Genomic DNA, 56950 nt, shown 5'->3' on the forward strand with positions numbered 1-56950 from the left:
GCTGGGGCAGCGCCAGACTCATCACCAGCGGCGGCAACGGAACCCTCTACGTCGTCGACGAAGACGGCCGCCTCACGTTCTTCCAGGACCTGAACCGCGACGGAACGAACAACCCCGACGGATCCACCGGCTGGTCAGGCACATCCGGCAACCAGATCGGCCAAGGCTGGGGCAGCGCCAGACTCATCACCAGCGGCGGCAACGGAACCCTCTACGTCGTCGACGAAGACGGCCGCCTCACGTTCTTCCAGGACCTGAACCAAGACGGAACGAACAACCCCGACGGATCCACCGGCTGGTCAGCCTCATCCGGCAACCAGATCGGCCAAGGCTGGGGCAATGTCAGGCGGATCGTCAGCGGCGGGGACGGAGTCATCTACGCCGTCCGCGACGACGGGGCCCTGCTGTTCTTCCAGGATCTGAACCGCAACGGTTCGCAGGGCTGGTCGACGACGTCAGGCAACCAGATCGGCCGAGGCTGGCCGTGATCGGCCGGCAGACACGTACCCACGCCATTACGCCACACCTGCCGGTCCGGGTCCGGGGAACCTCGTGAACCCGGCCCGGCCAGCGAAGACAATGCATTGACCACACACTTGCTCGGATACCCCTGCGCCGCCTGTGACTGACGTACCCCCGCGTTATCCGCAAAAGACCTGCAACCAGGCCGAATCCCCCCTTCAGGCCCAGACCCGACTTCGGAACGATGAGTCCCGCGACTCAGCGGCCGCCGCCACGAGCAACGGCCGCCCGGCTGTCGAAGCAGAAGAAGGGGAACACCCATGTCACCGCGCAAGATCCTCGCGACGATGACCGCCACCGCGGCCCTGATAGCGGGCCCGGTCCTGACCGCCGAAGCCTCCACGACGACCGCCTTCTCCCAGCAGACCCGCGCCGCCGGCCTCACGGCCGCGCAGACCGCCGGGCTCCAGCGGCAGGTCGACGCCTTACTCGCGTCGGACCCGTCGGCCCGCCAGGTCTCGGCGAACAAGCTGTCCACCGCCGGCGGCACCGTGGTCCTGCGGGCCCCGGGCCAGACCGAGACCCGCGACCTCGCCTCCCCGGACACGGCGCTGGCCTGTAACAACGGCCACCTGTGCATCAAGGACGGCAACGGCAACAACTACGACTACTACCGCTGCGGTTACTACGACTTCAACGGCGTCGGCAACGGCACGTTCAACAACAACCAGACCTCCGGGACGCGGGCCCGCTTCTACAACAGCGACGGCAGCGAGCGCTGGTCGAACGTGGCCAAGGACACCGGCACGGCGAACTGGACCCCGGTCTACCACATCCGCCCCTGCTGAGACGCTCCGCTCCGCTGACGAGGCCGCCCGATCCCGCCCGCGGGGCCGGGCGGCCTCACCCCGTCTCCGCCACCGCCCCCGCCACCGCGAAGCCGAACCACACCACCTTGACGCAGTCCCCCTGGGCCACGGCCGCCCAGTCGTCGGCGGTGGCGGCGACGAGCGCGAGGCCCCGCCCGTCGGTGGCCATCACCCCGCGCCCCCGACCCTGCTCGGGCCACCGCTCGGGCGCGCAGTCGTAGACGTAGACGGTGACCCGCCCCCCGAGCAGGGCCACCTCGACCGCGATCTCGGGGGAGTCGGTGTGCCGGTGCGCGTTGGTGACGACCTCGGACACGCACAGCCGGGCCCGCTCCCCCACCTCCGCCCCGCACCCGGCACTCCGCAGCACGGCCACGACCCAGTCCCGGGCGACCCTGACGGCCTCGGCCCTGCTGGGCGCGACCATCCGGTAGGTGAGCCCCTCCGCCGGTACGGGCCAGTCATGTCGTAATGCGCTCGCGTTCATCGTGGTCTCTCCCAACCCAGACGAATTCGAAGCCGGTTCCGTACGACCGTGTCCCTGGCCATCCGTTCGCCCCAACAGGCGTCCGGAAAGCTGCACTTCGGTCAGCCACCGGCTGTCCCAGCCATCGGAACGTAGGGCACAACATTGGGACGGCGCAACAGTGGGACGGCCGTAACATCCGTTTGAGTGGACCCCGGACCGCAGCGAGCGGCACACTCGTACCGGACGAGATGGAGGGGTCATGCCGCCAAGGAGCTATCCGACCGCCCGCCAAAGGCGATTGGGCGCCGAGTTGCGCAAACTGCGCGAGAAGGCCGGCATGAACGGCGCCACCGCAGCCGCCTACTTGGGCGGCGAACGCGCCCAGATCAGCCACATCGAATCGGGCCGCTACGGCGTGAGCGACGAGCGCGTTCGACGCCTGGCCTCCCACTATTCGGCGAGTGACAAGCACCTCGTCGACGCGCTGGCAAGCATGGCCGAGGAGCGCGGCAAGGGCTGGTGGGACGAGTACCGGGGACGCCTGTCACCCGGCTTCCTCGATGTGGCCGAGCTTGAGTTCCACGCCACGTACATCCGCATCATCCAGATGCTGTACGTCCCGGGGCAGCTCCAGACCGAGGCCTACGCCCGGAGCCTGATCCGCAGCGGCATGTCCGACCTGCCGGCCAACGAACTGAACACGCGCGTCGAGCACCGGATGAGGCGCCGCGCCATCTTCGACCGCCCCCGCCCCACCCCGTTCGAGGCCTTCATCCACGAAGCCGCCCTGCGCATGCGGTACTGCGACGCAGAGGTCATGCAGGAGCAACTCACCTTCCTGGAGAAGGTCTCCCACTGGCCATCGGTCACCGTGCGCCTGATCCCCTTCGACCGGCAGATCACGGGCTCCGTGCATTCGATGCTCTACGCAGGCGGCGCCATCCCGGCGCTCGACACCGTCCAGATCGACAGCGCCTTCGACGGCGGATTCCTGGACGCAGAGGCTCAGCTCGCCAAGTACCGAGGGTTGCTCGAATCCATCGAGTCGATCTCGCTCGGTCCGGAGGAGTCGAGAGAACACATTCACCGCATCGCTCAGGAAGTGTGAGTCAAGGCGCATGACCGACGGAATCAAGTGGCAGAAGTCCTCGTTCTCGGGACCGGACGACAACCAGAGCTGCGTTGAGCTGGCGCCCGTCGCCGGCGCGATCAAGATGAGGGAGAGCGACGACCCGCACGTGATCGTGACCACGACGGTGGAGAAGCTGCGCGCGTTCATCCTCGGAGTCAAGGCCGGCGAGTTCGATCACCTGATCTGACGAATCTCGACTATCAGCGCCCCTCATCCCCGCAGGTGAGGGGCGTTCGGCATACACCGGTGCAACTTTGGGACGGCACACCATTGCGACGGCCACCTTCGTAACGCTACCGTCGCTTTGCGTCACGGGATTCGCCCGCCAGGCGACGTGTCGTGACGCAACTCCCGCCAACTATGCGCCAGTTGGCGGGAAGCGTCACCGTCGCCCCCTCCCACCGCTCGTCACGGTCCGGAGGGGGCGACCCCCAGCAACGGCAGGAGAGCCGTACATGCCCGCGCGCCCCCTCCCCCTGGACCACACCGTGGCAATCCGCACCGGGTACTGGTTCGAGGCCCTCTGCTACCGCGACGCCCGCGACCGGCCCCCCGAACTCCTCGACCGCGCCATGCTGGACACCCCCGAAGAGGCCGTCCGCCGCATCCGCCTCCAGATCCGCACCGCACACCCCTTCGCCCTCTCCCCCACGGAAGTGCACCGCGCCCTCACCTGGGCCGACGACGGCGGCCGCATCCACACCCTCGCCGCCCTCCACCGCGGCGAAACCGCCGGCTTCAGCATCGTCCTGCGCGGCGGCCTGCGCCCCGAATGGCGCGTCCGCCCCGTCGACTACCTCTCACTCACCCCGACCCCCACGGGAACCATTCGCATTTGTGTTCGCGTCACTTGACGAGTAGACAGGACCGCTCGCGAACAACGCTCGACTTCGGGGGACGGAGTAACAGTGGCCGACCACGTACCGATCAATCCGTGCACGATCCCGCAGTTCACGGGTGACCTGGACGCGCTGGAGCAGGACCACGCGGCGATCACGGCGGCTGCGGGCACGTTCCGCACCGCCGGCTCGAACGTCGACAGCGAGTTCCAGGGCCTGTCCGCGTTCTACGCCGCCCCCGAAGCCGCGCAGCTGTTCGCGACGACCAAGCCGGTGAAGACGGACAGCGACTTCTTCGCCGACCAGCTGGAATCGGCCGCGAAGGCGCTGGGCGAGTACGTCACCGAGGCCCGTCCGATCGTGGCGCGCCTGAAGGCGCTCCAGGCGAAGGCGACGACCTTCACCAACAAGATCGCCGGGGACGAGCACTGGAAGGACGACGGGAAGAAGATCGATGAGAACAACGATCTGATCCACGACGTCAACGCGGCCGCCGAGGCCTTCTGGGCGGCGGAGCGCACCTGTGCGAACAAGATCCGTGCCCTGTACTGCGCCCCGCCCTTGACCGTCAACGACGGCTCCAACGGGGCGAACATGTACGGCTACAAGGCGGAGGACCTGAACAAGGTCCAGGACCTGCCGTGGGGTTCGCAGCTGGAGGAGACCCACCGGGCGTGGGAGGTCGGCTACTGGGTCAAGTCCTTCGTGTGGGACGGGATCATCGTCGACGGGATCTGGGGCACCATCCGGGGCCTGGGCACCCTGGTCGGCGTCGACGGCTGGGACGCCGCAGGGCAGGCCTGGACGGGCCTGGCCAAGCTGGCCACGGGCCTCGCGATCACCACCATTCCCGGCGTCGGCACGGCGTTCTGGATGGCGGACGACAAGCAGCTGCCGGGCTGGCTGAGGGACTCCCGCACGGCGATGAAGGAGACCGGCAAGGCGTTGGTGGCGTGGGACGAGTGGGGCAAGAACCCCGCCCGCGCAGCCGGTGCGGTCACTTTCAACGTCCTGACCACGGTCTTCACCGGCGGCGCCGGCACCGCAGCCAAGACCGGCGGGATCGCGAAGGTCCTGTCGGTCGCGGGCAAGGCTGGCAAGATCATCGACCCGATCACCTACATCGGCAAGGCCGGCTCCCTGGCCAAGCTGAAGATCGGTGAGCTGTTCGCGAACCTCGGCAAGGTCGACGGGGCGTTCCCGAAGATCGACGATGTGGTGTGGAAGGACCTCCCGAAGGCCGACGCGCCGGGGGTGAAGTTCCCGCACCCGGACGACACGGTCCAGCTCACCGACGACGCGCTCGGCCGGCCGCAGTACTTCGACAAGGTCACCAACCAGCTCCTGGACCACAAGGGTCTGCCCAAGCAGGACCTGACTTCGGTCCCGAAGGGCGTCGACCACCCCCTGGCCGAGGTCCCCAAGCGGCAGGAGGTCCCGGTCGGCGTCGGCGCCCACACCGCGGACGTCACCTCCCACACCCCCGGCGGGACCGCGTCCCACACGCCGGGCGGGGCTGCGTCCCACACCCCGGGCGGCACCGCCGACAACATGCCGCACAACAGCCACACCGAACCCGGCGGCGGCACCGGAGGTCGTGGCAACACCGACACCACCCCCACCGGCGGCGGCATCCCCCACCAGGGCAGCGGCATCCCCGACAACCTCGGGCACGACCCGTCCCCCGGCGGCGCGGGCCACGGCGGCGGCGACCACGGGACCGGCAATGGTGGAGGCGCGGGCGGCCACGGCACCGGCGGCGACGGCCCGACGACGCCCGGCCACGGCGAGCGCCCGCCGCTCCCCCCGCACCGCGACAACCCGCACGACTACACGACCGCCGAACGCAAGCAGATCATGGAGTACCAGGTCCACCGGGCCAACGACCCGACCGACGGCTACCGCAAGCAGTACTACAACAAGCTCGGCCACCGCCTGCGGGTCGTCGGCGACCACACCGGGCTGGTCCCGCCGCAGCTGGTCGAGGTCTCGCCGGGCAAGTGGGTTCCGAAGTCGGAGCTGCCGCCGCCGGTCCCCCCGAACTACCTGGACGACGCGAAGCCGGTCGCGCACGACGAAGCCCCGGTCACCAAGGAGATGACCGAGAAGCTCGACAAGGCGGCCAAGGAACGCTGGGACGCCATGCAGGCGGACAAGCAGCCGCACACGGACTACCGGGACGCCAAGGCGGCCCACAAGCTCGCGCCCACGGACGAGACCAAGCTCGCGATGGAGCAGGCCAGGGCGCACCACAAGCCGTTCCACGAGGCACTCTCGAAGAAGAGCGAGACGTTCGGCGAGATGATCGCCCGCGAGCACGCGATACCGAAGGAGTTCCCGGGCGCCAAGGAGGAGAAGGTCTACGGCCCGGCCAACGGCAACGACCAGTTCGACCAGGTCTACAAGCACGGCGACCGGTACGTGGTGGTCGAGGCCAAGAGCAACGTCGACACCGAACTCGGCGAGCGGCGCATCGGCGCCGACCGGGTGTCCCAGGGCACGCGCGCGTACTTCCAGGACATCCTCAAGCAGATGGAGAAGCGCGCCAAGGACAACCCGTTGGAGAAGCCGCTCTTCGACAAGCTCGACGCGGCCTTCAAGGCGGGCAAGATCGACTATGTGGTGGTCAAGGGCGCCGATAACACCGGAACGTACACCGGCCATACGATCCAACGGTTCGACATCAGCAAGTGACAGGGGAAGACATGACGGTCATCGTGGAAAGCCACGCCCGGCCCGAGCCCAAGAGCGCGGACTGGGTCAGGAGCCAGGACGAGCGGCTGGTCAAGAACATCGACGAGCTCGGCACACTCCCGCGCGAACTCGACCGGGTCTGGGGCCAGGCAGACCTGCACGTCCAGTCCCGCACCCTCGTCGACCCGACGGCTGCCGAGCTGCCGACGTGGGAGACGGTGGTCGACGCCGCCCAGCTGGGCCTGGCCCTCTTCCGTACGGCGGGGATGACCGAGGGCACGACCCAGTGCCGCATCCACCATGCGATGCGCACCCTGCCCGCGACGGGCCCCAACCACGCCGCGCGCTCCTCGGCCTGGGTCCAGGCGTTCTGGTACGCGATCATCACCCGCGACCAGCCGAAGATGACCGAGCTCTGCGAGCTCCCGATCGACGTCCTGCGCGCCGCGGGCGCCGACCACGACGACTTCCTCTACCACTGGGTCGCCACCCTCCAGGCCTACTGGCTCAAGCGCCCGGAACTCGTGGAGGAGCTCACCGCCACCTTCGACCGCTCACACCCGGACGTCGCCGTCATCGCGGGCCGCGAGTACATCCAGCACATCGCGTACCCGCCGATCAACCTCTTCTACAAGTTCCTCCGCAAGGACGAAGAGGGCTTCCACCTGGCTCTCGTCGAGGCCCTGGAACTGCACAAGCAGTACTGGACGGCCACGCCGGAACGCACCGGGGACATCGAGGGCCGAGTGCCGATCGCGGTCCTCGCGATCGCCTGCCTCGCCTACGACGGCGGAATCCCGGTGAACGTCCAGTCCCCGTACCTCCCCGAGCACCTCCTCAAGCGCTCCTGGCTCGGCGAGTTCGAGGTCTGAGTCGCGATGACCGTCTTCGTGGCCGGACATTCCGAGCCGAGGCCCACCAGCGCCGCCTGGGTCAACCGGATCGGTGAGGATCTGATCAAGGAGATCGACGCCCTCGCTGCGACACCGCGGAAGCTCAGGACAGCTTGGAAGGACGCCACCTTCAATGTCAGGGCCCGGTTCCGCGTGGACCAGCAGGGCGCTGAGCTCGGGACGTGGGAGGCCGTGGTCGATGCGGCCCAATTGGGATCCGCCATCTTCCGTACGGCTGGGATGACCGAGGGAACCACCGAGGTGCGCATCCACCACGAGATGCGCACCCTGCCGGCGGTGGGGCCCTCTTCGGATGCGAACGCACAGGCATGGATCGAGGCGTTCTGGTACGCGATCATCACCCGCGACCAGCCGAAGATGACCGAGCTCTGCCAGCTCCCGATCGACGTCCTGCGCGCCTCGGGCGCCGACCACGACGACTACCTCTACCACTGGGTCGCCACCCTCCAGGCCTACTGGCTGGGGCGCCCCGAACTGGTACCGGAGTTGACCCTGACGTTTCAGCGGTCCCACCCCAACGTCGCCGTCATCGCCGGGCGTGACTACATCCAGCAGGTCGCCTACCCGCCGATCAACCTCTTCTACAAGTTCCTCCGCAAGGACGAGGAAGGCTTCCACGCGACGCTGCTGGAGGCCCTGGAGCTCCACAAGCAGTACTGGACGGCCACACCCGAACGCGCCAACGACATCGACGGCCTTGTACCAATCGGTGTCCTCGCCGTCACCTGCCTCGCCCACGACGCCGGCATCCCCGTCAACGTCGAGTCCCCCTACCTGCCCGAGCACCTCCTCAAGCGCTCCTGGCTCGAAAAGTCCGAGGTCTGATGCCCACGGACCACGCCCCCCTCCTCCAGGAATGGCACGACGGAAACCACGCGAACGCGCGCGGCATAGCGGACATGCTCGGAGTGGCCCCCGAGACCTACGCGGCCGACCCGCTGACCCTGATCCCGGCCCTCCAGGACTACGTGGACCGAGCCCCCCTCGACGAGTTCGAGCAGTCGGACTGGATCACGTTCCGCTGCGACCTGGTCTCGTACCTCGCGGATGTGATCATCCGGCGCCACGGCGCCGCCTGGCGCATCGCCGACGATCCCCGACACCCGCGCGGGTACTGCTACGTGCTCGAAGCCCGCGGCCAGGACGGCAACGTCCACCGCGTGGACCCCTTCGACGTGATCGCCCTCGAACTCCGCGAGCCGCGCATCGAAATCATCAGCCTGATCACGACCGCCGAATACACTCTGCACCTGTGCCCTGAATTCCTGCGCGCCGAAGCGAAGACCGGAAATCCGCCGACGCCCCAGCTCGCCGCCGTCATGGCCGAGCTCGCGGACCTCGAAGACCCGAAGATCCGCGCCGTGAACGAGCGCCACGGCGACGACCACGGCGTGAACCTCACCAAGCTGCGCGCGATCGCCAAGCGCCTCAAGACGCAGCAGGACCTCGCCCGCGAGCTCTGGGCCACCGACAACAGCGCCGCCCGCCTCCTGGCACTCCTCATCTGCCGCCCGAAGGCGTACGACCGGGCCGAGCTCGACGCCATGCTGCGCGAGGCCCGCACCCCCAAGGTGCACGACTGGCTCGTCGGCAACGTCGTCAAGAAGAGCCCGCACGCCGAGGAGCTGCGCCTGGCCTGGTTCGCCGACCCGGACCCGGTGGTCGCGAGCGCCGGCTGGGCGCTGACGACGGACCGGGTGGCGAAGAAGCCGGAGGAACTCGACCTCCCCGGCCTCCTGGACCTCATCGAAACGCACATGAAGGACGCCCCGGACCGCCTCCAGTGGGCGATGAACCACTGCCTCGCCCAGATCGGCATCGAGCACCCCGGACACCGCGCCCGCGCGATCGCCATCGGCGAGCGCCTGGAGGTCCTGAAGGACTACCGTTCCTAGCGATGTTAGCCACTGTTGGCCGGATCGCCGCGAACCGGGCTTGCCGGTTGTCTCCCCGAACGGTCTTGGGAAACGGGGAACAGCACGAGCTGGTCGCTTCGATCCCGGCAGGTCTTGTCGCCCTGGTGGGGCGTGCCTGTGGTCCTTGGCGGGCTCGCGGTCCCGCACGCCCTCGGGCGGGGCACGGTCTGGCCGGTAGCTCTCCGCAACACGATCCTCTGGTCGTGTGCGGTCACACCTGGCCGACGCCGTGCCCCGTGTCCGAGGGCGCGCCTGCCGATCGCCACTGCGGCCGCGTGATGGCCGGTGACGACGACGGTCTTCGACTGCTGCTGAAGTGGGGCCTTCCAGTACTGGCCGCCCCAGCGGGATGTGTAGGCGGGATCGACCGCAACGACGACAAGCCCCGCGTGGTAGGCCATGCCGCGCACGCGCTCCCGGAAGCGGGCGGTGGGCAGTCCGGCGACCGTGCGGCGAAAGGCCTTGCCGCGTCTGCCGCGGCCCATGGTTTCGCGGCCGGTAGCGCGGGCGTCGTCGAAGCCGAGGTTTTCGATCGCCAGACCGGCGCAGCCGTTCGCCTTGGCGAGGTGGATGAGTTCGCTGATCGCCTGCCGCAGTCGTCCGTCGCGCTGTGATGCAGGTCCGGTCAGGCTGGCGGGGACGGTGAAGGGCCGGCCCACCGGGTTGCCGTGCGCGTCGATGACGCATGCGGCGAGGTGGCCGGCGTTGAGGTCCACGGCCAGCAGCCGCACACCGGCGGCTGCCAGCTCCACCGGGGTGGGCGGAACCGTTTTCGAGGTGGACCAGGACGCGTCGAGATGCCAGCGGCCACGTTCGGGGTCGTGGGTGATGTCGTAGCGCACGGCCCGGTGGGCGGTGACCCGGTCCAGCCACTCGCCCCGGCGGTGGTTGAAGATGACGGTGCAGGCGAGGCGATAGCGGCCCCGTGGCGCGTTCGCCAGGTGCCGCAAGGGCTCGGGAAGCACGATCGAGACCGTGCCGCAGGCCGGGTCCACACTGATCGTGTAGTTCCCGAACGGGGCCCCCGACTCCCCGTCGGCAGTCAGGAACAGGCGGGCCGCCTCCCACCGCTCCCGCCACCCGGATTCACCGAGACCGGCCTCCGTGAGGTGGTGCCGCACCTTGGCGAGCCGCCTGCCGCCTACGACGACCGCCGGACGCCCGGCCTCGATACGGGCCTCCACGTCGGCCAGGCGCGCGGTGAGCACCTGCAACCGGCGCTGCTTCTGCGCACGTTCGGCCGGGCTCGGATAGCCGCGGACACCGCCCGCACGCTGCCCGCACGGCACCGCCAGACGCTGACGGATCCCGGCGATGGCCCGGCGCAGGGAGGCCCGCTCATCGAACAGGCACCGCAGGGAGAGCTGGTACTGGTCCTCACTCGCGCGGGTGATCGCCCCCGCCCAACGCGATGACGACACCTTCGTCAGCGCCCGCTTGCGCTCCGCCCGCCGATTCTCCTTCACCGCCACCCTGCCGATCCGCACCCGCTCAGCAAGATCGGCACGAGCGCACCCGCCCAGATGCCCGCCAACGACCCGCAAGACCCGAGCATCCTCAGCGGACACGCGCAGACGATCCCTGATCCGCGCACCCGCAGGAGCAGACACGGTGAACGGCGCAGCCAACGCACGCAGCACACGCTTCGGCTCCCGCTTTCCCCCACCGCGCGCCACCGGCCACCCCCTCCCCATCCCCTACACCAGCACGGACGTTCCCCACTCAGACTGACGTCTCACAGAAGCCACCGCGCCTGCAACGCCTCCCGTTCACCCATACGAGGCAGCCAACCGCCAGCCACGGCCAACAACCCAATCAACTGCTGGCCACCCGACCTCCCCGGGCTGCACCTCCCCGTACGCCCCCGTCTGGATCGGAGAAATGGTCCGCCGGGCCTCGTCAGCAGCCCCCTAGCGAGTCCAGCATCCGTACGAGCGGCCGCCGCAGCGCCACCGCGACGGGGCTGGAATCCGTACGCGCGTACTCGGCCAGGGTGGCCCGGGCAGCGCCCGCCCCCGGCCCCGGATCCACACCACGCAACGCATCCTCGACGACCCGCACCACAAGGTCCGCGAGCGCCGCCAGCTGCTCCCGCGCCCGAGCCAGGTCGGCCGCCAGCTCCTCCCGGCCCGCGAACGCGGCGACCTCCCCGGCCAGCACCACCACCTCCCCGGCGGCCCGGTCGACGCCGGCGATCCCGCGCGCCCGGACCCGTACGTCCTCCCGATGCCGCCACCGCACCGGGTTGAACCGCATCGCCCGCTCCGCCTCCCGCGCCCGGACGGCGGCCCCGTGCACGGCTTCGGCATGGGCGGTCACGAGACTGAGGTTGTCCCGCGCGGCCCCCTGCCCCCCACCCAGCACGGCGGCGGTCCCGCCCAGGGACCGGCTCACCCGCACCCGGCAGTCCTCGGCGATCCCGGCCAGCGCCCGGTACGGATCGGGCGGCCACAGCAGCGGCGCGAGCCCGACGGTCACCACCGCGCCGGCCACCGTCTCCCACACCCGGTGCCAGGCGTACGCGTCCGGCGACGTGCTGGCGAACACCAGCAGCGAGGACGCCGCCACCTGGATGTTCAGCCCGCCCGAGGCCCGCAGGAACATCCCGACCCCGAGCCCCAGCGCCACCACCACCGCCAGCGCGGCGGTCGAGGGCCGCAGCCAGTTCACCACCGCGATCCCGATCAGCACCCCGGCCACCACCCCCAGCGACCGCTGCACGGAAGCCCCGAGCGCCGTCACCGGATCCCCGCGCAAGGCCACGAGCGGCACGACGGCGGCGTACACGGGCGGCTGATCGGCCCCGAGCCACAAGGCCACCTGCCAGGCGACGACAACGGTCACCACGATCCGCGCCGCCGCGCCCATCTCCCCCCGGGGCACCCGCCCTGCAACCCACTCCCTCACACCGCCCAACGCAACCCCTGACCCATCGGCACCCAAAGCCCCCAGCGTCCGCCGCCCACCCACCCCATTTCCGCCATTGGGCCGAACGCGGCATGTCCGGATCAGGTCAACCACCAACGCTTTCCGGCCCTAACTCCTCCGTAACGCATTTCGAATTCACGTTCGCAACAGCAGGCCGGTAGAAAGAGCCCCACACGTAGATCGATCCGACATCCCTCCGAGAATGTTCGCCCTATACCGGGAGTATCACCCTTGATGCACGGCTTCCTGACCGCCGGTCCGGCACAACCCGAGGTCATCGCCCGCCTGCTGGCCCGCATTTTCAGCACCCCCCTCGAATCGGTCGACGTTTACGCCGATGGAGAAATGGAGGAGCGTAACTGGGATGCACAGGTGACGTGCGAACATGCCGTATTCCAGAGCGGCGATTGCCAGGCCCAGCTGGTCGTATACGTCGATGATGATTTTCCCGTGCAGCTTTCCGAAGCAGACCTGGCCGCACAGCTTGCACAGACCCTGAACACCCCGGTCCTCATCTCATGGGGAACTTTGCCCTGGATGTACGAAGTGGTCACAGCCGAGGGGGACAGGACCTTCGCAAGGGTGGAGGGCCTCGAAGAAGGCCAGGACGGGGTTCGTGTCTACGCCACGCAAGAACCCGTGACTGCCTTCCCCCAGGCGACGGTGGAATGGTTCCCAGAGGCTGTTCGCGATCTCGCCACACCGACACCGGTGGCGGATGAGCTCTTCCCCGAGGCCGACCGGCGCAGCCCGGCGGGTGAAGTCAGAGCACTGGTGCGCCTTTGGGAAAGGCTGCTGTCTCGGATGGCCTCAGGCTGGCCGCCATCACGGTGGTACGGAGCGGACATGTACAGCGGAGATCTGGAGAACCGGGACCGGCTGGGCCTCGCAGCCGAGGCGCTCACCGCCGAGGATCGGGCAGCAGCACTCGCCGCGATGGAGGCATTGGACACCAGGTTTCGGGCTCAGACGGTCGACGACGCTGGGGCTGCACTTGCGGTGGCACTCGGAAAAGCGGAGGAGGATTTCCGCACCCCACAGTGGTATTGGCGTCGCAGGCCGCCTGCGCTGCCGTGGTCAGCGAGCGTGTGAGGCCGGGTGGAGTGATCGACTCTTCTGGTATCCGTGATGAGGGCCGAATCGTACGCGTTTGGCCGGAAGATGCGGAAGCGGCCGCAACGCTGCGCAGTTGGGCTGCGCACGAGTTCGTCACGCTCGATGCAGCGGGGCTGGACCTGTCCGGCGTTGACCTGTCCCAGGCGAGTCTGGCGAACGCCCTCCTCACCGAGACGGCCCTCCGGGGAGCTCGGCTCGCCGGAGTGGACCTCTATCGATCACACCTCGAGGGAGCCGATCTCGGCGAGGCGGACCTTTCGGGGGCGTCCCTGGTGAAATCGGTGCTCGACCACGCGTCGCTGCGCCGAGCGGTGCTGAGCGGCGCCGACCTCGGGAGCGTCGAGATGTACAACGTCGATGCCTGCGCTGCTTCCTTTCGTGCGGCCTGCTTTCACGGTGCGTCCCTCACCGACGTCGATCTGCGAGGTGCCGATCTGACCGACGCGTCGGTGTCGGAATCCTTCCTGGAGGTTTTCCTCGACGACCAGACCGTGGTCGCAGGCCTCTCGGGCACGATCTTCGGTCCCGCGACAGTGGTGCGGGCTGATGCGCGACACGAGCTGGACGGGTCCGAACTGGAGTCGTGGCTCAACAGCCGCGGTGCGAAGGTCAGGGTCATCGCGTCTTGAACAGGACGCGGCGCCGGGGCAGAAGTCACCGCCGAGGTCGATGACTGCGAAACGCCGGCGCTACTCGCCCTGGAGTGAGACCCCGACCCGCGCGGCGTACGCCCGCAGGTCCGCCGAAGCAGCGGCGCCCGCCCAGGCCACGTAGCCGTCCGGGCGGATGAGGAACACGCCGTCGCCGTACGCCCCGTACGCCGGGATGCGGACCGTGCGGGCCCCCGGGAGGGCGGCCTCCGGGGCGGTGCCGACCGTCAGGAGGGTCCAGTGCGGGCCGCGGAAGGCGTCGAAGAGGCGGGTGCCGCCGCGGGTGCCGTCCGGGGCGCGGTCGCCGGCGCGGAGGGCGTCCGCCGGGAGGGCGGGGCGGGTTTCCGCCGCCAGGGAGGAGTCCCGGTAGCCCAGGCCGAGCTGGCGGGTGGCCGCGCCGCGGCGGGCCTCGCCGCGGTGGATGCGGGTCGACAGGCCCAGCATCTCGGCGGCGACCGGCAGGCGTTCCTCCTCGTACGTGTCGAGGAGGGCGGAGGGGGCCGTCCCGCGCAGGACCGCGGCCAGCTTCCAGCCCAGGTTGTACGCGTCCTGCACGCTGGTGTTGAGCCCCTGCCCGCCCGCCGGCGAGTGGACGTGCGCCGCGTCGCCGACGAGGAAGATCCGCCCCTCCCGGAACCGGTCGGCCATCGCCGCGCGCGGCCGGAAGTCCGACGCCCAGCGGACTTCGGTGACGTCGGCCGGGGCGATGTGCGAGCGGGCCGCGATCAGGGTGCGGACGGCAGCGGCCGAGAGGTCCACGGCCCCGTCCGACTGCGGGAGCGCCGCCGTCACCTGGAAGTCCTCCGTGCCGGCCAGCGGGCAGACCGCGAGGAAGCCGCCCTCGCCGTCGGCCGGCGGGAAGACGTGCCAGTGATCGCGGTCGAGGCCGGTGATGCGTACGTCGGCCACCAGCATCGGGGTCGGGTCGACGGTCTCCCCCGTCATCCCGATGCCGAGTGCGCGCCGCACCGTGGAGCGCCCGCCGTCGGCGGCGACCGCGTACCGCGCCCGGACCGCGGGGCCCGAGGCGAACTCGGCCGTCACCCCGTCCGCGTCCTGCGTGATGCCGGCCAGCTCCCGGCCGAAGGCGACCTCTCCGCCCAGTTCGGCAAGGCGGGCGAGGAGGATCTCCTGGGTGCGCCACTGGGGGACCATCCAGGGCTCGGCGTAGGGGGTGGCCTCGTCGGCCGTGCCGGTCTCGTCGGGGTCGAGGATGGCGTGCTCGCCGACCCGCTTCCCGTCCTGCCAGATCATCCCGACCGGGTAGGGGCCTCCCGCCGCGCGGACCGCGTCGTACACGCCGAGGTCGTCGAAAACCTCCAGCGTGCGCGGCTGGATGCCCTTGCCGCGCGATCCGGGGAAGAGGCCGGCGGAGCGTTCCACGAGCATGGCCCGCACCCCGCGCCGGGCGAGGTCCACGGCGAGGGCGAGTCCGGCCGGGCCCGCGCCGACGATCAGTACGTCCGTGTTCATTGCGTCCGTGTTCATCCCACTTCTCCTTAACAGTGTTAAGTAGCTGGCTCCACGAGAGTGCACTTAACACTGTTAAGCTGTCAAGCGTGGCTACCCGCAGATCTCCCAAGCTGGACAAGAAGCAGGCCGTCGAGACCTCCCTCCGCCTGCTGAACGACCTCGGCCTCGACGGCCTCAGCCTGCGCGCCATCGCCAAGGAGCTGGACGTCCAGGCGCCCGCCCTGTACTGGCACTTCAAGAACAAACAGGAGCTCCTCGACGAGATGGCGACGGAGATGTACCGCCGCATGACCGCCGAAGCGGCGCTCCCCGCGGACCTCTCCTGGCAGGACCGCCTCCTCGCCGCCAACCGCGCCCTGCGCGCCGCCCTGCTCCGCTACCGCGACGGCGCCAAGGTCTTCAGCGGCTCCCGCTTCACCGGCACCGAGCACGCCGCCCAGATGGAGGAGCACCTGACCGCCCTCACCGGCGCCGGGTTCACGCTCCCCCAGGCCGTCCGCGCCACCACCACCGCATACTTCTTCACCCTCGGCTTCGTCACCGAGGAGCAGGGCGTCGAGCCGCTCCCCGGCGAACGCCGCGAGGGCTACGACGTCGCCGAACGCGCCGAGCGCCTCGCTGCCTTCCCGCTGTCCGCCGAAGCCGGAGCCGACCTCTTCCAGGACTACGACCAGGGCTTCGAGGAAGGCCTGCGCCTGGTCGTCGCGGGCATCGAAGCCCGGTACGCCGCCCACCACGGAGCCGTCTGATGGCCGGCCGCGACTACGGATTCCTCGTCGCCGCGAAGCCCGACCCGGCCGCCCTCGGCCCGATACTCGACGCCGTCTTCGCCCTCGGCGAGGGGGCCGTCGAGGTCGGGCTCGAGGGAGAGACCGACGGCTGGCAGTGGGACACCCCGGTCCAGTGCGGGATCACCTGGTTCGAGCCCGGGGACATCTCCTGCCAGCTCCTCCTCTACGCCGGCCCGGACGTCCCGGACCCGCCCTCCGACGAGACCGTCGCGCGGGCCCTGGCCCGGGGCCTGGGCACGGCCGTACTGATCGAGCACGCCACCCAACCGTGGATCCACCACGTACTCACCCCCGGCGGCGGATCCACCATCGCCGCCATCGAGGACCTGGACGGCGAGGACGCCCCCGCCCTCCGCGTCACCATCACCCAGGCCGGCGTCGCCGCCTTCCCCGACGCCGCCGTACGCGGGCTCCCCGAGGCCGTCCGGTCCGTGCCCTTCGCCCCCCGCGGCACCGACCCCCGCCTCTGGGCCTGGACTGACCTCATCAGCCGCATGGAAGCCGGGGGATGGCCGCCCCTGCGCTGGTACGGGCCCGACATGTACGCGGAGGACCTCGACGCCCGGGACGCGCTGCGCGGCAGCGACCTGGAGGGTGATCCCCGCCTCGAAGCCCTCGACGCCCGCTTCCGGGCCGTCACCGTCGACGACGCCGGCCACGAGCTCGGCTCCGACCCGGCGGCCGCGCCCTGGTACCGGCTGCGGCGGCCCGCCGTACTGCCGTGGCGGGTGCTGCTGCCCGCCGACCCGGAGGCGGCCGGCTGGCTGTGGAAGTGGGTCGAGGAGGGCGCCGAGGGCAAGCCCGGCGGGACCGACATGACCGGCCTCGACCTCAGCGGCGCCGACCTGACCGGGGCCGACTTCTCCTCGTCCCTGTTCATCGACACCAAGCTGGCCGGCACCCGCCTGGTCGGCGCCGACTTCTACCGCACCTGGCTACAGCGGGCCGACCTGTCCGGCGCCGACGCCACCGGCGCCTGCTTCGTACGGGCCGACCTCGACGGAGCCGACCTGCGCGGCACCGTCCTCGACGGGGCGGACCTCGTACGCGCCGAGCTGTACGGGGCCGACGCGCGCGGCGCGAGCCTGCGCGGCGCCCGCATCCTGGGGGCGGAACTCCACCACACCGACCTGCGCGGGGCCGACCTCAGCGGCGCGGTGCTGCGGGAGAACGGCTTCAAGGTGGTGCTGGACGACACCACCCGCGTGGCGGGCCTGACCGGCACGGTCTTCGGCCCGGCGGAACACGTCGCGGCGGACGGCGCCCGCACCGCCCTCGCCGGGACCGCCCTGGAGGACTGGATCCGGGCGCGCGGAGGCGACGTACGCGTAATCGCACCCTGGGGCCCCCGGCCCTGACTCAGCGCAGCAGCACCGGCAGGGTGCGCAGTCCCCGGTGGCGCGGGTTGCGCCACCACAGCGGGCGGGCGCCGGGCGCGGCCGGGCGCAGCGCCGGGTAGCGGGCGAGGAGCGCCCCGAAGGCGATCTCGGCCTGCAGCCGGGCCAGGGGTGCTCCGAGGCAGTGGTGGATGCCGTGCCCGAAGGCGAGGTGGCCGGCGGTGGGGCGGGAGGAGTCGAAGCGGTCGGGGTCGGCGAAGACGGCGGGGTCCCGGTTGGCCGACAGCATGGAGATCTGCACGAACTCCCCGGCGGGGACGGTGGTGCCGCCGATGGTCACGGGCTGCGTGGTGTAGCGCATGGTGGCGATGGAGAACGGGCTCTCGTGGCGCAGCACCTCCTCGATGAACGGGCCCGTCCGGGCGGCCGGGTCGGCGCGCAGCGCGGCCAGTTCGCGGGGGTGGGTGAGGAGGGCGTGGACGCCGTTGGAGATGAGGTTGGCGGTGGTCTGGTGGCCGGCCGCCACCAGCAGGAACCCCATGGAGGTGATCTCCTGCTCGCTGAGCCGGTCGCCTTCGTCGCGGGCCGTGATGAGCGCGGTCAGCAGGTCGTCGCCGGGGTGCGCGCGCTTGTGGTCGATGAGTGCGCGGATGTGCCCGACCAGCGCCTCGGCGGTGTCGACGGAGACCTCCCCGTCTCCCTCCTCACCGCTGAGGGTGGCGGCCCAGGCCTTGAGGATGCCGTCGGCGCCCTCGCTCGCGCCCAGCAGGTCGAAGACCACCGCGAGCGGCAGCGGCACGGCGAAGTCCCGCACCAGGTCGACTGCCGGACCGCGTCCCTCCATCTCGTCCAGCAGCCTCCTCACGTGCCCCTCGATCACCGGCCGCAGGGCGGCCACCCGCCGTGCCGTGAACGCCTGCTGGACCAGGCGGCGCAGCCGGGTGTGGGCGGGCGGGTCGGAGTTGAGCATGTGCGCGGTCAGCGCCCGCCCGGGACCCGGGCCCTCCTCGGAGCCGTCGCGGCGGTCGAAGACCTCGGTCGCGGCGTTCTTGCTGAGCCGGGGGTCGGCGAGCGCGGCCCGGCAGTCGGCGTGCCCGGTGACCACCCACCCCTCCAGCGGCGCCTCCCCGAGGATCCGCACCCGGTGCGCACCGCCCGCCAGCTCCCGCCAGCGCCGGCAGTCGGGGTGCGGGTCGTCGAAGAAGGACACCGGCACCTCCTCAACGCCCACGCCGCACCGCCGCCCCCTTGACCAGGCGTACGTCCTCCACCCCGAGCAGCCCGACCAGCGGCACCTTCGCGCTGCGCTGCGCGGGGTCGACCTCCAGCCCGGCGCCCCGGACGAGGTCCAGCAGCAGCTCGGCGAGCGGCATCACCATGTGCCGGCCCCAGCAGCGCTCGGAGGAGTGCCCGAAGGGGAGGTAGCCGGGGGCGGTGTCGGGGTCGAGGTGGTCCCACCGTTCGGGCCGGAAGGCGTCGGGGTCCTCCCACAGTGCGGGGTCCCGGTGGGACAGCAGGGGCAGGACGAGTACGTCGTCCAGGTCGCCGATGCGCGCGTCGATGGCCCGGTACTCGGGGGAGGCGTAGCGCAGGATGTTCCAGGAGGGCGGCAGCAGCCGGGCAGCCTCGTGGAGGACGTTGCGGTTCGGGGTGCTCTCGTCGAAGGGGGAGCCGAGCCAGAGGGCGTTGGCGACGAGGGTGGAGACGGTGAAGCAGACGGGCGCGGCGGCCCTCCGGTAGATCCCCATCGCGTAACGCCGGTCGTGATAACTCCCGGCCTCGGCGAACAGCCGCGCAATTCCACTGCCCGCCTCACCGGACCTCCCCCACCGGGGAATTGCGGCACCGGCGGCGATCACCGACCAGGTGAGTTTCGGGGTCAGTTCGAGATTCCGGCTCATGAGAATGCGCAGCCGGCGCGGGTCGTTCCCGAGAATGAGATCGCGTAAGAACAGATGCCCGGTGAGGGGCCAGCTCCCGGCGAGATCGACGCTCCGCACCAACGGCCGTTCCAGGGCCTCCCGTACGTCCTTCCCGATGACGCGCATGACGGCCGCGGCCTCGTTGCGCTCGATGGATCGGCCGTGCAGGGGCTTGAAGGTGGGGCGTTCGGTCTCGGTGGCGCGGCGCGCGGCGAGGATCCGGTCGGCCAGCTCGTGGCCTGCGACGCCCATGGTGTCGGGCTCCAGCCGGAAGGCGTCCTTGCCGGTGTGCTCGCGCAGCAGGGCGTCCAGCCGGGGCGCGAACTGCGTGGTCCGCGCGGCCGGAGGGGAGGCGATGGACATGCGGAACTCCGATGTATCCGTTGTATCGGTTGTTTCCGTCCAGCCGACGGTCGGCGCCTCGGCGCCGCCCCGGCCGCCGGGCGGCCGGGGCGGCTGTGCCGGTCTAGTACCAGAAGTACCAGGCGCTCTTCTTGAGGCTCTTCTGACCGGAAACAGCGTTACGGATGGCAAAAAGCATCTTCATCGCCGTACCCCCTCTCCCAATCCATGGCTTGTGGCCGAATCAAAGGATCACGGACCGCCGCCGGAGGCGTACCGACGACGGCCCGCTGAGAATGCGCCGCCACCGTAAGCACCCCCCGGACCCCAAAACAACGCCCCCTTGCCCTTTATGTACGCTCCTACCAACCCCACCCCCCAATTCCGGCCTCCCACCCCCGACTTCCCGCCGATCTGCCCCCGGAGCGAAACCCGCCGCACGCCTTTCCCCTCCGCCCCGGCCTCCCGTGTGCGTCGAGTTTGTGATCGCAGCAGCTCGCCGGTAGACAGGTTCGATGAGTCATGAGGTGACTGCGACCGTTACCCGGCACTCGTTCCCCACGGAACATGCCGCCGAGGGTCTTGCGGTACTGACCAGAAGTGCGGGTCGGCTGCTCGGCGGCCTGGAGGAGCCCCCCACCGAGCTGGGGGACGCCCTGCGGCTGACGCTCACCCTGGCGAAGTCGCACTGCCTCTTGGACCCCGAGGCCGGCGAGCTCGCCACCTGGGAGGCGTGGGTCACCGCCATGCAGACCGGCTCCGCGCTGTTCGCCGCGGCCACCACGACGGGCGCTGACCGTCAAGCCGACGCGGGAGCCTGGCTGGCGGCCTTCTACCTGGCGGTCGTCTGCCGGGAGAAGGCGCGGCTGACGGCCCTGTGCCAGGTCCCCGTCTCTCTCCTCCGCGAGGCCGAAGCCACTTACGACGAGTACGTCTACGCATGGGTGGACACCCTGCAGACCTACTGGCTCGGCGGCTCCGATCTGGTCGGCAAGCTGGTCGCCGCAGTCGACGGGACCGACCCGTCGGTCGTCGCCATCGCCGACCACGAGGTGACGGCGAAGATCCTCTATCCGCCGATGGAGCTGTTCCACCGCCTCGTGCGCGAGGACCACGACAACTTCAACCGGGCACTGAACGAGGCGCTCCGTTGGCACAAGAACTACTGGAGCGACGAGGACCGGGCGCTTCAGGCAAGCGGTCTCGTCGCGCTCGCCCCGCTGGCCATGGCCTGCTTCGCCTACGACGCGGGCTTCCCCGTCGAAGTCCGCTCGGAGTACCTGCCGAAGTACCTGCTGGAACGCGCATGGGCCGGCGAGTTCCCGACCTGACCGGCGGCGCTCCCGCCCCGCGGCTACGACAGCCGGACCGCCCCCGACGCGTCCGGCGTGATCGGCTCCGGGTCGGTGTTCTCGTAGAAGCGGAGGGTGCCCAGCGGGGCCCCGGGGGTGGTGAGGTGGGGGGTCAGGGCTTCCAGGAACTGTTCCACGTCCGGGAGGGTCTCGGTGTGGATCTCCTGGCGGGCCGTGAGGGTCCAGCCGGCCGGGGTGCGGGTGAGGTCCGCGGTGCACTCGCCGCCCACGCGGTGCGCCGGGCCGTGGTACGCCAGGACCTTGAGGGGCGGGTGGATGTACTCGCCCTCCTCCGTGTACTCGGCGTCGGCGTCCTCGGCGTCCCAGTCGTACGGCTCCATGTGCTCGCGGATCAGCGCGAGGACCGGCTCCGGGGTGGAGGGGGCGAGGGTCAGGGCGAGTTCGAGTGCGTGGAGGTCGGCCATGCGGCCGAGACTACGCAGCCGCAGTGACAGCGGCAGTGACAGCGGCAGCCGCGGTGGAACCTGCGGGTGGCGGCGTGCGGTCGTGCACGCCCCGAGCGCGGCACGGCAGCCGCCACCCCACGACCCGCACTCGTCAAGGCACAGGACCCTTGGCGTCCCCTCGCGACGAATCGCTCACCACCAGGGTGATCAACAGGTGACGAACCGTCAACACCTCGTTAGAGGTACACGCGCGGTTCCCGCATAAGCCCACAATTTTTCGGAGCCTGCTCTGGAGCCTCCGCCACGCCGCCCGCCGCGCGGTCGACCTCGCACCAGATGCGCTTGCCGGCGCCCTCGCGCTGCCAGCCCCAGCGGTCCGCGAGGCCGTCCACCAGCTCCAGGCCGCGCCCGCCGGTGTCCTCCCCGCCGGCCTGGCGCCTGGCCGGGGCGCGGTCGCTGGCGTCGGTCACCTCGACCCGCACCCCCGGCTCCCCGAACAGCATCCGCAGTACGGCCGGACAGCCGGTGTGCACGACCGCGTTCGTGACCAGCTCGGAGATCAGCAGGATCAGCGTCTCGGCGAGCGGTTCGTCGTCCCCCATCCCCGAGCCCGCCAGCCGGGACCGCGCCCACCGGCGCGCCCGGCCGACCTCGGCGGGGTCGGGTCCTACCTCAAGCTGTACCTGAAGCACCTGCACCGCTCACACCATCCGAACCGGCGGACACTTCGCCTCGCGACAGGATGGGATCACCGACTGTGATCCCCGTGCCGAGCAGCATGGTTGACATACAGTCACCACAACAAGCGCTTCGGGCATATTCCAGCGCGAAGGAGTAGGCGTGGTGCATACTGTGCGACGCTCACGCCGCTCAACCGCTCGCATCGTGGGAGCGTATCGCGGCACGCCCCCGCCTCCGGGCCGCATCGAGGCGGGCGAAGGACACAAACCGATATCAACTCTCTGTAATCGGACATGCGTCCCGCGCCGTCCCCGCCGTGCCCTCCCGCGGCCTCCCGTAACACCGCGCTACCCCGCCCCCGCCTCCGCCGGCAGCGCCTCCGCCAGCAGCGCGTCCGCGAGCAGCTCCTCCGCCCGCTCCGCCGTGCGCCACTGCTGTGCCCGCACCCAGGCCCGCTTCAGGTGCAGGTGGACGTCCGCCTCCCACGTGAAGCCCATCCCGCCGTGCACCTGGAGGCAGTCCCGGGCCCCCCGCACCGCCGCCCCGTCCGCGAGCAGCTTGGCGGCGGCGATCTCGGCCGGGTCGGCGGTGACGGCCGCCGCGTAGACCGCGGTACGGGCCACCTCGGCCCGCACCAGCATCCGCGAGCACAGGTGCTTGACGGCCTGGAAGCCCCCGATGGGCTGCCCGAACTGCTCGCGCTCCCCCGCGTACCGCACCGCCAGCTCCACCGTCCGCAGCGCGCTCCCGACCTGGAGCGCCGCCGTCAGCAGCGCCCCGGTGTCCCGGTATCCGGCAGGAACCGGTTCACCGGAGGCCCGCCACAGCGGGGTCAGCGGGTCCGCCGAGCGCACCGGCACCCCGGCCGGCACCTCCGGCATCCCCAGCACGGCGTCCGCCCCGCCCAGGTGGGCCACGAGCGGCCCGTCCAGGTCGAAGGCCGTCACCACCGCCGAGCCCGAGTCCGCCCCCGGGACCACTCCGGCTGCCAGGTGGGTGGCCACCAGCGGCCCGGGCAGCAGCACCCGCCCGGCCTCCTCGAAGACGAGCACCGCCTCCGGCAGGCCGAGCCCCACCCCGCCCTCGGACTCCGGCAGCCGCAGGGCGAAGAAGCCCGCCTCCCCCAGCTCCCGCCAGAGCCCCCGGTCCACCCCCGCCCCCCGCTCCACGTCGGAGCGCAGCGCCTCGCGCCCGTACCGCCCCGCGAGGAGGTCCCGGATGCCCGCCCGCACGTCCCGCTGGTCCTGCGTCAGCCGGAAGTCCACGACCGCTCACCGTCCCTTCGGGAGGCCGAGGATCCGCTCGGCCACGATGTTGTGCTGGATCTGCGAGGTGCCCGCCGCGATGGTGTAGGACAGCGAGGAGAGCCGCTCGGCCGTCCACTCCCGCTCCAGTGACAGGGATTCCGCGCCCAGGACCTCCGCGGCCGCCTCGTACAGCTCCTGCCGCGCGTGCGAGTACGCCAGCTTGAACACGCTGCCGCCCGTGCCGGGGACTCCGCCCGAGCCCTGCGACTCGCTGACGTTCCACTGCGTCAGCCGCCACAGGGCCCCGAACTCCCCGTACAGCCGGCCCAGCCGCCGGCGCAGTACCGGGTCGTCCCAGCGGCCGTTCTCCTTCGCGGCCCGGGCCAGCGCGCCCAGCGTCCGCCGGCAGGCGACGACCTCGCCGACGAAGGCGGTGCCGCGTTCGAAGGACAGGGTCACCATGGTGACCCGCCAGCCGTCGTTCTCGGCGCCGACCCGGTTCGCCACCGGCATCCGGACCTCGTCCAGGAAGACCTCCGCGAACTCGGCCGACCCCGCGAGCGTGCGCAGCGGCCGGACCGTGACGCCGGGCGCGTCCATCGGCATCGCCAGCCAGGTGATCCCCCGGTGCTTGGGCGCCGCCGGGTCGGTGCGCACCAGCAGCTCGCACCAGTCGGCGACCTCGGCGTGCGAGGTCCAGATCTTGGAGCCGGTGACCACGTAGGCGTCCCCGTCGCGCACCGCCCGGGTGCGCAGGGAGGCCAGGTCGGAGCCGGCGCCGGGCTCGCTGAAGCCCTGGCACCACACCTCGTCCCCGCGCAGTACGGGCGGCAGCCAGCGCGCCCGCTGCTCGGGGGTGCCCTCGGCGGCGATGGTCGGGCCCGCGTGCAGCAGGCCGACGAAGTTCGCGCCGACGTACGGGGCGCCCGCGCGTTCGGTCTCCTCCAGGAAGATCAGGTGCTGGGTCGGGGTGGCGCCGCGCCCGCCGGCGTCGACGGGCCAGTGCAGGCCCGCGTAGCCGGCGTCGTACAGCCGCCGCTGCCAGCCGAGGTCGTAGGCGCGCCGGCCGGGCCAGTCGTCGGGTGAGGGCTTGGCGGGCAGCTCGGGCAGCGCCTTGGCGAGCCATTCGCGCAGCCGGGCGCGGAAGTCCTGCTCCTCCTCCGAGTAGGCCAGGTCCATCAGACGAGGTCCAGGCCGAGCATGCGGATGGCGTTGCCGCGCATGAGCTTGTGGACCGTCTCCTCGTCGAGGCCCTTCACGTGGTCGAGGGCGACCTCCTTGGTGTGCGGGAAGGTCGAGTCGACGTGCGGGTAGTCGGTCTCGAAGGTGGCGTTGTCGCGGCCGACGACGTCCAGCGAGGCGATGCCGTGCTTGTCGCGGAAGAAGCAGCAGAAGATCTGCCGGTAGTAGTACGTGGACGGCGGCTCGGGGATGAGGTCGCGGACCCCGCCCCAGGCGCGGTGCTCCTGCCAGACGTCGTCGGCGCGCTCCAGGGCGTACGGGATCCAGCCCATCTGGCCCTCGCTGTAGGCGAGCTTCAGCGCCGGGAACTTGACCAGCACCCCGCTGAAGAGGAAGTCCATCATCGAGGCCATGGCGTTGTTGAAGCTCAGCGAGGCCTGGACGGCGGGCGGCGCGTCGGGGGAGGCGGCGGGCATCTGGGAGGAGGACCCGATGTGCATGTTGACGACGGTGCCGGTCTCCTGGCAGACGGCGAAGAAGGGGTCCCAGTACCCGGAGTGGATGGACGGCAGCCCCAGGTGGGTGGGGATTTCGGAGAAGGTGACGGCCCGGACCCCGCGGGCGGCGTTGCGGCGGATCTCGGCGACGGCGAGGCCGATGTCCCAGAGCGGGATGATGCACAGCGGGATCAGCCGGCCGCCGCTGTCGCCGCACCACTCCTCGACCATCCAGTCGTTGTAGGCGCGCACGCAGGCCAGCGCCACTTCCTTGTCCTTGGCCTCGGCGAAGGTCTGCCCGCAGAAGCGCGGGAAGGTCGGGAAGCACAGGGAGGCCTCGACGTGGTTGAGGTCCATGTCGAGGAGCCGCGCCTTGGGGTCCCAGCAGCCGCGGCGCATCTCCTCGCGGGTGATGCCCTCCAGGGTCATGTCGTCGCGGTCGAAGCCGACGGCGGCGATGTTGCGCTTGTACGGGAACTTCAGGTCCTCGTAGATCCACCAGTCGGTGGGCGGGCCGTCGGGGTCCATGGAGATCACGTACTTGCCGCCGGTGTACTCCAGCTCCCCGATCCCGGCGGTGAGGGCCTTGGGGCCGCGGTCGCGGTACTTCGCGGGCAGCCACACGTCGAAGAGGTGGGCGGGCTCGATCACGTGGTCGTCGACGCTGATGATCCGAGGCAGTTCCAGTGCCATGGGCGCGCGCTCCTTCTCCCCAATCTGATGCATCGTCAGAAACAAGCTAGCCCCGCCACCCCTGGACCGACAAGCGCACGAGCCCTACGCTCTGCCCTTGATCTGACTAACCGTCAGCTGGCGCCCGGCCGGCAAGCCCAGGGGAGGTCCGCGATGACGACCACGGAAACGGCGGCGCAGACGGCGGCAGAAGCGGCGGCGCAGACGGCGACGGAAGCGGCCGCGGCGGACAAGGACACGGCGGACGAGGACACGGCCACCGCCACCGCCCTCGGCCGGTCCGCGACCCTGTGGGAGCTGATCGCCCGCCGCGCCGCCCTCACCCCCGCCGCCACGGTCCTCATCGAGGCCGCCGAGCAGCCCCCCGCCGAGGGAGCGGCCGACCGCACCCTCACCTTCGGCGCCCTGCGCGACCGCGCCGAACGCGTCGCCGCGGGCCTGTACGGCATGGGCGTACGCCCCGGCACCGTCGTCGCCTGGCAGCTCCCGACCCGCATCGAGACCGTGCTGCTGTCCGCCGCCCTCGCCCGGCTCGGCGCCGTCCAGTCCCCCGTGATCCCCTTCTACCGCGACCGCGAGGTCGGCTTCGCGCTGCGCGAGTCCAAGGCCGAGTTCTTCGCCGTACCCGGCTTCTGGCGCGGCTTCGACCACACCGCCATGGCCCACCGGCTCGGCGCCCGCGGCGTCTTCGAGGCGTACGCGAACCTCCCCGACGGCGACCCGGCCGTACTGCCCCCGCCGCCCGCCGACGGCACCTCCGTCCGCTGGATCTACTGGACCTCCGGCACCACCTCCGACCCCAAGGGCGTCCTGCACACCGACCGCTCCCTCATCGCCGGCGGCTCCTGCCTGGCCCACGCCCTGCACCTGACCCCGGCCGACGTCGGCTCGATGGCCTTCCCCTACGCGCACATAGCCGGCCCCGACTACACGGTGATGCTGCTGCTGTACGGCTTCCCCGCCGTCCTCTTCGAGAAGTTCGCGATGCCGGACGCGCTCGCGGGCTACCGCCGCCACCGCGTCACCGTCGCCGGCGGCTCCACCGCCTTCTACTCCATGTTCCTCGCCGAACAGCGCAAGGACCCCTCGGTGAAGCTCCTCCCGAGCCTGCGGCTGCTCGCGGGCGGCGGCGCCCCCAAACCCCCGGAGATCTACCACGCCGTGGTCCGCGAACTGGGCTGCCAGCTCACCCACGGCTACGGCATGACCGAGGTACCGATGATCACCATGGGCTCCCCGGACGACACCCCGGAGAACCTCGCCACCACCGAGGGCCGCCCCCCGCAGGGCATGTCCATCCGCATCACCACCCCCGACGGCACACCCCTGCCCGCCGGCACCGACGGCGAGGTCCGGCTGCGCGGCGAGGCCGTCTGCCAGGGCTACCTGAACCGGCCGGACACCGGCGAGGAGACCTTCGACGCCGACGGCTACCTGATCACCGGCGACCTCGGCCACCTCACCCCCTCCGGCCACCTGGTCCTCACCGGACGCAGCAAGGACGTGATCATCCGCAAGGGCGAGAACATCTCGGCGAAGGAGGTCGAGGACCTCCTCCACCAGCTCCCCGGCGTCGCCGACGCCGCCGTCATCGGCCTGCCCGACGAGGAGCGCGGCGAACGCGTCTGCGCCGTCGTCGAGCAGCCGCCCGGCACCGCCCCCCTCACCCTGCCCCAGGTCACCGCGTACCTGCGCTCCCAGGGGCTCTCCCCGCACAAGCTCCCCGAACAGCTGGAACTGGTCGACGCGCTGCCCCGCAACGACGCCCTGCGCAAGGTGCTGAAGTACCGGCTGCGCGAGCGCTACAGCTGAACCCGAGCCGGACTCCGGCGGGGCCTGACACCAAGGTGTCAGGCCCCTTGGTGCCGGTGCGAAAACCTTCCCCGGCTCCCGGCGGCCCAGCAGGATGGTGATCACCGGAAAGGCAGCGGGAACGCCTTCCGGATCCACCGGAACCAGTCGCAGGCCAGGGGGCACCGCCATGTCCAGAACCACTCAGCTCACCGCGCTCCGCACGCTCGCGATCCGCAACACCGCGGACCGCTGCATCGGGTGGGACTGAACGGCATGCTCCTCGTCCGACTGCCCCTCATCAGCCACACCGGGGCACCGGGTACGGAAAGCGGGGCGAGCCTCCTCCAGGACGCCCTCTGGGCCCACGCCGGCCCGCAGCACGCCCTCGAACACGTACGGGTGCGCCCCCTCCCCGAGGGGATGAGCGTGGCCCTGTTCGTCCGGGCCGAGAACGACGCACAGGCCCACGAGAAGGCCCGCGCCCTGCTCACCGCCGTCCTCGGGACCGGCGCGGCCCGCCACTACTTGATGGGCCCCCTGATCCCCAACTGACCCACCGCACCACCTTCTCCGGCCCACCGGCCACCCGGTCCACCGACCGCTGTTCCTGCAGGGCAGCCGTCCCACCGGCACCACGGTGCGCGCCCCACCCCTTCCGGCCTCGACCAGGCCCGCCCGCGGCACACGCACGCGGCACCACCACACGCCTCTCCACGCCCACAGGAGCTCAGCCATGCCCAAGAACCTCAAGGCCACCGCCGTCCGCGTCGCCTCCGCCTCGGCCCTCGCCGCGACCGCCGCCACCATGGTCTTCGTGTCGCCGGCCAGCGCCTCGGCGCTCACCGACGGCATCGCCGCGACGGCCCGCGCCGAGAACGGCAACGGGGCCTGCGCCCACGGCGGTTACGTCGGCGGACCGAACCAGAACAGCAGCTGCTACAACGGCCAGAGAACCCACGCCTGGTGCGCCGACTTCGCCGGCTGGGTCTGGGCCCGCAACGGGGTCACCGGCCTGTCGACCCTGAACGACCTGGCGGACAGCTTCTACGACTACGGCGTCAAGTACGGCACCCTCTCCAACACCCCGCACGTCGGCGACGCGGTCGTCTACAACCACGGCGGCGGCTACTCGGACGACCACGTCGCCATCGTCACCGGGATCTCCGGCAACACCGTCACCATCACGGGCGGCAACCAGGGCGGCTTCCCCGGCCACGTGAGCACCAACAGCACCACCAACTGGCAGGTGGGCTCCTCGCCGTGGGGCCAGCGGATCAGCGGCTACATCTCCCCGGCCGGCTCGAACGCGCCCTCCTACCCGAACCCCGCCTCGCTGGCGGACGGCACCCTCGTCAAGTCGCCCAACGACCCGGCCGTGAAGGTCATGATCAAGGGCGCCGGCGTGCCCGTGGCCGGCTCCGACGTCGCCCCGGACAAGTACGACCTCAGCAAGATCGTGCTGATCGACGAGTCGGCGTTCCGCTCGCTGGCGAGCGCCCCGCCGTCCGGCACAGTGGTCCACGACCAGGCCGGCGGCGCCGAGCGGTACGTGATCGTCGACGGTGCCGCCCTGAAGATCGGCGCCGAGGACTGGACGGCCGCCGGCTACAACCAGCGCCCGGACATGGGCGTCCCGACGGCCTGGCTGAAGACCGCCACGCAGCGCCAGATGACCACGGGCCTGGTCGTCATGGACCAGACCGGCAAGGACCCGGCCCGCTACGTGATGGTGGAGGGCGGCGCCCTGCACATCACCGAGCCCGAGTGGACGGCCGGCAAGTACAACGAGATGACCCTCATGGGCGTCCCCGGCGAGTGGCTGAAGGCCGCCGTCGCCAAGGCCCCGGCCAACGGCACCGTGGTCATGGACCAGAACGGCGGCCCCGCCCGCTACGTGATGGTCAACGGCACCGCCGTGCACATCTCCGGCACCGAGTGGACGGCCAACGGCTACAACCAGCGGCCCGAGATGGGCGTCCCCAGCACCTGGCTCGGCAAGGCAGTCAACAAGCAGCTGGCCAACGGCACCGTCGTCAAGAAGGCCGACGACCCCACCATCTACGTGATGGCCGGCGGCAAGGCCGTCCCGCTCACCTGGTCCGACTTCACCGGCCTCGGCTACGACAAGCGCCCGCTGGAGGTCATCCCCGGCACCTGGCTGGGCACGGCCGTCGCCAAGGCGGTCCCCGCCGACGGCACGATGCTCCTCGCCCAGGGCGACGCCACCGTCTGGCAGGTCACCGGCGGCAAGAAGCGGGCCATGACCGCCGACGAGTTCGGCCCCGGCAAGCTCAGCTTTGACGACGTCGTCAGCGTCCCCGCCGCGCTCGTCACCGCCCTGCCGACGGTCACGCCGACCACCCCGCCGGCCGTCTGACGGTCCCTCGGCACCGCCTGAGCACCACCCTCCCGAGCACCACCCCGAGCCGCCCGGCCCCCGCCGGCCGGGCGGCCGGGGCCCTCGCCGCCCCGCCGCCGCCACAGACATCCCGAGGACACCGTCATGAGCTCCGCCGCCCGCAAGAAGTCCGTACTGCTCGCCACCGCCACCGCCCTCCTCGCCCTCGCCGCCCCGCTCGCCACCAGCACCGCGGCTTCGGCCGCCTCGGTCGCCACCTGGGACAAGGTCGCCCACTGCGAGAGCACCGACAACTGGAGCATCAACACCGGCAACGGCTACTACGGCGGCCTCCAGATACTGAAGAGCACCTGGGACGCCTACGGCGGCAAGCAGTACGCCGCCTACCCGCACCAGGCCACCAAGCAGCAGCAGATCCTCACCGCCGAGAAGATCCTCGCCGGCCAGGGCGCGGGCGCCTGGGGCAGCTGCGGCTCGGCCGCCGGACTGGCCTACGACCACGCCGACCCGTACCCGTCGGGCCCCACCTACCCGAGCCCGTCCTCGCTCGCCGACGGCACCCTCGTGAAGTCCCCGAACGGCCCCGCCGTGAAGGTCATGATCAAGGGCGCAGGCGTCCCGGTCGCCGGTTCCGACGTCACGCCCGACCACTACGACCTCGGCAAGATCGTGCTGATCGAGGACTCGGCGTTCAACGCCCTGCCCTCCGCCCCGCCCGCCGGCACGGTCGTCCACGACCAGGCCGGCGGCCCGAGCCGCTACGTGATCATCGCGGGGGCGGCCCTGCACATCGGCGCCGGCGACTGGACCGCCAACGGCTACAACACCCTCCCCGACATGGGCGTCCCGACCGCCTGGCTGCAGGCCGCCGCCGCGAAGGCCCCGGCCAACGGCACCGTCGTCATGGACCAGTCCGGCGGCCCCGCCCGCTACGTGATGGTCAACGGCACCGCCGTGCCGATCTCCGGCGCCGAGTGGACCGCGAACGGCTACAACCAGCGCCCCGAGATGGGCGTCCCGACGAGCTGGCTGGCCGCCGCGGCCGCGAAGCAGCTGGTCAACGGCACCGTCGTGAAGAAGGCCGACGACCCCACCGTCTACGTGATGGCCGGCGGCAAGGCCGTCCCGCTCACCTGGTCCGACTTCACCGGCCTCGGCTACGACAAGCGCCCCCTGGAGGTCATCCCCGGCACCTGGCTCGGCACCGCCGTCGCCAAGACCGCCCCCGCAGACGGCACCATGCTCCTCGCCCAGGGCAACGCCACCGTCTGGCAGGTCAACGCCGGCAAGAAGCGGGCCATGACCGCCGACGAGTTCGGCCCCGGCAAGCTCAGCTTCTCCGACGTCGTCAGCGTCCCCGCCGCCCTCATCACCGGCCTGCCGACCGCCTGACGCTCCCCCGCCACCACCCGTACGCGGCTCCGGACCACCGGAGCCGCGTACGCGTACGCCCCCGCCCGCTACAGCCGGCTCAGCGACGCCGCAGCGAAGAGCACGTCGCGGATCGCCTCCCGGTCGCCGGTCTGGCCGACCGCGGCCTCCTCCGGGGAGATGTGCCCGGCCGCCAGCTGGCAGAACTCAAGGCCGTCCAAGGCGACTTCCGCCACCGTGTGCTCCCGCGAGGGTTTCGCGGCCGGGGAGTCCAGGGCGATGTCCCAGCCGCCCCCGCCCGCGCCCTCGATCTCCAGGTGCAGGGTCCGGCCCGGAGCGCCCGCCGCGACCAGGCCGCGGGCCGGCGCCGCCAGGCCCGAACGGCGCCTGCCCGCCAGGGCTCCGGGCAGCAGCCGGGCGGCGAGGTCGATCATCCGGTGCAGGTGCGGCCCCGAGGGCGGCTCGTACGGGTAGTCCACCGCCTCCGCGATGTCCCAGGCGTGCACCCAGCACTCGAAGGCCCGCTCCAGGAAGGCGTCCCCCAGCGGCAGCGCGAACCCGCCGTAGTCCACGGACAGTTCGGCCACGCCCCGGCCCGCGAAGGACACCGTACGGACCAGCGTGTGCCCCTGGGCCCGCCAGGGCTCGCGGACCTTGCGGGTGACCGGGTAGGGGGAGGAGTTCCAGAAGTGCTCGGTGCGGTCGGCCGGGCCGCCGCCCGGCGGCGCCCCGGACCCCAGCGGGTCGTCCAGCCCCAGCGCGGTCGCGATCATCCCGTCCACCGTGAGCAGGTGCCCGATCACCCCCGCGACCGTGGTGCGGTGCGTGCGTCGGCGTTCCTCCTCGAACCACTTCAGCCGCACCGGGGTGTGCCACTCCGAGTCGCCGAAGTCCCGCAGCAGCGCGTCGAGGCGCGCCGTCTCGGTGTCGTACGGGTTCGCCCACACCGGTACGGGGATGCGGGCGGGCCGCTTGCCGAGGCAGTCCTCCAGCACCCGCGAACGCAGCAGCGGCTTCAGGTCGAGGCTCTCCTCCGGGTGCAGCAGCCCCACCGCGTCGCGCAGCCGCAGCGCCTCCTCGGCACAGGGCGCGCACTCGGTGAGGTGGTCCTCGACGGCCTGGGTCTCCTCCGCGGAGCAGGCGGCTAGCGCCCACGCGCCGAGCAGGGACTTCAGCACGGCGTGCGAGGGCGGTGCGGGCGGCAGGGTCTCGGGGGCGTTCAGGTCGTCACCGGCCGCGCGGGGACCCGGTATCCGTGCGCGACCGCCCGCCCGCTGCTCGTACGCGTCGTCGGGGGTGTCTTCGGAGGGTCCGGTCATCGGGGCGTTCCGTATCCGCGTGGGCCGTATCCGGGCGGGGCGGTGTCCTCCCGGGGGAGGACGTTGGCGGTCGACAGCAGCTGGAGGCCGAGCCGCAGCCGGCGCCGCGCCTCGTCCTCGCTGATCTGCAGGTCGGCGGCGGCCTGGCGGTAGTCGCGGCGCTTGAAGTACGCCAGCTCCAGGGCGGCCCGCAACGGCGCCGGCATGGAGGTGACGATGTAGTCCGCGCGGGCGGCCGCGTTGGCGCTGCGCACCTTCTGCTCCAGTTCCTCGCGCGAGCCGCGGCCCAGTTCGGCCTGGCGCAGCCGGGCGACGGCCTGGCCCTGCGTGATCCGGGCGACCCAGGAGCGCATGGAGCCCTGCTTGGGGTCGTAGGCGTCCGGGTTCTCCCAGATGTAGCCGAAGACCTCGCGGGTGATCCGGTCCGCGGCCTTCTCGTCGCCGAGGACCCGGTGGGCCAGGCTGTGGACCAGCGAGGCGAAGCGGTCGTAGAGCTCCCCCAGCGCCGCGGCCTCACCGCGGGCGAGGCGCTGCTGCATGCGACGGTCCCAGCGCGGTGGAACGTCCTTCGCCATCGTGCCTCCAACCGTGTGTCGACCCGTCAAATGTAGTGGGCAACGGATGGAACGCGCCGGTTTTGCGAGAACCTCCCCCCGGAAGCGGGACCGTCGTGCTAAGCCGCGTCCCGGGTCAGCGCGTGGGCACACGCGTACGCGCCCCGGCGCGCTCCCCGTGCGCGGGTTCGATGCGGCCACCTCCTTGACCGCTTCGCTTAACGCGCAGGCCACGAAGGCCTTACGCTCCTGCCTGTCTTGATCTGAACCCCGACCGCAGCCCCAACGCACACGTGAAGGCGGAAGCCGAACATGGACAGCGCAGAGTACGAGCGCAAGATCGCCGCCCGATTCGCCACCTTCGACCAGGACGGGTCCGGCTATATCGACCGGGAGGACTTCAGCACGGCCGCGAAGGCGGTGCTGGCCGAATTCGGTACGGCCGCACGCTCGGAGAAGGGCCAGGCCGTCTTCAACGGAGCCGAGGCGTTCTGGCAGGGAATGGCCGGGATCGCCGACGTGAACGGCAACCAGCGCGTCTCCCGCGAGGAGTTCGTCACCGGCGCGGCGAAGCGGCTGCGGGACAACCCGGAGCGGTTCGCGGAGATCGCCCGGCCGTTCCTGCACGCCGTGATCGCCGTCGCGGACGGGGACGGCGCGGGCGCGAGCCCCTCGGCGGCGGCCCGCGTGCTGCGCGTCCTCGGCACCGAGCCGGGTCTGGCCGCCCAGGTCGCCGCGGCCCTGGACACGGACGGCGACGGCCGCATCTCGGAGGACGAGATCCTGACCGCCTTCGCCGGCTACTGCGGCGTCGACCCCGACGCCTGAGGCCCGGGCCCCCGGGCCCGGCACCTCCTCGGCACCCCCTCGTCACCAGCCCGGGGCCGTCACCCCGGGCACTGTCCGAGCGCGCTGATAGCGTGCCGCCACCAGCCGGAACGATCACGGGAGGCGGCTCGGCATGCAGGACGTACGGGAAGTGGAACGGCACTCGGTGGGCGAGGAGCGGACGGCCGGGGCCCTCCAGGACATCGTCCTGCGGACCCTGATGCGCCACGGCCGCCTGGAGACCGACCCGTCCCCCGAGCGGCTGCTGAGCCTGGCCGAGGAGATCCTGGACCACGTCGCCGCCCGCACCACCGAGGGCGGACGGCTCGGCGAGGAGGCCCGCACCGCGCTGCACACCGCCGCGGAGTGTGCCATGGGCGCCCTGTCCGTCGGCTGCTGGCCGAACGGCGACCAGGAGGTCCCGCTCCCGCTGATCGGCGAGACCCTCAGCAGCGAGGACCTCGACTTCGCCGCCGCCGTCACCGCCGCCCCCACCGCCCGGACCTGGCTCCACGCCTTCGAGACCGCGGTGGTCAGCGGGCTGGTGTGGAACTGGCAGAAGGTCTTCGGCCTGCTGCTGCGCAACGACTGCGCGCCCGCCCTCCACAAGGGGGTGCCGCACTCGCCCCACGCCTCGCACTCGGAGCCCGGGGACCTCGCCGCGATGGACGCCCTGTGCGGCTACCTCACCCAGAGCACCAGCCACCTGCCCAGCGGCTGGCCGACCGTGCCCCTGTGCAAGCCGGACGCCGCCACCCGCGCCGCGGCGGCCGCCGCCCTGGACGCCGCCGGCCCCCTGACCGCGGACCAGCGGCTGCTGCGCGTACTCCTCGACGACGACCGGGCGGCCTTCGAGGCGGCCCTCGCGGACCGGCTCACCGCCCACCGCGAGAGCGCGCGGGCCGAGGCCGACCCCGCGCCCCGGACCCTGCTGCCGCTGGGCCCGCTGGCCCTGGCCGCCCTCGCGGTCCAGACGCACCAGTGGGAGCTCGGCGTCCGCTCCGGCTACCTGCCGCCCGAACTGCTGGGCTTCACCGACGCGATGGGCCTGGCCGGCCGCACCCAGGTGAACGGGCTGGGCGGCTGGGTCGCCGCCGGGTAGGCGCGGCCCGGGGCGCGCCGCGGGGCGCGCCCCTGCCTCCGGCTACGCGAAGACGACGGTCCGGGAGCCGTTCAGCAGGACGCGGTGCTCGCTGTGCCACTTCACGGCCCGCGCCAGCGCCTGGCACTCCACGTCGCGGCCGATGGCGACGAGCTGGTCCGGGGTGACCTCGTGGCCGACCCGCTCGACCTCCTGCTCGATGATCGGGCCCTCGTCGAGGTCGGCCGTCACGTAGTGGGCGGTGGCGCCGATCAGCTTCACACCGCGTGCGTGCGCCTGGTGGTACGGCTTCGCGCCCTTGAAGCTCGGCAGGAAGGAGTGGTGGATGTTGATGATCCGCCCGCTCAGCTCCTTGCACAGGGTGTCCGACAGCACCTGCATGTAGCGGGCGAGCACCACCAGCTCGACGTTCTGCTCGCGCACCAGCTCCAGGAGCCGCGCCTCCGCGTCCGCCTTGGTGTCCTTGGTGACCGGGATGTGCACGAAGGGGATGTCGTACGAGCCGACCAGCTCGGCGAAGTCGGTGTGGTTCGAGACCACCGCCGCGATCTCCACCGGCAGCGCGCCGATCCGGGAGCGGAACAGCAGGTCGTTCAGGCAGTGCCCGAACTTCGACACCATCAGCACGATCCGCATCCGCTCGTCGGAGCGGTGGATCTGCCAGTCCATCCGGAAGGAGTCGCCGATCGCGGCGAAGCTGGCGCGCAGCTTCTCCACCGTCACGGCGGGCTCGGCCTCGAAGTGCACCCGCATGAAGAAGAGCCCGGTCTCCCGGTCTCCGAACTGCTGACTGTCCACGATGTTGCAGCCGGTCATGAAGAGGTAGCTCGACACGGCGTGCACGATGCCCTGCTTGTCGGGGCAGGAGACGGTCAGGACGTACTGGTCCTGGGCCTGGGGCCGGGCCTGGGGCTGTGGGTCTGCGCTCATGACGGCACAGCCTTTCACACCGCGCGGGTCAGCGTTTTCAGCACGTCGACGGAGGCCGGCCGGTCGTCCGGGTCCTCCCCGTCCGCCACCGACATCCGTACGTGCGCCTCGCGCGCCGCCCGGACCGCCTCGGGCCAGTCCTGGTGGCCGAGGTACGCGGAGACGTGGGCGTCGGGACCGACCTGGTGCAGGATCCGCAGCACCCGCAGCACGGCGAGGTCGACCAGGGCCGCCTCCTGCGCGTCGCGGAAGATCGTTCCGACGTACTTGTCGGCGGACCAGCTGTCGAGCCAGGTGTCCTCGACGAGCCGGTACACGGCGTCGGTGACGTCGCCGTACCCTTCGGCGCCCGCGACCCAGACCTCCTCCTGGAACAGCGGGTCGGAAAGCATGTGCAGCGCCGAGCGCACGTTGCTGCGCCAGCGCCACCACGGCATGTCGTTGAGGGGCATGCCGCCCATGGTGGAGGAGCGGCCGCCGCGGCGGGAAGAGTTCTTCGAACCTTGGGCGAATGTCACGCTTTCGATCGTACGTTCCCGACTGGTGCGATCTTGAAGCACCTGCACGTGACCGCGCCCCTGCAATTCACCTCGACGTCACCGTTTGTTGTGTCCATCTCATCACCGAGTTACCCGCGGGGCGGAAGGGTCGGTGGACATGACCAATCACCGACGCGCAACTGCCCTGTCCCGCCTGCTGATTACCGCGGTGACGGGCGCGTGTCTCACCACTGCGTGCGGGGTGGTCCCCGGTGGCTCGGGGGGCTCCGGGGACTCCCTCACGGTCATGACCTTCGCGCCCATCGGAACAAAAGCGACCAATATGGCCGGAATGCCGGGCATGGCCAAGGCCTACGAACGGTGGGTGAACGCCAACGGCGGCATAAAGGGCCGCAAGCTGCGCGTGATCACCTGCAACGAGAAGAACACCGCCACCGGCGCCGCCGACTGCGCCCGCAAGGCCATCACCGAGAAGGCCGTAGCCGTCGTCGGCTCCTACAGCCAGCACGGCCGCGCCTTCATGGCCCCGCTGGAGGCCGAGGGCATCCCGTTCATCGGGGGCTACGGGGTCTCACCCGAGGAGTTCCAGAGCCCCCTGTCCTTCCCGGTCAACGGCGGGCAGCCGGCGCTGCTCGCCGGGGCCGGCCACCAGCTCGGCAAGGCCTGCTCCCAGGTCTCCCTGGTCCGCCCGGACACCCTCGCGGGCGACACCATGCCGGTCCTGCTGAACGCCGGACTCAAGACCAACAACAGCCCGGAGGCCTCGGACATCCGCGCCGCCGAGGACTCCGCCGACTTCAAGCCGCAGGCCCGCGAGGCGCTGACCGGCACCCCGTCGGCCCCGGCGGCCCCGTCGACCCCATCGACCCCATCGACCCCATCGGCCCCTTCGACCACACCCGCCACGACCTCACCCTCCACCCCCTCCGCATCCGCTTCCCCGTCCAAGGACCCCAAGCCCGCGAAGGCCCCGGCCGCCGACAGCGCCAAGGACAAGAGCTGCGTGACGGCCGTCCTCGGCGAGCGCACCGAGATCTTCTTCGACGCCTTCCGCCGCGTCGACACCCAGCGCAAGACGCAGATCTCCTCCGTCCTCGGCAGCATCAGCCAGGCCCTGGTGGACCGCACCGGCGGCAAGGAGAGCCCCTTCGAGGGCGCCTACGTCACCAGCTGGTACCCCGTCTCCACCGACCCCCTGTGGGCGCCGATGCGCAAGGTGATCTCCGAGCAGGCCTTCGGCGACGACACCGTGGACCCCGACGACAGCGGCGCCCAGACCACCTGGATCGCGTACAGCGTCCTCAACCAGATCGTCCAGCGGTTCAAGAGCAACGAGGAGATCACCGCCCGCAAGCTCACCCGGGCCCTCAACCAGTCCCCGGGCGTCCAGACCGGCAACCTCACCCCCGAGCTGAGCTGGCGCTACCAGGACATGCGCGCCGTCGCCGGGTTCCCGCGCCTGGTCAACGGCCGGGTCAGCTTCCAGACCGTCCAGTCGGGCCGCCTGGTCGCCCAGCTCGGCGAGCAGAACCTCGACATGACCCCGACCCTGGAACAGGCCCCCCGCTCGGCCTGACCCGGGCGGGGCGGCCGTCCGTCAGAGCTGGGTCTTGTCCCGCTTGGTGAGTCCGTACTTGGCGGCGATCGTGTTCCACATGGTCGCCGCCGACTCCTTGGCCTTGGTGGCCTCGGCGCTGGACTTGTTGCCGTCCTGCGCGTCGTCCGTCACCTTGGCCTTGCCGTCCTTGTCGCCCTTGCCGTCCTTGTCGCTGCCGCAGCCGCCCTTGTCGCGGGCGACGTCGTCCGCCCAGTCCGCGTAGCTGTTGTCGGCGTCCGCCGAGGCCTTCCACGCCTTGGTCAGGCTCGCCGAGAGGCGGGCGTGGTTCGGGAGCAGATCGGTCTTGAGCTCCTGGAGCCGGGTGACCAGCCCCTCCCGCTGCTGGGCGGCCTCGCGCAGGTCCTGGGCCGCCTGCGTCAGGTTCTTGCAGTCCTTGATGTCGTCCACGGCCTTGATCACCGTGGTCCGGCTGTCGCTGGCGTCCTCCAGCAGCTTGTCGAGCTGGACGGCCTGCGGGCGGGCCGGGTCCACCGCCTCCTCGCCCGGAGCCGCGCCCGAGTTCGCGGAGCCGCTGGCGGCGGGGGCCACCGCGCCCGGGTCGGTGTTCTGGGCCTTGCCGTCGCTGAGCAGGGCACCCACCCCGAGCCCGGCCACGACCAGCCCGAACACCGCCGCCGCGATGACGGCCGGCGGGATCCGGCGCGCGGGCGCGGGCGGCGGGGGCGGGGGCGCGTACTGCTGCTGAGGCCCGTGCCGCTGCGGCGGGGCGGGCGGCGGCATCCGGCGCGGTCCCGGGTCCTGGACCGGCGGCAGCTGCTGGGTGTGCCCGGCGGCATCGGGGTCGCCGTCGGCCCGGAACAGCGCGTCGAACCCCTCGGCGGCGCCGGCCGCGGGGGCCGCTGCGGCGGGGACGGGCGGGATGTACTGCGTGGCCGCCTCGTCGACGGCGCCCGGGACCTGGGCGATGTGCTGCGTGGCCTGCTCGTGCAGCCCGGCGGCCGGCACCGGCGGGATGTACTGCGTCGCCGCGTCACCGACGCCCGCCGCCGGGACGGGCGGGATGTACTGGGTGGCCTGCTCGTGGGGTGCCGCCTGCACCGGGGCGATGTACTGCGTGGCCTGCTCGTGGGGCGCTTCCGGGCCCGCCTGCACCGGGGCGATGTACTGCGTCGCCTGCTCGTGCGGTGCCGCGGGGCCCGCCGGGACCGGCGGGATGTACTGCGTCGCCGCGTCCGGCAGCGGCGGGTAGCCGTAGCCGTGCGGGTCCCCCGGCCCCTCGAAACCCGGGCCGACGACGTGGCCGGCCGGCGGCGGGTACCCGTACGCGGGCTGCCCCGGCTGCGGCGGCGGCTCGTACGCGGACTCGTACGGCCCGGCGTACTGCTGCGCGGCCGGCGCCGCCTGCGGGTCCTGCGCGGCCGGATACCCGTACGCGGGCGGCGTGCCCCACGCCTCGCCGGGCTGCGGCCCCGGCTGCTGCGGGTAGCCGGGAGCCGGCACCGGCTGCGCCTGATGCGGCGTCCCGGGCTGGGGGACGCCCCCTTGTCCGTTCTCCGTCACCGGGACTCCTTCTGCCTTCTCCGACCGGCCCGAACCCACGGAACCGTCGCATCAAGCTACCGCTCCTTTCGCGATTGGCCAGTGTTGGCCGAGTCACGACAAGCCGGATCGGTGATCCGGTGACCCCGCGAACGGTCTTCGGGGTCGGGGAACAGCGCGAGCTGGTCACCTCGGCACTGTCGAGTCCTACCGCCCCGTACGGGCGCGCTCGCAGTCCGGGGTGGGCTCGTGGTCCCGCGTGGCCTGGGCATGGATACGGTCTGGCCGGTAGCTCTCCGCGAAGCGATCCTCCGGTCGCTCGCGGTCACACCTGGCCGACGCCGGACCCTGTGTCCCAGGCCACGCCTGCCGATGGCCACCGCCGCCGAGTGGTGGCGTGTGACCGTGGTCTTCTTACTGGTCTCCTGGAGCGGGGTCTTCCAGTACCTCTCGCCCCAGACGCTGGTATAGGCCGGGTCGACGGCGATGACGACGAGGCCGGCGTGGAAGGCCATGCCGCGCAGCCGCTCCCGGAACCGTGCGGTGGGGATGCCGACCACGGTCCTGCGGAACTTCTTGCCGCGTTGGCCTCGGCCCATCCGCTCGCGGCCGGTTGACCGGGCGTCGTCGAAGTTGAGGTTCTCCACCACGATCCCCGCGCAGTCATGCTGCCTGGCGAGCGCGATGAGCTGGCTGATCGCGTCCCTCAGGCGCCCGTCCCGCTGCGATACGGAGCCGACCAGGTCAAGTGGGATGGTGTGGGGCCGGCCGATCGGGTTGCCGTGCCGGTCGAGTACCCAGGCGGCCAGGTGGTCGGCATTCAAGTCGACACCGACCATCCGCTCGCCCAGCTCCCGGATCTCCGCCGGAGTAGGCAGCACGGCCGTATCGGCGGACCAGGACACATCGAGGTACCACCGGTCTCGCAGAGGGTCACGCACGAAGTCGTATCGCACCGCCCTGTTCGCGGTCACGCGGTCCAGCCACTCGTCCCGGCGGTGCGAGAACTCCACGGTGCAGGACAGCCGATATCGACCCCGAGGCTGGTTGGCCAGGTACCGAAGCGGCTCAGGAAGAACGATCGTCACACTCCCGTCGTTCGGGTCGACGCAGATCGTGTAGTTCCCGAACGGCGCACCGGACTCGCCATCAGCGGTGAGGAACAGCCGCTCAGCGTCCCACCGCTCACGCCACTGTTCCCCCGTGAGCTGGGCCTGCTCCAAGTTGTGGCGGACCCTGGCCAGACGTCGCCCGCCAACCACGATGCCCGGCCGACCGGCTCGGATGCGGTCCTCGACGCGAACGAGACGCGCATCAAGGATCTGCAGACGCCGCTGCTTCTGAAACCGCTCGTCGCGGTTGTGGTAGCCGCGGACCTTGCCCGTCTTGGTACCGCACTCAACGCTCAGGCGCCGCGTGATCGCGCGGATGGCACGCCGCAGACCCGACGCCTCGTCGTACAGACACCGCAAGCTGAGCTGGTACTGGTCCTCGGTCGCCCTGGTCATGGAACCGGCCATGCGGGACGACGAATGCTTCGTCAGCTCACGCTTCCGCTCAGTGCGCTGATTGTCCTTTGCAGGCACCTTGCCAATCTCGACGCGGCGGGCCAGATCGGCCCGCTGATGGTGGCCCAGATGCCGGCCGACCAGCGTGAGGACCTCGAAGTCAGCATCGGTGCCATGCACGCGGTCCCGTATTCGCGCACCGGACGGGGCGGCGACGGTGAACGGGGCAGCAAGTACGCGAAGTCGCTTACCCCGCTTCTTGCGCGCCACTGACTGCCCTCCTCCCACATCGACGAGATCACCCTCTCGCCCCTATACAGGCGACTCCTACAGCTCCGGATGGCAGACGGTGGACCTGCCGTCCTTCGCCGAGCGCTACCGGAAACGAGGTGACCACCGCCAGCATGTTCCCCACCAGCTCCGATTCCCGCTAAACATCCAGGTCTTCATCCGTACCAGCGATTTCCGGCCGCGCATCAGAGGCCTGGCAGCATCACACCCTGTAGGATCCCGGCACCCGTCAGGCCGCCCGGATCTCCAGCCTCGCCCCGAACTCCCGGACGGCCGGTTCCTCACGGTACGGCTCCAGCCGCGCCCGGAAGTCGTCCAGGTACTCCGCGCCCCGCCGCGAGCGCAGCGAGCCCAGCAGTTCGGCGGCCTTCGTCGCCGTCTGGCAGGCCTGCTCCACCTCACGCTGCTGCACCTGCGAGGCCGCCAGCAGCAGCAGCCCGATCGCCCGGCGGCGCGCCTTCGTCTCGGGCAGGTGGCGCAGGGCCTCCTCCGCGCGCCGGCCCGCCGCGTCGGCCTGCCCGAGGTCCCGGTGGCAGTGCGCCAGCTCGTCCGCCAGGTAGGCCTGGTCGAAGTGGCGGATCCACACCGGGTCGTCCCCCGACTCCGGCTCAGCCCGCTCCAGCGCCGTCACCGCCCGGCCCGACAGCACCGCCGCGGCCCGGGCGTCGCCCAGCAGCGCGTGTCCGCGCGCCTCGGCGGCGTAGAACATCGCCTCCACCCGCGGCGTGACCTGCCCCCGCGTGCCCTCCTGCGCGGCCCGCGCCAGCTGCGCGATCTCCCGCGGGTTGCCCAGCTCGGCGGCGAGGTGGCTCATCGACGCCGCCAGGACGTAGCCCCCGTACGCGCGGTCACCCGCCGCCTGCGCCATCCGCAGGGCCTGGATGTAGTAGCGCTGGGCCAGACCCGGCTGCCCGGTGTCCACCGCCATGTAGCCGGCCAGCTCGGTGAGCCGGGCCACCGCCGCGAACAGGGCCCGCCCGACCGGCTCCCGGTACGAGCCCGCGATCAGCCCCGAGACCACGGAGTTGAGGTAGTGCACCACCACCGGCCGCACGTGCCCGCTGCCGAAGCGGTGGTCGAGGTCGGTCAGGGCCTCGGTCGTCGCCCGTACCGCCTCCACGTCCGGCATCCCCACCCGCGCCCCGCCGCTGCGCGCCACCTGCGGGTCGGCGCCGGTGATCAGCCAGTCGCGGCTCGGCTCGACCAGGGCGGAGGCCGCCACGCTCGACCCGGAGAGGAAGTCGCGCCGCCCCACGTCGCTGCGCCACAGCTCGCAGACCTGCTCGATGGCGCCGATGACGGTCGGGGAGAACTGCAGGCCGACCCCGGAGGCGAGGTTCTTCCCGTTGGCCATGCCGATCTCGTCGATGGTGACGGTCCGGCCCAGCTTGCGGCCGAGGGCCTCGGCGATGATGCCGGGGGCCCGGCCGCGCGGCTGCTGGCCGCGCAGCCAGCGGGCGACCGAGGTCTTGTCGTAGCGGAGATCGAGGCCGTGCTCGGCCCCGCACATGTTGACGCGCCGTGCGAGCCCGGCGTTGGAGCACCCGGCTTCCTGGATGAGCGCCTGCAGCCGTTCGTTCGGCTGGCGCGCTACGAGAGGCCTGGCTGCCATGAAAACCCCCTGAGGCCGCGGGTGATCGTTCGAATGATCACTTCCCGCCTGAAGTGCCGAGAATCTTCCGCTCTGCGACGTGTCGTTACCCAGTGACCGCGCCCCGCCCTCCCACGCGCCCCCGCCCGTGCACCCGTGCGCCCCGTATGCAGGATCGATGCAGCGCCCACCGGCTGGTTTACGCCCGTAACCCGCCGTGCCCCGGGGAGTTGTGAGGGGCGTGGAAGAGACCATCACAGTCACGGAGACCGCCCCCGTCCCCCAGCAGCGCGGCGACCAGCTGCTGGACCATGCCGTGCGGTACGTGGAAGAACGCCACTGGGACGTCTTCGCCGGCACGTGGCTGGAGCCCGGCGACGGCCGGGAGGTGTGCTCCTGCGGGGTGGCCGACTGCCCGGCGCCCGGCGCCCACCCGTCGGTCAAGGACTGGCAGTCGCTGGCCTCGGGCAGCGCGGTGGGCGTGCGGCGGATCTGGGGCAAGAACCCCGGCGCCTCCATCCTGATGCCGACGGGCCGCACCTTCGACGCGCTCGACGTACCGGACTCCGCCGGGTTCCTGGCCCTGGCCCGGCTGGAACGCCACGAGCGGACCCTGGGCCCGGTCGCGCTGACCCCCGACCACCGGATGCTGTTCTTCGTACTGCCGGGCGCCGGCGCGAAGGTGCCGGACCTGGTGCGCAAGCTGGGCTGGCTGCCGCACGCCATCGACCTGGTCACGCGCGGCGAGGGCCAGTACGTGGCCGCGCCCCCGACCCGCTTCGGCGGCAAGGGCCCGGTGCAGTGGGCCCGCAAGCCCACCCCGGCGAACCGGTGGCTGCCCGACACCGAGGAGCTGATCGACGCCCTCGCGTACGCCTGCGGCAGCGAGGCGGCCGCGGCCCGGGGCCGCCGCAAGGCGTAGGGCCGCCGCCGGGGACGGCTGACATGCGCGTCCGCGCTGACAAACGTGCCCGCGAGTTCATGACATTCGTAACTGCCGGTGCCTCTCCCCCTCCTCCTATCGTGAGGAAAGTACGACCACGGGGAACGGAACGAGAGGCAGGCGCATGCCGGACCAGGGTTATGCGGCAGGCGGTACGGACGGCGGGACGGGTGGTGGCGCGCGATCCGCGCAGCCCGCGGCCGCCGTACGCGTGGAGGGGCTGTGGAAGCGCTTCGGCGAGCAGGTGGCCGTCGCGGGCATCGACCTGGAGCTGCCGGCCGGCCGCTTCGTCGGCCTCGTCGGCCCCAACGGCGCGGGGAAGACGACCACCCTGTCCATGGTGACCGGGCTGCTGCGCCCGGACATGGGCCGGGTGATCGTCGCCGGACACGACGTGTGGACCGACCCGGTCGAGGTCAAGAGCCGCATCGGCGTCCTGCCCGAGGGCCTGCGCATGTTCGAGCGCCTCTCGGGCCGTGAACTCCTCGGCTACATGGGCCGGTTGCGCGGCCTGCCGGGCGAGGAGACCGACAAGCGGGCCACGCAGCTGCTGGACGTCCTCGACCTCGCGGGCTCCCAGCACAAGCTGGTCGTCGACTACTCGACGGGCATGCGCAAGAAGATCGGCCTGGCCGCCGCACTGCTGCACAACCCCGAAGTCCTCTTCCTGGACGAGCCGTTCGAGGGCGTGGACCCGGTGTCGGCGCAGACCATCCGCGGGGTGCTGGAACGTTACACCGCGTCCGGTGCGACCGTCGTCTTCTCCTCCCACGTGATGGAGCTCGTCGAATCGCTCTGCGACTGGGTGGCCGTCATGGCGGGCGGGCAGATCCGCGCCGCCGGCCCGCTGGCCGACGTACGGGGCTCCGCGCCCTCCCTCCAGGAAGCCTTCCTCGAACTCGTCGGCGCCCGCGACCACGCCGCCGGCGACTCCCTCGACTGGCTCGGCGGCGCACGATGACCGCCACCACCGCCACGGCCGCCGCCACCGGAGCCCCTGCCTCCTCCGGGGCGTCCGTCACCAAGCTGTTCGTCCAGCTCAAGCTCTCCCTCATGCGCAACGGCCTCAAGGGGTCGTCGAAGCGCAAGGCCGTGTGGATCGTCAGCCTGGTGATCTCGCTGCTGTTCTCCCTCCTGGTCACCCTGGGCCTGGCCATGCTGCACGGCCACGTCCACGCCGGGACCGTCGTCGTCCTGCTGGCCGCGATCCTCGCGCTCGGCTGGACCGTGATGCCGCTGTTCTTCCCGACCGGCGACGAGACCCTCGACCCGAGCCGGCTGGTCATGCTGCCGCTGCGCCCGCGTCCGCTCGTACGGGCCCTGCTGGCCTCCTCCCTCGTCGGCACCGGCCCGCTGTTCACGCTCTGCATCGCCGCCGGCTCGGTGGCCGCGGTGGCGCACGGCGCGGCAGGCATCACCGCCGCCGTGATCGGCGCCCCGCTCCTGCTGCTGGGCTGCGTGGCCCTCGCCCGCGCCGTGGCCACGGCGAACGTACGGCTGCTGTCCAGCCGCAAGGGACGCGACCTCGCCGTGCTCAGCGGCCTGCTCATCGCGATCGGCGCCCAGTTCGTCAACTTCGCCAGCCAGAGCCTGTTCAAGCAGGGCGGCCTCACCGCGCTGGAGCCCGTCGAGGCCGTCGTGCGCTGGCTGCCGCCGGCGACGGCCGTCGGCATGGTGGACTCCGCGAGCCGCGGCTCCTACGGCGTGGCCGCCGCCCAGCTCGCCCTGACCCTGGCGGCCCTGGCGGCCCTGCTGTGGTTCTGGGAGCGCAGCCTGACCAGCCTGATGGTCACCCCGGACGGCTCCACCCTCGCGGCCGCGAAGCCCGAGAAGGACCGCGGCGGCGCCGGCGGCTTCTGGTCCCTCCTGCCGGGCGGGCGCACCGGCGCGGTCATGCAGCGCACGCTGCGCTACGCCGTCCGCGACCCGAAGACGAAGTCGGCCTGGGTGTCCTCGCTGGCGGTCGGCGCGATCGTCCCCGTCTTCAACGCCCTGCAGGGCACCGGCTCGGTCTACCTGGCCTGCTTCGGCGCGGGGATGCTCGGAGTCCAGATGTACAACCAGTTCGGGCAGGACACCTCCGCCTTCTGGATGGTCGCCCAGACCATCTCCTCGCCGCGCGACGCGTTCGGTGAACTGCGCGCCCGTGCCGGTGCGCTGGCGCTGGTCACCGTCCCGTACACGGTCCTCGTCACGGTTGCCACCGCCGCCCTGGTGGGCAACTGGTCGGGCTTCCCGGCCGCCCTGGGCCTGGGCCTCGGCCTGCTGGGCTCGATGCTGTGCACGGGCGCGCTGGCCTCGGCGTACTTCCCGTACTCCATCCCGACGGAGGGCGCGTTCAAGAACGTCGCCCCGGGGCAGGGCGGCCTGGCCTGGCTGGGCATCGTCGGCGGCATGGTGTCGTCCGCGGTGATCTGCTCCCCGGTGATCGGCCTGACGGTGTACATCAGCCTGGCCGACGACCCCGGCGCCCTCGGCCTCCTCGCCCTCCCGATCGGCATCGCCTGGGGCCTCCTGGCCACCTGGGCGGGCCTGCGCCTGGCGGCCCCGGCGGTCTTCCGCAAGCTCCCGGAGATCCTGACGGCGGTCAGCAAGGGCTGACCCACCCCACCACGACCCCTGCACGGCCCCGAGGGGGCGACGGGCCAACCAGCCCGTCGCCCCCCTCGCTCACCCTTCGTCAGCCCCCGCACGAGCCAGTGGCTCACCCCTCGGCATCGGACGCATCAACGCCCGCCACCACGTCCTGGCCGGAGCCGCGCACGGCCGGTCATAATCACCCGAAATCCGTTCCGGGGGGAGGGAGCGGAACGAGTCGCGGGTCGGCGCGGGTGGCGTCTGGCGGGCGGAGCGATCGCGAGGGGAAGAATGGTTGCCACGCACAAGTACCGGTTCATGCGGGGCGGTATCGGCCTTGCTGCCGACGTCTCGGCACGCACTGAGGTTTTCGCATCCGCCCCAACCGGCACCCTTCACATACACAGAAGACTGCACCTGAGGCTGCCGACGGGGCACGTCAGCTGGAAGGACGCGGCCTGGCTCTCCTTCGGGACGTCCTTGCACGCCGAGAGCCTCGCCCCCGCGGATGCCGGCCACCTGGTCATCGCCGTCGAGTCCCTCGTCTACCCAGGAGCCGACTACCGGGCAGAGGTGGCCGCTCTGGCCATCGACGGCTGGGTGCACCAGAACATGGGCGTCCCCGCGTGCGGAATCTCGGTCGACCACGACCGGGAGCGGCATGAATTCACCTTCGACTGGGGGCCTGGTGTGATTCCCTTCTGTGATGATCTGCCCGGCTGAGGGGGCGGCGCGAGGGACGGGAGCAGAACGGTGGCCGGAGTGGGCGTACAAGCCGAGCAGCTCCTGCCGATCCTGCGGGGCCTGGTCTCCGAAGTCCCGCATGAGCGGGAGCTGGCCGCCGATCAGGTAACGGACTGGGTGGGGAGCTATTCGGAGGCCGAGGGGCGGGTCCTGGCCGCCGTCCTGGCCATCGCGGCCTGCTCCGAGTCCGACGCCACCGCGCTAGAGGCCCAGCTCAACGCCATCCTTGCGCTGGGCGCGCTCGCGGACGAGGGCTCCGTGTCGTACCTGAAGGAGCTCGAAGGGCGTCCGCTCCCGGCAGACCTGTCCGAGTACGTCCACGACATCCTGCACGAGTGACCGAGAGCAGCCGGAGTACCCCGTGACCACACCACCGAGCTCCGGCCCGGAACGGCTCCGCGCCGATCGCGGTCTGCGCGCCAAGGCGATATTGAGCAGCTACGCGCCCCTCTTCTGGTTCCGGCATCCACTTGAGCGGCACCCCCGATTCGGGTATCTCCAGATCGCGCACCTGGGCTGGAGGTTCGCCGAGCCCCACGACGAGTTCATGCCCGTCTTCGAAGCCGCGGCGCGGGACGCCCCTCGCCATGTCGACTGGGAGTTCAAGGCCGTCAGGAACTGGCTCATCCTCCCCACACGGCTCACGGAGGAGACGCGGAGGAACGGAGACAACTTCGTCCACGCCAAGGTCACGGTCGACGAGGACCAGGAGTACTGCCTCGCCGCAGCACAGGACATGGAGCTGATCCTGAGCCAGCTCACGTCATCCTCCCCGAACCCCGACCTGCTCGGAGAGATGAGCGACTGAATGCGAACCGGTGAGGACGGCCTTCTCCAGCTCATCAGGAGCAGCGGCCTCGGGGTGGTCGCCGTCCACGGCAACGGGCCCGGGCCGTCCGTCGAGGCGGCCTGGCGGGCCGTGGCGGGATTCGGTGTGGAGCCCGTGGCGGCGTTTCCCCTGGAGGCGGATCGCGGAGGGGTGCACCGGGTGTGGCTCCGGCATGCCAGTCAGGCTGATGTCCTCGATGACGAGGGGGTCTTCCTCCTCACGGCGGTCGTGACCGGCAGCTCGGCGGTCGGGTGGGTGCGCGTACGGCTGACCGGCCGTGCCGATGTCTCCCGGCTCGTCGACGACCAAGGGCGGATCGAGTTCATCGCGCGGTCCCTGTCCGGGCACCGGATCTGCGGGATCACCGCCGAGGAGTACGAACACTGGGTCGTCAGCCTGGATCTGGCGTAACCCCCGCTGTCAGTGGGGGCCGTTAGCTTCGGGGTATGTCGATCACCGCACAACTGCGCGACTCGGTACGGCTGCCGGGTGGGGAATCGCTGGTCAACGGCTTCGCCTTCGAGGGGCGGTACGGCGGGGCCCGGCGGGCCCTGTTGCGGGGTGGGGGCCGGCTGGAGGTGTACGACCTCGACCGGCTGTTTGGCGGGGAGGCCGAGGCCGTCGCCGGGTTTGCGGTGCCCTGGGCGGGGTGGGAGCACGGGGGGCATTCCGTGAGTCCCGACGGGGCGTTCGCCGTGTTCTCGGGGCAGCGGGCCGTGCGGGCCGTCGGGGTGGGCGGCGAGACCTTGTGGGAGTACCGGCACGGGTGTTGGGGGCCCGAGCTGGGGCATCCGCACTCGGGGGACGAGCAGGAGGTGTGCCGGGGGCTGGAGCACGGGTCGTGCCGGGTTTCGGACGACGGGCGGGTCGTCTGGGCGCATGTCGTGGGGGATGAGGACTGCCTGGAGTACTGGGTGGTGCTGGACGCCGCCGACGGGCGGGAGCTGGCGCGGCTCCCGCTGGACAGTGCCACCGCCGGCTCGCACCACCTCTCGCACCCCGACGGGATCCACATGGGGCTGTCCATCGGCATGGGCCAGGACGGGATCCTGCTGCACTGGGCGCGCTGGGACGGCGAGCGGCTCACCGCCTGGGACCTCAACGAGACCATGGACCGGATCCTGGCGGACGTCCACCCCGGCCACCGGGGCTACCTCACCGTCGAGCACTACGGCGCGGACCTGCGCCTGCACGCCCTGGACGGCGACGCGCTCGCCACCGCCGTACCGGAGGCCGAGGCGGAGTCGGAGGGGTACTGGGACTACGGCTGCGGGTTCGTCGACGCCGGCACCGTCATCGCCTCGACGGTCGACGGCGCCGAGGACCCGGACGGGGCCGGCCACTGGCTGCTGGACGCCCGCTCCCTGGAGGTGCGCGGGCAGGTCACCTACCCCGACGGGCCCGCCACCGGATACGTACGCCCCCTCGGCGACGGCACCTGGCTCACCTACGACGGCAGGACCGGCACCCTCGACCGCTGGAGCACCGGCATCCCCTAGGCCGTGAAGGCGGCGACGGCCTCGGCGGTGTCGCGGGGGAGGTCCGCCACCGCCGGCGCCGGCAGGGCGGTGATCGCCGCCCTGAGGTCGGCGTGCAGGTCCGGGAGCACCGCCCAGGCGGTGGCCGGGGCGCGCACCGCGGCGTGGAGGAGGTCGCCCTCGTGGAAGTACGCGTCCAGCAGCGGATCCGCCAGCAGCAGGCGTACCGCGAGGGGGAGGACGTACGGCAGGGCCACCTGCTGGGAGAGCAGCGTGCGCAGGTCCGCCGGGCGGAGTTGCCGCAGGGGGACAGTGCGGAGCCCGTGCACCGTGCGGACCAGGGACGTCGCGTCGGCCTCGGGCCGGCCCCAGCGGGGCGGGTCGAGGTCGTCGAGCGTGCGGCCGAGGTGGAGGAGGCGGTCGTCCATGGCCCGGACGATAACGGGCGTCAGGGCGTGGCGGTGGTCCTGAAGGACTGGCGGTAGGCCGTCGGGGAGACGCCCAGGGTGGCCGACAGGTGTTGGCGCAGCGATGCCGCGGTGCCGAAGCCCGACCGGGCGGCGACCTGGTCCACCGGGAGGGCGGTGGTTTCCAGGAGGCGGCGGGCGTGGTCCACGCGGCGTTGGGCCAGCCACTGGCCCGGGGGTGTGCCGACCTCCTCCGCGAAGCGGCGGCAGAAGGTGCGCACGCTCATCCGGGCGTGCTCCGCCAGGCGCGCCAGGGACAGGGGCTCGTCCAGGTGGTGCAGGGCCCAGGCGCGGGTCGCGGCGGTGGTGGCGGCTTCCGGTTCCGGCATGGGGCGTTCGATGTACTGGGCCTGGCCGCCCTCCCGCCACGGCGGGACCACGCACAGCCGGGCCACCCGGTTGGCGACCTCGCTGCCGTGGTCGCGGCGCACGAGGTGCAGGCACAGGTCGACCCCGGCGGCGACGCCGGCCGCCGTGAGGACCCGGCCGTCGTCGACGAAGAGGACGTTCTCGTCGACCTCGACCTCGGGGAAGGCCCGCTGGAAGTTCCGCGCCTCGTTCCAGTGCGTGGTGGCGCGCCGGCCGTCGAGGAGCCCCGCGGCGGCGAGCACGTACGAGGCCGTGCAGATCGAGACGATGCGGGCGTGGGGCGGGAGGAGGGCGAGGGCGGTCGCCAGTTCGGCCGGCAGCCACTCCCGCGATCCGTCGACGCCGCAGGTGAACGGGGGGATGACCAGGGTGTCGGCGGTGCGCAGGGCTTCGGCGCCGTGGGAGACCGTGATGCCGAAGTCGGCGCTCGTGGTCACCGGGGCGCCGTCCAGGCTGCAGGTGACGACCTCGTAGAGCGGTGCGCCGTCCGGGCCCTCGGCCGTACCGAAGATGCGGACGGGGATGGTCAGTTCGAAGGGGTAGACGCCCTCCAGGGCCAGGACTGCGACGCGGTGCACCATGGCAAGATTCTTTCAGATGGTGGCATTCTTGCCGCTCGTTCGGGTGGGTGCGGTGGGGAAACCTTGATCTCCGGAAGGGTCGACGGGGCCGAAAGGGGCCCCGCGGAGAACGGGGACGGCAGCATGCGCGCAGTGGCTCAGGACGGGTTCGGCGGGCCCGAGGTGCTCGGGGTCGTCGAGGTGGAGCGGCCGGAGCCCGGGCCGGCCGAGGTGCTCGTACGGGTCCGCGCGGCCGGGGTGAACCCGACGGACTCGTGGCACCGGGCCACCGGCGGGCTGGCCGGGGAGCCGGTGCGGCTCGGCTGGGACGTGTCCGGGGTCGTCGAGGCGGTCGGGATCGGGGTCACCACCCTCTCCCCGGGCGACGAGGTGTTCGGTATGCCCCGCCATCCCGTGCCGGCGGGCACGTACGCGGAGTACGTCACCTCCCCCGCCCGGCACCTGGTCCGCAAGCCCGCCGCGCTGAGCCACGTACAGGCCGCCGCGCTGCCGCTGGCCGCGCTGACCGCCTGGCAGGCGCTGGTGGACACCGCCGGCGTGCGCTCCGGGCAGCGGGTGCTGGTCCACGCCGCGGCGGGCGGGGTCGGCCACCTGGCCGTGCAGATCGCCAAGGCGCGCGGCGCGTACGTGATCGGTACCGCCCGCGCCGTGCACCACGAGTTCCTGCGCGGGCTCGGTGCCGACGAGCTCGTCGACTACACGGCCGTCGATTTCGAGAGCGCGGTCGAGCCCGTCGACGTCGTGGTCGACGCCGTCGGCGGGGAGTACGGGCCGCGCTCGCTGCGCGTCCTGCGCCCCGGCGGGATCGTGGTGTCCCTGGCCTCCCCGGCCGAGGCGCGGCTGGCGGAGGCGGCGCGCCCGCTGGGGGTGCGCGCCGTCTTCATGGCCGTGGAGGCCGACCAGGCGGGGATGCGGGAGATCGCCGCGCTGGTGGAGGCCGGGCGGCTGTGGCCGGAGGTCGCCGCGGTGCTGCCGCTGGAGCTGGCCGGCGAGGCGCACGAGCTGAGCGACGGCCGCCGGACGCGCGGCAAGATCGTCCTCACCGTCGACGAGTGAGCGGCGGGTGAGCACGCTGCTCACGGATGGTCGCTATGACACGGCGGCCCCTTCGAGGAAGGGCTCCAGGGCGGCGCGCAGGGCGGCCGGCTGGTCGTAGTGGACGTAGTGGCCGGCGTCCGGGATTTCGGCGTACTGGCCGGCCGGGAGGACGCGGACCATCTCCTGGGCCTCGGCGCGGCCCAGCTCGCCGTCCAGGCCGCGGACGACGAGGGTGGGGCAGCGGACCTGCGCCAGCTCTTCCCAGTGCGCGTCGTGCACCCAGGTCTCGCGGACGGTCAGCATCTGGGTGCGGGAGAAGAGCGGGCGCCAGCCGTCCGGCGCCTCGTGCATCACCTCGGCGAAGAAGGCGCCGCGGCCGGGGTCGGGGCGCTCGACCCGGGGGTCGTCCTCGCCGAACCAGCGGCGGGCGGCGTCCTGTGTGGGGAAGGGGACCGGCCAGCGGCGGAACCACTCCTGCCACTCCTGCTGCGAGGCCTCGCCGAGCGCGGAGGCCCGCATGTCGCAGATGACCAGGGCCTGGACCAGATCGGGGCGCCGGGCGGCGAGCTGCCAGCCGGTGAGGGCGCCCATGGAGTGGCCGATGAGGATGACGGGGCCGATCCCGAGCTGTTCGATGACGGTCTCGGCGTCGGCGACGAAGGCCTCGCGGCTCAGGCGCGCGGGCCGGTCGGGGCCGGGGGCGGGATGGCCGCTGTGGCCGTGGCCCCGCTGGTCGAGGGCGATGACGCGGCGGTGCTCGCCCAGCCAGCGCGCGGTGCCGGCCCAGTGGAGGGCGCGGCCCATCAGGCCGTGGAGTAACAGGACCGCCGGTTTCCGTGGCTCGGCGGGCGGGTCCCGGAACTCCCAGGCGGCCAGGCGTACGCCGTCGGCACCTGTCACATCGATGCGCTGTACCACCGGAGATGCACCCCCTTCGCTCCCGGCCAGACTATCGAACCCGCATTCGAAAACGGGCGTCTCGCCGACAACACCGCTCTTTCGAGTGACCTTGCTCAAGGATTGACCGCCGCTGCCGATGGAGATCCTTTCAGCAGGGAGGCGGGCCGCTCGGGGAAGACGGTCCGAAGGGGATGACCTTGAGAGCTCGGGGCTCCAGGTCAGCAAGGGGAGGATCGGTCCCGGCGCCGGAAGGCGCCGGGACCGCCTTGCGTCCGGCCGACCGGCGGCGCCTGGCCGCCGGCCGTCAACACCCTCGGGGCGCCGCCCCGACCGCTTCAGCGCTTGGCGACGAACACGTGCGAGGCGATGTCCGCGTCCAGCTCCGCGGCCTCGCCGCCGCTGCCGACCAGCACCCCGCCCGGGGACTCCGTCACGCTCACGACGGAGCCGGGCTGCACGCCCGCCCGGCGCAGCGTGTACATCAGCTGGGCGTCGGTCTGGATCGGCTCACCGATCCGGCGCACGACCACCGTCTTGCCCTCGGTGCCCGGATCCAGGTCGGACAGGCTCAGCATGCCGTCCTCCAGGAACGGGTCCGCCTCGGCCTTCTCCCCCAGCTCCTCCAGGCCCGGGATCGGGTTCCCGTACGGGGACTCCGTCGGGTGGCGCAGCAGCTCCAGCACCCGCCGCTCCACCGCCTCGCTCATCACGTGCTCCCAGCGGCAGGCCTCCGCGTGCACCTGCTCCCACTCCAGGCCGATCACGTCGACGAGGAGACACTCGGCGAGGCGGTGCTTGCGCATCACGCGCGTCGCGAGCTTGCGGCCCTCGTCCGTCAGCTCCAGGTGCCGGTCGCTGGCCACCGCGACCAGCCCGTCACGCTCCATGCGCGCCACGGTCTGGCTCACCGTCGGGCCGCTCTGGTCCAGCCGCTCGGCGATCCGGGCGCGCATGGGGACCACACCTTCCTCTTCCAGCTCCAGGATGGTGCGGAGATACATCTCCGTGGTGTCGATCAGTCCGGACATTCGTGCCCCTCGGATTGCGTGCGCTGGCCCTGTCCCCAATTCTGACGCATCGGGCCGACAACCGTCCCGCGTCGAGCGCCCCCGAACGTCAAGGCGCGTACGGGACATCCGGCCGCGGCCCGCCCGCGCCCGGATTGACGGCCGTATTGACACGCCCTTGGTCCAGACCGCACGGTGAGCGGCGGACCACGGCGGACCACGGCGGCGCAGCCGCCGCACACCCACCCGACACCCCACACCCTGGAAGGCCTACGGCGTATGAGCGAGAGCAAGCTGGCCGGGCAGTTCTTCGACGCCGCCATCGGCCTGCTGGAGCGGGTGCGCGACGAGGAGGGCTCACGGATCAACGAGGCCGGGACCGTGATCGCCGAGGCCGTCGCCTCCGGCAACCGGCTCTTCGCCTTCGGCGCCGGGCACTCCTCGCTCCCCGCGCAGGACGTGGTCTACCGGGCCGGCGGGCTCGCGCTGATGAACTTCCTCGCCGTCCCCGGCACGGCGGGCGTCGACGTCATGCCGGCGACGCTGGGCAGCGCGCTGGAACGCGTCGACGGGCTCGCCGGGGCGGTCCTGGACAGCAGCCCCGCCTCGGCGGGGGACGTCCTCGTCATCATCTCGCTGTCCGGGCGGAACGCCCTCCCGGTCGAGATGGCGATGAACGCGCGCGCGATCGGCCTGAAGGTCATCGGCGTGACGTCGGTGGCGTACGCGACGGGGACGAAGTCACGGCACGTCTCGGGCACCTTCCTGAAGGACCACTGCGACATCGTGCTCGACAGCAAGATCGCGGTCGGCGACGCGGAGCTGTCGCTGGACGGCATCGACGCGCCGTTCGCTCCCGCGTCGACGGTGGTGACGAGCGCGATCATGCAGGCGGTGATGGCGGCCGCCGCCGGGGAGCTGGTGGCGCGGGGGGTGGAGCCGCCGCTGCTGAGGTCCGGGAACGTGGACGGCGGGCACGAGTGGAACGGGCGGGTCATGCAGGAGTACGGGGACCGGATCTTCTTCCGGCACTAGGCCCGTGCCCTTGCCCTGGCCGGGCGGGGACCGGGCTGCGGCCAGGGGCCGGTGTGCGGCCAGGGGCCGGTGTGCGGCCAGGGGCCGGTGTGCCGCCGGGGGCCGGGGTTGCCGCCGGGGGCCGGGGTTGCCGCCGGGGCGCGGCTGCGGCCGGGGCCGGTGTGCCGCCCGGCGGCGGGCCCGGGCGTGGGGGTGCCGCTGCGCGGGCTGCTCCGCGCCCCGCCCTTCGCCCGTTCCCCGGGCTGCGCCCGGACCCCTCCTGGGGGCTCCGCCCCCAGACCCCCGCGCCTCAAACGCCGGCGGGGCTGGAAGTGCGCTGCGCACTCCAGCCCGCGCGGCATTTGAGCGCACCGGGCGCGCAGCGCCCGGCTCTTTCAGCCCGTCCGGCGTTTGAGGACCGGGGTCAGGGGCAGCGCCCCTGGGAACGGTGGAAGGGCGGGTAGGGGACCAGCCCCGCAGGGCCGAGTCCCGGTCAGGCAGGGGGGCGGGCCAGGTCGAGGTCGGCTGCGACCCGGGCCGCCACCTCCTCCGCGTAGGAGGCGTCCGCGCGGTCGAACGCCGGCCGGGACGGGCCGCGGAGGAAGGTCAGCACGCCCAGGGTGCGGCCGCGGCTGCGGAGGACCGCGCACAGCGCGTGCGCCGCGCCCGGGGGCCACCGGCGGGAGCCGGCCCACGCCTCGGCCGCCCCGCCGGCCGGGGCGCTGGCCCGGACCGGGCCGAGCCGGTCCAGGGCCTGGAGCGCCGGGTGCGCGGCCTCGTACCGGACCGGGATCGCCCCCGGCCCGGGCAGCAGCGGCGCCAGCCCCGACGGGGACACCGCCGAGCGGACCAGGCGCCCGCCCGCGCCCGGCTCCAGCACGTCGAGCAGCGCGTGCTCCGCGAAGCCGGCCAGCGCGAAGTCCAGCCGTACGGCGGCCGCCTCCGCCGGGTCCTCGCACTCGGCGGCGGCCCGCCCCGCCCGGTACAGCTGGTTGGCCCGGAACCGCAGCTGCCCGGTGTCCAGCTCGGCCTGCCGGGCCTCGGTGACGTCCTGGAACAGCCAGCCCACCCCCAGCGGCACCGGCTCCTCCGCGAGCGGCGACCCCAGCCGCAGGAACCCGCACCGCCAGCACCGCCGCCGCACCCCCTCCGGGGTCCGCACCGACACCCACAGCTCCAGCGGCGCCGGCGGCGCCCCCTCGGCCAGTACGTGCTGGAGCGCGCCCTCCAGCTCCTCGACGCCCTGCTCCAGCAGGTCCCCGAGCGGCCGCCCGAGCAGCGCGCTGCGCCCGGCTCCGAAGGCGCGGGCGGCGTGCGCGTTGACCACCGCCGGGCGCAGGTCCACGTCGACGAGGACGACCCCCCAGGAGGCGTCGTCCATCAGCGCCTCGCTGAGGGCGATGGAGCGTTCCAGGTCGATCTGGGCGTGGACCTCGCTGAAGGCGCAGTAGACCCCGGCCGGCTTCCCGTCGGCGCCGGGCACCCCGGCGGACTGGGTGCGTACGAGGATCCGCCCGCCGTCCTTGGTCAGCAGGGCGAACTCGTGCACCTGCCGGCCCGGCGCGTCCTGCGCGGACATCAGCCGGTCCTGCACGTCGTCCGCGTCGGCGGCCCGGACCGCCCAGCCGTCGAACCCGCGCCGTCCCACCGCCTCGGCGGCGCTCCAGCCGAGGATCCGCTCGGCCTCGCGGTTCCAGTGGGTGATCACGCCGTCGGAGTCGAACGCGCACAGGGCGGCGTCCATCCCGTCGAGCAGCGCTGCGAGCAGATCGTCGGCGGTGTCACCACGTCCGGAAGCACTCACCTGGCACCCCCTGCAGGTGTTCGCGTGTGCGGCACGTCAGAT

At 72.0% G+C, this 56950-nt stretch carries 54 protein-coding genes and 1 pseudogene; 31 read left to right on the plus strand and 24 right to left on the minus strand.

What is annotated here, in order from left to right; genetic code table 11:
- A partial coding sequence (locus AC07A6_RS23210) for a tachylectin-related carbohydrate-binding protein (protein ID WP_478778353.1) occupies nt 1-488 on the plus strand: 488 nt, incomplete at its 5' end.
- Nucleotides 489-782: 294 nt separating this feature from the next.
- Entirely contained in the window at nt 783-1310 is a 528-nt protein-coding gene (locus AC07A6_RS23215; protein WP_478778354.1) for a hypothetical protein, read from the plus strand.
- A gap of 55 nt (nt 1311-1365) precedes the next feature.
- Here the strand turns inward: AC07A6_RS23215 and AC07A6_RS23220 are convergent, their stop codons facing one another.
- A complete protein-coding gene (locus AC07A6_RS23220; RefSeq protein WP_478778355.1) occupies nt 1366-1818 on the minus strand; it encodes an ATP-binding protein in 453 nt (150 codons plus the stop codon).
- A gap of 241 nt (nt 1819-2059) precedes the next feature.
- Between AC07A6_RS23220 and AC07A6_RS23225 the strand changes: the two genes are divergently transcribed.
- The 7 genes and pseudogenes from AC07A6_RS23225 to AC07A6_RS23255 form a co-directional block, all read left to right on the plus strand.
- The gene (locus AC07A6_RS23225) at nt 2060-2908 is read left to right on the plus strand and encodes a helix-turn-helix domain-containing protein (protein WP_478778356.1); all 849 of its coding nucleotides are present in this window, start codon (nt 2060-2062) and stop codon (nt 2906-2908) included.
- Nucleotides 2909-2918: 10 nt separating this feature from the next.
- On the plus strand, nt 2919-3119 hold the full coding sequence (locus AC07A6_RS23230; RefSeq protein WP_125813976.1) for a DUF397 domain-containing protein: 201 nt from the start codon (nt 2919-2921) through the stop codon (nt 3117-3119).
- Between the two features lie 268 nt (nt 3120-3387).
- Nucleotides 3388-3786 carry a hypothetical protein gene (locus AC07A6_RS23235; protein ID WP_362471507.1) on the plus strand — a complete coding sequence of 133 codons (399 nt, stop codon included), beginning with the start codon at nt 3388-3390 and terminating at the stop codon, nt 3784-3786.
- 54 nt (nt 3787-3840) lie between these two features.
- Nucleotides 3841-6465 carry a hypothetical protein gene (locus tag AC07A6_RS23240; RefSeq protein ID WP_478778357.1) on the plus strand — a complete coding sequence of 875 codons (2625 nt, stop codon included), beginning with the start codon at nt 3841-3843 and terminating at the stop codon, nt 6463-6465.
- A gap of 11 nt (nt 6466-6476) precedes the next feature.
- A complete protein-coding gene (locus AC07A6_RS23245; protein WP_362467611.1) occupies nt 6477-7337 on the plus strand; it encodes an immunity 49 family protein in 861 nt (286 codons plus the stop codon).
- 6 nt (nt 7338-7343) lie between these two features.
- Nucleotides 7344-8204, plus strand: coding sequence for an immunity 49 family protein (locus AC07A6_RS23250; protein ID WP_478778358.1), 861 nt, complete (start codon nt 7344-7346; stop codon nt 8202-8204).
- Between the two features lie 494 nt (nt 8205-8698).
- A pseudogene (locus tag AC07A6_RS23255) lies at nt 8699-9265 on the plus strand (DNA alkylation repair protein); the annotation flags it as partial.
- Between the two features lie 14 nt (nt 9266-9279).
- Here the strand turns inward: AC07A6_RS23255 and AC07A6_RS23260 are convergent.
- Both AC07A6_RS23260 and AC07A6_RS23265 read right to left on the minus strand, forming a co-directional pair.
- Entirely contained in the window at nt 9280-10863 is a 1584-nt protein-coding gene (locus AC07A6_RS23260; RefSeq protein WP_478778359.1) for a hypothetical protein, read from the minus strand.
- 331 nt (nt 10864-11194) lie between these two features.
- Nucleotides 11195-12178 (minus strand): FUSC family protein, encoded by a 984-nt coding sequence (locus AC07A6_RS23265; RefSeq protein WP_478778360.1) that lies wholly within the window; start codon nt 12176-12178, stop codon nt 11195-11197.
- A 279-nt stretch (nt 12179-12457) separates the two neighbouring features.
- On the opposite strand from AC07A6_RS23265, the gene AC07A6_RS23270 reads away from it, so the two are divergent.
- Both AC07A6_RS23270 and AC07A6_RS23275 read left to right on the plus strand, forming a co-directional pair.
- Entirely contained in the window at nt 12458-13315 is an 858-nt protein-coding gene (locus tag AC07A6_RS23270; protein WP_478778361.1) for a hypothetical protein, read from the plus strand.
- An 11-nt stretch (nt 13316-13326) separates the two neighbouring features.
- Complete coding sequence (locus AC07A6_RS23275; protein WP_478778362.1) at nt 13327-13968, plus strand: pentapeptide repeat-containing protein; 642 nt, start codon at nt 13327-13329, stop codon at nt 13966-13968.
- Nucleotides 13969-14028: 60 nt separating this feature from the next.
- Here AC07A6_RS23275 and AC07A6_RS23280 read toward each other — a convergent pair whose 3' ends face one another.
- Entirely contained in the window at nt 14029-15462 is a 1434-nt protein-coding gene (locus AC07A6_RS23280; protein ID WP_478778399.1) for an FAD-dependent monooxygenase, read from the minus strand.
- Between the two features lie 86 nt (nt 15463-15548).
- Here AC07A6_RS23280 and AC07A6_RS23285 point away from each other — a divergent pair, with 86 nt between their 5' ends.
- Entirely contained in the window at nt 15549-16211 is a 663-nt protein-coding gene (locus tag AC07A6_RS23285; protein WP_478778363.1) for a TetR/AcrR family transcriptional regulator C-terminal domain-containing protein, read from the plus strand.
- On the plus strand, nt 16211-17611 hold the full coding sequence (locus AC07A6_RS23290; protein WP_478778364.1) for a pentapeptide repeat-containing protein: 1401 nt from the start codon (nt 16211-16213) through the stop codon (nt 17609-17611). The genes AC07A6_RS23285 and AC07A6_RS23290 overlap by 1 nt, the downstream gene beginning before the upstream one ends.
- Nucleotide 17612: 1 nt before the next feature.
- On the opposite strand, the gene AC07A6_RS23295 is transcribed toward AC07A6_RS23290, so the two are convergent.
- The 3 genes from AC07A6_RS23295 to AC07A6_RS23305 all read right to left on the minus strand — a co-directional run bounded on the left by AC07A6_RS23295 (nt 17613) and on the right by AC07A6_RS23305 (nt 20059).
- Nucleotides 17613-18800 (minus strand): cytochrome P450 family protein, encoded by a 1188-nt coding sequence (locus AC07A6_RS23295; protein ID WP_478778365.1) that lies wholly within the window; start codon nt 18798-18800, stop codon nt 17613-17615.
- Between the two features lie 10 nt (nt 18801-18810).
- A complete protein-coding gene (locus AC07A6_RS23300; RefSeq protein ID WP_478778366.1) occupies nt 18811-19875 on the minus strand; it encodes a cytochrome P450 in 1065 nt (354 codons plus the stop codon).
- Between the two features lie 103 nt (nt 19876-19978).
- Nucleotides 19979-20059: a tryptorubin family RiPP precursor gene (locus AC07A6_RS23305; protein WP_221265269.1), complete on the minus strand. Its 81-nt coding sequence runs from the start codon at nt 20057-20059 to the stop codon at nt 19979-19981.
- Nucleotides 20060-20381: 322 nt separating this feature from the next.
- On the opposite strand from AC07A6_RS23305, the gene AC07A6_RS23310 reads away from it, so the two are divergent.
- Nucleotides 20382-21185 carry an immunity 49 family protein gene (locus tag AC07A6_RS23310; RefSeq protein WP_478778367.1) on the plus strand — a complete coding sequence of 268 codons (804 nt, stop codon included), beginning with the start codon at nt 20382-20384 and terminating at the stop codon, nt 21183-21185.
- A 23-nt stretch (nt 21186-21208) separates the two neighbouring features.
- Here AC07A6_RS23310 and AC07A6_RS23315 read toward each other — a convergent pair whose 3' ends face one another.
- The 5 genes from AC07A6_RS23315 to AC07A6_RS23335 form a co-directional block, all read right to left on the minus strand.
- Nucleotides 21209-21631 carry a hypothetical protein gene (locus AC07A6_RS23315; RefSeq protein WP_478778368.1) on the minus strand — a complete coding sequence of 141 codons (423 nt, stop codon included), beginning with the start codon at nt 21629-21631 and terminating at the stop codon, nt 21209-21211.
- A gap of 218 nt (nt 21632-21849) precedes the next feature.
- Nucleotides 21850-22311, minus strand: a complete 462-nt coding sequence (locus AC07A6_RS23320) for an ATP-binding protein (protein ID WP_362467639.1) — start codon at nt 22309-22311, stop codon at nt 21850-21852.
- Between the two features lie 330 nt (nt 22312-22641).
- Nucleotides 22642-23559 carry an acyl-CoA dehydrogenase family protein gene (locus AC07A6_RS23325; protein WP_478778369.1) on the minus strand — a complete coding sequence of 306 codons (918 nt, stop codon included), beginning with the start codon at nt 23557-23559 and terminating at the stop codon, nt 22642-22644.
- Nucleotides 23560-23565: 6 nt separating this feature from the next.
- Nucleotides 23566-24720 (minus strand): acyl-CoA dehydrogenase family protein, encoded by a 1155-nt coding sequence (locus tag AC07A6_RS23330; RefSeq protein ID WP_478778370.1) that lies wholly within the window; start codon nt 24718-24720, stop codon nt 23566-23568.
- Nucleotides 24720-25913 carry an amidohydrolase family protein gene (locus tag AC07A6_RS23335; protein ID WP_362467645.1) on the minus strand — a complete coding sequence of 398 codons (1194 nt, stop codon included), beginning with the start codon at nt 25911-25913 and terminating at the stop codon, nt 24720-24722. The genes AC07A6_RS23330 and AC07A6_RS23335 overlap by 1 nt, the downstream gene beginning before the upstream one ends.
- A gap of 153 nt (nt 25914-26066) precedes the next feature.
- On the opposite strand from AC07A6_RS23335, the gene AC07A6_RS23340 reads away from it, so the two are divergent.
- The 4 genes from AC07A6_RS23340 to AC07A6_RS23355 all read left to right on the plus strand — a co-directional run bounded on the left by AC07A6_RS23340 (nt 26067) and on the right by AC07A6_RS23355 (nt 31458).
- Complete coding sequence (locus AC07A6_RS23340; protein WP_478778371.1) at nt 26067-27725, plus strand: class I adenylate-forming enzyme family protein; 1659 nt, start codon at nt 26067-26069, stop codon at nt 27723-27725.
- Between the two features lie 255 nt (nt 27726-27980).
- Nucleotides 27981-28259, plus strand: coding sequence for a hypothetical protein (locus AC07A6_RS23345; RefSeq protein ID WP_478778372.1), 279 nt, complete (start codon nt 27981-27983; stop codon nt 28257-28259).
- A 181-nt stretch (nt 28260-28440) separates the two neighbouring features.
- On the plus strand, nt 28441-30084 hold the full coding sequence (locus AC07A6_RS23350) for a CHAP domain-containing protein (protein WP_478778373.1): 1644 nt from the start codon (nt 28441-28443) through the stop codon (nt 30082-30084).
- A gap of 126 nt (nt 30085-30210) precedes the next feature.
- A complete protein-coding gene (locus AC07A6_RS23355) occupies nt 30211-31458 on the plus strand; it encodes a transglycosylase family protein (RefSeq protein WP_478778374.1) in 1248 nt (415 codons plus the stop codon).
- A gap of 68 nt (nt 31459-31526) precedes the next feature.
- Here AC07A6_RS23355 and AC07A6_RS23360 read toward each other — a convergent pair whose 3' ends face one another.
- Entirely contained in the window at nt 31527-32756 is a 1230-nt protein-coding gene (locus AC07A6_RS23360) for a zf-HC2 domain-containing protein (protein WP_362467655.1), read from the minus strand.
- Nucleotides 32753-33331 (minus strand): sigma-70 family RNA polymerase sigma factor, encoded by a 579-nt coding sequence (locus AC07A6_RS23365; protein ID WP_007265652.1) that lies wholly within the window; start codon nt 33329-33331, stop codon nt 32753-32755. The genes AC07A6_RS23360 and AC07A6_RS23365 overlap by 4 nt, the downstream gene beginning before the upstream one ends.
- A 291-nt stretch (nt 33332-33622) precedes the next feature.
- On the opposite strand from AC07A6_RS23365, the gene AC07A6_RS23370 reads away from it, so the two are divergent.
- Together AC07A6_RS23370 and AC07A6_RS23375 are read left to right on the plus strand one after the other, a co-directional pair.
- Nucleotides 33623-34138: an EF-hand domain-containing protein gene (locus AC07A6_RS23370; RefSeq protein WP_478778375.1), complete on the plus strand. Its 516-nt coding sequence runs from the start codon at nt 33623-33625 to the stop codon at nt 34136-34138.
- A 133-nt stretch (nt 34139-34271) separates the two neighbouring features.
- A complete protein-coding gene (locus AC07A6_RS23375) occupies nt 34272-35240 on the plus strand; it encodes an Imm49 family immunity protein (RefSeq protein WP_386272702.1) in 969 nt (322 codons plus the stop codon).
- Between the two features lie 42 nt (nt 35241-35282).
- Here AC07A6_RS23375 and purU read toward each other — a convergent pair whose 3' ends face one another.
- Nucleotides 35283-36170 (minus strand): formyltetrahydrofolate deformylase, encoded by an 888-nt coding sequence (gene purU, locus AC07A6_RS23380; protein ID WP_362467662.1) that lies wholly within the window; start codon nt 36168-36170, stop codon nt 35283-35285.
- Between the two features lie 14 nt (nt 36171-36184).
- Entirely contained in the window at nt 36185-36631 is a 447-nt protein-coding gene (locus AC07A6_RS23385) for an SCO4402 family protein (RefSeq protein WP_362467690.1), read from the minus strand.
- Between the two features lie 196 nt (nt 36632-36827).
- Here AC07A6_RS23385 and AC07A6_RS23390 point away from each other — a divergent pair, with 196 nt between their 5' ends.
- Nucleotides 36828-38246, plus strand: a complete 1419-nt coding sequence (locus tag AC07A6_RS23390; protein ID WP_478778376.1) for an ABC transporter substrate-binding protein — start codon at nt 36828-36830, stop codon at nt 38244-38246.
- A gap of 21 nt (nt 38247-38267) precedes the next feature.
- On the opposite strand, the gene AC07A6_RS23395 is transcribed toward AC07A6_RS23390, so the two are convergent.
- The 3 genes from AC07A6_RS23395 to AC07A6_RS23405 form a co-directional block, all read right to left on the minus strand.
- Entirely contained in the window at nt 38268-39788 is a 1521-nt protein-coding gene (locus AC07A6_RS23395; protein ID WP_478778377.1) for a hypothetical protein, read from the minus strand.
- 56 nt (nt 39789-39844) lie between these two features.
- Nucleotides 39845-41545, minus strand: coding sequence for a hypothetical protein (locus tag AC07A6_RS23400; protein ID WP_478778378.1), 1701 nt, complete (start codon nt 41543-41545; stop codon nt 39845-39847).
- 250 nt (nt 41546-41795) lie between these two features.
- Nucleotides 41796-43178, minus strand: coding sequence for a transcriptional regulator (locus tag AC07A6_RS23405; RefSeq protein ID WP_478778379.1), 1383 nt, complete (start codon nt 43176-43178; stop codon nt 41796-41798).
- A 220-nt stretch (nt 43179-43398) separates the two neighbouring features.
- Between AC07A6_RS23405 and AC07A6_RS23410 the strand changes: the two genes are divergently transcribed.
- From AC07A6_RS23410 to AC07A6_RS23445, 8 genes are all read left to right on the plus strand, one after another.
- Complete coding sequence (locus AC07A6_RS23410; protein ID WP_362467670.1) at nt 43399-44079, plus strand: bifunctional DNA primase/polymerase; 681 nt, start codon at nt 43399-43401, stop codon at nt 44077-44079.
- 145 nt (nt 44080-44224) lie between these two features.
- Nucleotides 44225-45061 carry an ABC transporter ATP-binding protein gene (locus AC07A6_RS23415; RefSeq protein WP_478778380.1) on the plus strand — a complete coding sequence of 279 codons (837 nt, stop codon included), beginning with the start codon at nt 44225-44227 and terminating at the stop codon, nt 45059-45061.
- Nucleotides 45058-46701: a transporter gene (locus AC07A6_RS23420; RefSeq protein ID WP_478778381.1), complete on the plus strand. Its 1644-nt coding sequence runs from the start codon at nt 45058-45060 to the stop codon at nt 46699-46701. Before AC07A6_RS23415 ends, AC07A6_RS23420 begins: the two co-directional genes overlap by 4 nt.
- A 456-nt stretch (nt 46702-47157) precedes the next feature.
- Complete coding sequence (locus AC07A6_RS23425; RefSeq protein WP_478778382.1) at nt 47158-47400, plus strand: hypothetical protein; 243 nt, start codon at nt 47158-47160, stop codon at nt 47398-47400.
- A gap of 39 nt (nt 47401-47439) precedes the next feature.
- Nucleotides 47440-47760: a hypothetical protein gene (locus AC07A6_RS23430; protein ID WP_478778383.1), complete on the plus strand. Its 321-nt coding sequence runs from the start codon at nt 47440-47442 to the stop codon at nt 47758-47760.
- A gap of 22 nt (nt 47761-47782) precedes the next feature.
- Nucleotides 47783-48229, plus strand: coding sequence for a hypothetical protein (locus AC07A6_RS23435; protein ID WP_478778384.1), 447 nt, complete (start codon nt 47783-47785; stop codon nt 48227-48229).
- On the plus strand, nt 48230-48661 hold the full coding sequence (locus AC07A6_RS23440; RefSeq protein ID WP_478778385.1) for a hypothetical protein: 432 nt from the start codon (nt 48230-48232) through the stop codon (nt 48659-48661).
- A gap of 35 nt (nt 48662-48696) precedes the next feature.
- A complete protein-coding gene (locus AC07A6_RS23445) occupies nt 48697-49749 on the plus strand; it encodes a hypothetical protein (RefSeq protein ID WP_478778386.1) in 1053 nt (350 codons plus the stop codon).
- Here the strand turns inward: AC07A6_RS23445 and AC07A6_RS23450 are convergent.
- Nucleotides 49746-50156 (minus strand): contact-dependent growth inhibition system immunity protein, encoded by a 411-nt coding sequence (locus AC07A6_RS23450; protein WP_478778387.1) that lies wholly within the window; start codon nt 50154-50156, stop codon nt 49746-49748. The genes AC07A6_RS23445 and AC07A6_RS23450 overlap by 4 nt on opposite strands.
- A gap of 20 nt (nt 50157-50176) precedes the next feature.
- On the minus strand, nt 50177-51145 hold the full coding sequence (locus AC07A6_RS23455) for a GlxA family transcriptional regulator (protein ID WP_478778388.1): 969 nt from the start codon (nt 51143-51145) through the stop codon (nt 50177-50179).
- Between the two features lie 123 nt (nt 51146-51268).
- Between AC07A6_RS23455 and AC07A6_RS23460 the strand changes: the two genes are divergently transcribed.
- Entirely contained in the window at nt 51269-52201 is a 933-nt protein-coding gene (locus tag AC07A6_RS23460) for an NADP-dependent oxidoreductase (protein WP_478778389.1), read from the plus strand.
- Nucleotides 52202-52234: 33 nt separating this feature from the next.
- On the opposite strand, the gene AC07A6_RS23465 is transcribed toward AC07A6_RS23460, so the two are convergent.
- Nucleotides 52235-53101 (minus strand): alpha/beta fold hydrolase, encoded by an 867-nt coding sequence (locus AC07A6_RS23465; RefSeq protein WP_478778390.1) that lies wholly within the window; start codon nt 53099-53101, stop codon nt 52235-52237.
- A 317-nt stretch (nt 53102-53418) separates the two neighbouring features.
- Nucleotides 53419-54111: an iron-dependent transcriptional repressor DtxR gene (locus AC07A6_RS23470; RefSeq protein WP_362474979.1), complete on the minus strand. Its 693-nt coding sequence runs from the start codon at nt 54109-54111 to the stop codon at nt 53419-53421.
- Between the two features lie 258 nt (nt 54112-54369).
- Here AC07A6_RS23470 and AC07A6_RS23475 point away from each other — a divergent pair, with 258 nt between their 5' ends.
- Complete coding sequence (locus AC07A6_RS23475; protein ID WP_362474981.1) at nt 54370-55125, plus strand: SIS domain-containing protein; 756 nt, start codon at nt 54370-54372, stop codon at nt 55123-55125.
- A gap of 472 nt (nt 55126-55597) precedes the next feature.
- On the opposite strand, the gene AC07A6_RS23480 is transcribed toward AC07A6_RS23475, so the two are convergent.
- Entirely contained in the window at nt 55598-56908 is a 1311-nt protein-coding gene (locus AC07A6_RS23480; RefSeq protein ID WP_478778391.1) for a PAS domain-containing protein, read from the minus strand.
- Nucleotides 56909-56950: the final 42 nt, after the last annotated feature.

The sequence above is a fragment of the Streptomyces sp. NPDC044002 genome, assembly GCF_056434525.1.

Coding starts and splice junctions, on each gene's coding strand:
- AC07A6_RS23300 (WP_478778366.1), bottom strand. CDS start 19,875: ATGTCCATCGCCTCCCCTCCGGCCGCGCGGACCACGCAGTTCGCGCCC.
- AC07A6_RS23390 (WP_478778376.1), top strand. CDS start 36,828: ATGACCAATCACCGACGCGCAACTGCCCTGTCCCGCCTGCTGATTACC.
- AC07A6_RS23405 (WP_478778379.1), bottom strand. CDS start 43,178: ATGGCAGCCAGGCCTCTCGTAGCGCGCCAGCCGAACGAACGGCTGCAG.
- AC07A6_RS23305 (WP_221265269.1), bottom strand. CDS start 20,059: ATGAAGATGCTTTTTGCCATCCGTAACGCTGTTTCCGGTCAGAAGAGC.
- AC07A6_RS23350 (WP_478778373.1), top strand. CDS start 28,441: ATGCCCAAGAACCTCAAGGCCACCGCCGTCCGCGTCGCCTCCGCCTCG.
- AC07A6_RS23385 (WP_362467690.1), bottom strand. CDS start 36,631: ATGGGCGGCATGCCCCTCAACGACATGCCGTGGTGGCGCTGGCGCAGC.
- purU (WP_362467662.1), bottom strand. CDS start 36,170: ATGAGCGCAGACCCACAGCCCCAGGCCCGGCCCCAGGCCCAGGACCAG.
- AC07A6_RS23460 (WP_478778389.1), top strand. CDS start 51,269: ATGCGCGCAGTGGCTCAGGACGGGTTCGGCGGGCCCGAGGTGCTCGGG.
- AC07A6_RS23230 (WP_125813976.1), top strand. CDS start 2,919: ATGACCGACGGAATCAAGTGGCAGAAGTCCTCGTTCTCGGGACCGGAC.
- AC07A6_RS23330 (WP_478778370.1), bottom strand. CDS start 24,720: ATGGACCTGGCCTACTCGGAGGAGGAGCAGGACTTCCGCGCCCGGCTG.
- AC07A6_RS23245 (WP_362467611.1), top strand. CDS start 6,477: ATGACGGTCATCGTGGAAAGCCACGCCCGGCCCGAGCCCAAGAGCGCG.
- AC07A6_RS23290 (WP_478778364.1), top strand. CDS start 16,211: ATGGCCGGCCGCGACTACGGATTCCTCGTCGCCGCGAAGCCCGACCCG.
- AC07A6_RS23340 (WP_478778371.1), top strand. CDS start 26,067: ATGACGACCACGGAAACGGCGGCGCAGACGGCGGCAGAAGCGGCGGCG.
- AC07A6_RS23475 (WP_362474981.1), top strand. CDS start 54,370: ATGAGCGAGAGCAAGCTGGCCGGGCAGTTCTTCGACGCCGCCATCGGC.
- AC07A6_RS23225 (WP_478778356.1), top strand. CDS start 2,060: ATGCCGCCAAGGAGCTATCCGACCGCCCGCCAAAGGCGATTGGGCGCC.
- AC07A6_RS23360 (WP_362467655.1), bottom strand. CDS start 32,756: ATGACCGGACCCTCCGAAGACACCCCCGACGACGCGTACGAGCAGCGG.
- AC07A6_RS23235 (WP_362471507.1), top strand. CDS start 3,388: ATGCCCGCGCGCCCCCTCCCCCTGGACCACACCGTGGCAATCCGCACC.
- AC07A6_RS23355 (WP_478778374.1), top strand. CDS start 30,211: ATGAGCTCCGCCGCCCGCAAGAAGTCCGTACTGCTCGCCACCGCCACC.
- AC07A6_RS23315 (WP_478778368.1), bottom strand. CDS start 21,631: ATGGCCGACCTCCACGCACTCGAACTCGCCCTGACCCTCGCCCCCTCC.
- AC07A6_RS23375 (WP_386272702.1), top strand. CDS start 34,272: ATGCAGGACGTACGGGAAGTGGAACGGCACTCGGTGGGCGAGGAGCGG.
- AC07A6_RS23420 (WP_478778381.1), top strand. CDS start 45,058: ATGACCGCCACCACCGCCACGGCCGCCGCCACCGGAGCCCCTGCCTCC.
- AC07A6_RS23450 (WP_478778387.1), bottom strand. CDS start 50,156: ATGGACGACCGCCTCCTCCACCTCGGCCGCACGCTCGACGACCTCGAC.
- AC07A6_RS23345 (WP_478778372.1), top strand. CDS start 27,981: ATGCTCCTCGTCCGACTGCCCCTCATCAGCCACACCGGGGCACCGGGT.
- AC07A6_RS23270 (WP_478778361.1), top strand. CDS start 12,458: ATGCACGGCTTCCTGACCGCCGGTCCGGCACAACCCGAGGTCATCGCC.
- AC07A6_RS23470 (WP_362474979.1), bottom strand. CDS start 54,111: ATGTCCGGACTGATCGACACCACGGAGATGTATCTCCGCACCATCCTG.
- AC07A6_RS23370 (WP_478778375.1), top strand. CDS start 33,623: ATGGACAGCGCAGAGTACGAGCGCAAGATCGCCGCCCGATTCGCCACC.
- AC07A6_RS23440 (WP_478778385.1), top strand. CDS start 48,230: ATGCGAACCGGTGAGGACGGCCTTCTCCAGCTCATCAGGAGCAGCGGC.
- AC07A6_RS23335 (WP_362467645.1), bottom strand. CDS start 25,913: ATGGCACTGGAACTGCCTCGGATCATCAGCGTCGACGACCACGTGATC.
- AC07A6_RS23445 (WP_478778386.1), top strand. CDS start 48,697: ATGTCGATCACCGCACAACTGCGCGACTCGGTACGGCTGCCGGGTGGG.
- AC07A6_RS23220 (WP_478778355.1), bottom strand. CDS start 1,818: ATGAACGCGAGCGCATTACGACATGACTGGCCCGTACCGGCGGAGGGG.
- AC07A6_RS23365 (WP_007265652.1), bottom strand. CDS start 33,331: ATGGCGAAGGACGTTCCACCGCGCTGGGACCGTCGCATGCAGCAGCGC.
- AC07A6_RS23215 (WP_478778354.1), top strand. CDS start 783: ATGTCACCGCGCAAGATCCTCGCGACGATGACCGCCACCGCGGCCCTG.
- AC07A6_RS23415 (WP_478778380.1), top strand. CDS start 44,225: ATGCCGGACCAGGGTTATGCGGCAGGCGGTACGGACGGCGGGACGGGT.
- AC07A6_RS23455 (WP_478778388.1), bottom strand. CDS start 51,145: ATGGTGCACCGCGTCGCAGTCCTGGCCCTGGAGGGCGTCTACCCCTTC.
- AC07A6_RS23280 (WP_478778399.1), bottom strand. CDS start 15,462: ATGAACACGGACGTACTGATCGTCGGCGCGGGCCCGGCCGGACTCGCC.
- AC07A6_RS23250 (WP_478778358.1), top strand. CDS start 7,344: ATGACCGTCTTCGTGGCCGGACATTCCGAGCCGAGGCCCACCAGCGCC.